This is a genomic window from Rhizobium viscosum, from assembly GCF_014873945.1.
GTDB lineage: Bacteria > Pseudomonadota > Alphaproteobacteria > Rhizobiales > Rhizobiaceae > Rhizobium > Rhizobium viscosum.
On record NZ_JADBEC010000002.1, the window covers coordinates 455759 to 512907 of the forward strand.

The following is a 57149-nucleotide window of genomic DNA, read 5'->3' on the forward strand; positions in this document are numbered from 1 at the left end:
GATGCACGCCTGCAGACGCCGCGCTTCACCACCACCGAACCCGTCACCCGCCATCTCGACGGCGCCGGCTATGAAGTCACGACAGGCATCGGCCCCGACTTGATGACCGGCGCACGCGAAAGCGTCATGCGCATGATCGACCTTTTGACCGCCGAGCACGGCATGAGCGCTGTCGATGCGTATCTGCTCTGCTCGGTCTGCGGCGACCTGCGCATCAGCGAAATCGTCGATATGCCGAACTGGGTCATCTCCTTCTACTTCCCGAGGATCGTATTCGCGTGATTGAAGCCATGGCCGCCGCGCCGATCCTCAGCGTTCGCAATCTCAATGTCGATGCGCGAACGCCGGAGGGACGTAAACCGGTTCTGAGAAATATCAGCTTTGATCTCGCCAGTGGCGAAACGCTTTGCCTCGCCGGAGAATCCGGCTCGGGCAAATCGGTGACGTCGCTGTCGATCATGGGCCTGCTGCCGAAAGCCTCGCTTCAGATCGCCTCCGGCAACATCATGCTCGGTGAGCGCGATCTGCTGAAACTTTCCGACCGGGCCATGCGCGGTGTCCGCGGCGGCGATATTGCCATGGTCTTCCAGGAGCCGATGACATCACTCAATCCGGTCATGTCGATCGGCGCGCAGCTGACGGAGGCGATCCGCGAGCATCAGGGCAGCGAGAATGCCGAAGCGATCGCACTGCAGATGCTTGATGCCGTACAGATCACCGATCCGGCAAAGCGTCTGAAACAATATCCGCATGAACTCTCGGGCGGCATGCGCCAGCGTGTCATGATCGCCATGGCGCTCTCCTGCCGTCCCAAGGTGCTGATCGCCGATGAGCCGACCACAGCGCTCGACGTGACCGTGCAGGCGCAAATCCTGAAGCTGATGCGCGAGCTGAAGTCGGAATTCGGCACCTCGATCATTCTGATCACCCATGACATGGGCGTCGTCGCCGAAATGGCCGACCGCGTCATGATCATGCAGAATGGCGGCATCGTCGAGGAAGGCCCGGCCGTCGGTATTTTCCGTGCACCGCGCCAGACCTATACGCAGCAGCTGCTCTCGGCCGTGCCGCGTCTCGGTGCTTTTACCGGCACGAACGGTCCGCCGCGCATCACGTCACGCAGTGTCGAGACCCTGCATCCCGATCGCACCCCGGTCCTGAATGTACGCGGCATGAACGTCACTTACGGCAGGGCAGCGAGCTTTCTCTTCAAGGGCAAGGCGCCGGCTGCGGCCGTTAGCGACGTCTCCTTCGATATCCTGCCGGGCGAAACGCTCGGTCTCGTCGGCGAAAGCGGATCGGGAAAATCGACGACTGGCAAGGCCGTGCTCGGCCTTATTCCCTTTACAGGCGATGTGATCATCGATGGCCGCAACATTGCCGGTCTCAGCCATCGCGAAATGCAGCCGATACGCCGCACCGCCCAAATGATCTTTCAGGATCCCTACGCCTCGCTCGACCCGCGCATGGCCGTCGGGGCGGCCATCGCCGAACCGCTGGTCATCCATGGCACCACCAATAAATCCGAGCGACAGGACAGGGTCGCGGAACTCCTGCGCCGTGTCGGCCTGACGACGGATGCCGCCACGCGCTATCCGCATGAATTTTCCGGCGGCCAGCGCCAGCGCATCTGTATTGCCCGCGCCCTTGCGCTTGAGCCAAAACTAATCGTCGCAGATGAAAGTGTTGCAGCGCTCGACGTATCTGTGCGCGCCCGTGTGCTCGATCTTATGCTGGAACTTCAGGAAGGCATGGGGCTCTCCTACCTCTTCATCTCGCATGACATGGCGGTTGTCGAACGCATGTCCCATAAGGTCGCCGTCATGCGCGGCGGCAAAATCGTCGAAGCCGGCACGCGCCGCCAAATCTTCGAAAACCCGGCAGAGGATTACACGAAGGCCCTGATGGCTGCCGTTCCGATCCCCGATCCGGAAGCGCGGCGAGCGCAGGTCTGAGTTTCCCCGACGCGGAGCAGAAGCGCCTCCTTTGGAGTCGTGTGTGCTTTGGCGAGGCTCGCTTCGGCGGCCGCGAATCATCGCTCAAAATCGAATTGCGGCACGGTCGAATGGCGGCGCCGCCAGCCAGCTAATACCTATTTCCCCCGCCGTATTCCCCCCGGCAGCCCGTCCAGACGGGCAAATACAGGCTCGCAGCAGCGGGATATTCGATAAATTCAGCATTCAGCGACAACCACCCGTGCCCCATTTGCGCTCGGCCAATCCGGCTAAGTCGTACTAATATAGCAATATTTCGCCATTCTACTTTACCTCTCGTTAATACCCGCTCAAGGAGTGTTGTACTTCTGTCACACACATGGCGGTTTAGTTAGAATTCTCTGTAAAATGAGAGCATTCATTGTTGAGCCCTCCGGTCTTTCGGTTATTTTAGGCCTTACCGAATTAATCGGGCTTTATCAGAGGGGACGTTCTTTCGTGGAACGCACTCGAACTTAGGAGATTGGCTTTCCATGAACATTCGTATGATGTTGCTTGGTTCTGCAGCTGCCCTCATCGCTGCACCGGCATTCGCAGCGGACGCTATCGTCGCTGCCGAGCCGGAACCGGTTGAATACGTTCGCGTCTGCGACGCCTACGGCACCGGCTACTTCTATATCCCGGGCACGGAAACCTGCCTGAAGATCGAAGGTTACATCCGTTTCCAGGTTAACGTTGGCGAAAACGTTGGCGGCGACAACGACTCTGACTGGGATGCTGTAACCCGCGGTCAGGTTCAGTTCACTGCCAAGAGCGACACCGAATACGGCCCGCTCACCGGCGTTATCGTCCTCCAGGCCAACGCTGACAACGCAACGAACCAGGATACGATCCTCGACTCCGCTTACCTCGACGTCGCGGGCTTCCGCGCTGGTCTCTTCTACTCCTGGTGGGACGATGGTCTCTCCGGCGAAACGGACGATATCGGTTCTGTCGTAACGCTGCATAACTCCATCCGTTATCAGTACGAAACCGGTTCCTTCTACGCTGGCATCAGCGTCGACGAACTGGAAGATGGCGTCTACCAGGGTGACTTCGATCCGGCCCTCGACGCCCTCGTTGCGAACGACGGCCCGAACAATGTCGGCGTTGCCTTCGGCATCGGCGGCACGGCTGGCGCCTTCAGCTACCAGATCACCGGCGGCTGGGACTTCGACAACGAAGACGGCGCAATCCGCGCAATGGGTACGGCTGAACTCGGCCCGGGCACGCTCGGCCTCGCTGTTGTCTACTCCAGCGGCCCGAACTCCTACTACTCGACGGCTGAATGGGCAGTTGCTGCCGAATACGCCATCAAGGCTACTGACAAGCTGAAGATCACCCCCGGTGTTCAGTACTACGGCAACTACATCGGCGGTGCCGACCCGTTCGACACCGTTCCGGATAGCTTCGACGGTACCGGCGATGCCTGGAAGGCCGGTCTGACGGTCGACTACCAGATCGTCGACAACTTCTACGCCAAGGCTTCCGTCCAGTACCTGGATCCGGAAGATGGCGACGACTCCACGACGGGTTACTTCCGTCTGCAGCGCTCGTTCTAAGCTGAATATTGAAAGCCCCGGGATCGTATCTCGGGGTTTTTCATCACAGGCTTCTGGTTTGGTGACCTCCAATTCAGAAGAAAGAGGTCGGTCCGGTTCCCTGCTGGATCGGCCTCACCCATCGATACAGAAATCCACTCCTGTAGATGGTTCTGGCTCGCCCTCATCAGAGGGCGAGCTTTTTACCTGACAAGAACGGATTGTGATTGTCCGACAGCGGGGTCGTCGGCGGCTGAGCGTTTGAAGAACTCAGTCGCCGGATTTCCTTCGAGAAAAATTGAAGCCGGCAAACGTAACGGTCGTCCCGGTCGCTGGTCGTCATCGCACCTGTCTGGAACAGGGGCGGCGGTAATGGGCGATCGCCTTTATACCGCGGAACGATATCGCTGCGCGTTCAAACCATATTCAGCGGCACCAACTGGCGCAGTCTCGGGTCGCGCAGATAGAGGCCACCCCAAGCGGCAATGCCGAGAATCAGGCTGACGATCTGGGGAGGCGTAAAAAACTCGCCGAGGCGAAAGTGCGTGCAGATAGCGCCGCCGAGAAAACCGGTTACCAGTATCGCACCTAGGAAGGCTGTCTTCGGAACAGCATAAAGGATCGCGCAGATGGCAATAATAATGCCGAGCGCCGGAGCGAGATTGACCGGGAAACCGGTTGCTTCCATTTCCCCCCGTAGGAAATCAGGTGCAAAGAGATTGGTGGCCGCATCGGCGAGAAGCAGAACAACAACTAGCGCTGACAGAATTCGCCCAATCCAGATCGACATTATCGCTGCCTCTTCAATTGCCGGTCACAACCCGGCTTATGGCGCGGTCTCGATCTTGTCAATTCGGCGTCAACCTCGCAATCGGGAATTTGGTCCTCCACGTCCGATCACATCTGCAGTTCCAAACATTCCGCTCATGATTGCCGCCTTACGCAGTCGGTGCTGGCCGTGGCAACTATTTCTCTCTCGCCGAGGCAAAGACGACGCTGGCATCGCTGACCATTTCCACATGCGAATAGGCGGCCTTTGCAGCGGCTGCGCCATCTGCCCGCATGATCGCGGTCACGATCATGTCGTGCTCGTCATAGGATTTCGCAAGCCGCCCCGGCAGCCGGAACTGCGCGCGACGGAAAGGCGCAAGCCGGGCCCGGCTTTGGGTAACCAGCTCATAGATATGCTCGTTATGCGCGCCGCGATAAAGCCGCGTATGGAATTCGGTATTATGGAGGGCGTAATCTTCCTCTGCGCCCTGATGCACGAGGCGGGCGGAAGCGCGATGTTCGATTTCCAGCATGCGCCGCTCGTCAACCGTCATCCGCTCGGCGGCTAGACGCGCACAGACACCTTCGAGCTCCGCCATCGCCTCGAACATCGAATGCAGATAGGTCTCAGTTACCTTGGTGACGACAGCGCTGCGGTTCGGCTCGCGATCGACGAGCCCCATTGCGCCGAGTTCGCGAAGCGCCTCGCGCACCGGGGTGCGCGACACTTCGAAACGGGTCGCCAGCGAGATCTCGTCAAGCTTGTCGCCCGGCAGCATCTGCCCGGTTACGATCATATCGGCAATAGCCCGCACCATCTGCTCGACAGTCGTTCCTGCCCTGATGATCTCTCTTCGCCTCACCTGCTTCAAGGAATGATTCTGCCCGTTGACGAGTGCATACACATGCATTGCTGGCGCCGCAAAGTCAAATATCGCATCAAATCACTGTTTTAATAAAGAAAAGTAATGGCCTATGCGCCACGACATAGCACATAGAAACACCTGGCGCCGAAATTAGCTGATCTTATAGACATTGCATAGTTTTTGATCTTGCTTGACTAAAAATTGCATACACTTTTCTACGGCGTTTTGCGGGCTCCTGAATATTTCCAATGTATTCAACGGAATAAAATCTGGCACGGTCATTGCATACACTTTTCTGTAATCGATGAACCGGCAAAACCGCCGCAAGGGGAGCATTACGATGACCAAACTCCTTTCCATGAACCGCCGCCATTTCCTTCATGCTTCTGCTGCTACAGCCCTGGTCGGCGCAGCCCCGGGCTTCCTCTCCTCGCGCGCTCTTGCGCAGACTGCGCTGACCGTCGGCTTCATCTATGTCGGCCCGAAGGATGACTATGGCTACAACCAGTCGCACGCCGAGGGCGCTGCCGTCGTCAAGGCACTGCCGGGCATTACCGTCGTCGAGGAAGAGAATGTGCCGGAGACCGTCGACGTCCAGAAGACGATGGAATCGATGATCAATCTCGATGGCGCAACCCTGCTGTTCCCGACCTCCTTCGGCTATTTCGACCCCCATATGCTGGCAATGGCCGCCAAGTACCCGGATATCCAGTTCCGCCATTGCGGCGGCCTCTGGCAGGAAGGCAAGAACCCGGCCAATACCGGCTCATATTTCGGCTATATTTTCCAGGGCCAGTATCTGAACGGCATTGCCGCCGGTCACGCGACGAAGAGCAAGAAGCTCGGCTTTGTTGCCGCGAAGCCGATCCCGCAGGTTCTGCAGAATATCAACGCCTTCCTGCTCGGCGCGCGCACTGTCGATCCGACCATCACCTGCCAGGTGATCTTCACCGGTGAGTGGTCACTCGCCGTCAAGGAAGCAGAAGCCACCAATGCGCTCGTCGATCAGGGCGCCGACGTCATCACTTGCCACGTCGACAGCCCGAAGGTCGTCGTCGAGACGGCCGCCGGACGCGGCGCCTTTGTCTGCGGCTATCACGCCAACCAGAGCCCGCTTGCCCCCGAGAAATATCTCACCGGTGCCGAATGGGCCTGGGGCAACGTCTACAGCGATTTCGTCAAAAAGGCTCAGGCCGGCGAAAAGCTCGGCAATTTCGTGCGCGGCGGCCTGAAGGACGGTTTCGTCAAAATGAGCGCACTCGGACCGGGCGTTTCTGAGGCGGGCCGCAAGGCCTTCGAAGCCACCCATGCGGAGATGATGAAGGGCGGCTTCTCAGTCTTTAAGGGACCGCTGAAAGATAACAAGGGCAACTCAGTGGTGACCGCCGACAAGAGCTATGCCGAAGACGCGATCGAGCTCGAGAGCATGAATTATCTGGTCGAGGGCGTCGTCGGGTCCACGGCATAAACCGGCAGGGGAGAAGCGCCATGACTGTCCAGGCCAATGATCCCGCCATCTCAGTCGTTTCCGAAAAACCGGCATCGCTGCGCCCCATCCTCGAATGGATCGCGCGCCATGCCGAGCCTGTCGTCATCGGCCTTGCGGCCATTCTGATCGGTCTTGCGCTCTTCTCCCTGTTCATCCTGGCGATCGGAAAATCGCCGGCGATGCTTTTCCAGCTTATGTATACCGGCGGCTTCGGCAGCTGGTTTTCGGTGCAGAATAGCTTAAGCCGTGCCGCACCCCTTCTCCTGACGGCACTCTGCGTCGCCCTGCCCGCCCGCCTCGGCCTCGTCATCATCGGCGGGGAAGGAGCGGTCGTGCTGGGCGGCGTTGCCGCAGCGGCGATCGCTATGCCGCTTGCCGGTGCAGCACCTGTCTTCCTCACCCTCATTCTCATGGGAATTGCCGCAATGGTGGTTGGTGGCATATGGATCGGCCTTGCCGGGTTCCTGCGTCATTATCGCGGTGTCAACGAGACGATCTCGTCGCTACTGCTTTCTTATATTGCGATTGCCCTGATGAACCAGTTCGTCGAAGGACCGTTGCGCGATCCTGCCAGCCTCAACAAACCTTCGACCAAGCCGCTGCCCCCAGAATACATGCTCGGCAATATTCCCGGCATGGATGTGCATTGGGGCCTCGTCATCGGCATCGTCGCCTGCATCCTCTCCTGGATCCTGATTGAGGTGACGAGTTTCGGCTTTGCCGCCCGCATCGCCGGCGGCAATGTGCGTGCCGCCCAGATCCAGGGCCTGCCGGTCGGCAAGCTGATTGCAGGCTTTACGGCTATCGCCGGCAGTTTCGCGGGTCTCGCTGGCATGGTCGAAGTGGCAGTCGTGCAAGGCAGCGCCAATGCTTCGCTCGCAGCAGGCTACGGCTATACCGGCATCCTCGTCGCCTTCCTCGCACGCCACAATCCGCTGGCGATCATTCCGGTCGCAATCCTGCTCGGCGGCATCGATGCTTCGGGCGGCCTTATTCAGCGCCGAATGGGCCTGCCGGACGCCACGGTTCTCGTGCTGCAAGGAACGCTCTTCATCGTCATCCTCTTCTGCGAGACCTTTTACGGCCGCCTCAAGATCTTCAATCCCGACCTCTGGAAAAGGAGCCTCTGATGGAAGAGACGGGCATAGGCATATGGGGCGTGCCCCTTGCCATCCTCGCAGGCGCCATCCGCGTTTCCACGCCCTTTATCTTCGTCAGCCTCGGCGAGACGATCACCGAGCGCTCCGGCCGCATCAATCTCGGGCTTGAAGGCACGCTGGTCTTCGGCGCGATGACGGCTTACGCGGTCGCCGTCATGACCAATTCGCCGTGGCTCGGCGTCCTGGCGGCCATGGCAACGGGCGCAGTCTTCGGCCTTGTCCACGGCTGGATCTGTAAGTGGCCAAAGGTCAACGATATCGCCATCGGCATCGCCATGATGCAGTTCGGGCTCGGCCTCGCCTTCTTCCTCGGCAAGCCCTTCATCCAGCCAGCTGCTCCGCACCTGCCGGCAATACAGCTCGGCTTCTGGTCCAGCATGCCCCAGATCCAGGCGGCGTTGAATATCAACGTGCTCTTCCTGCTTGGCGCAGCCCTCGCCTTCATCCTCTGGTGGGCTTTCAAGAATACCCGCGTCGGCTTGATCCTGCGCGTCGTCGGCGACAGTACCGATGCCGCGCGTGCGATGGGCATCAATCCGGATCGCGTGCGCCTGCTGGCAACAGCCGTCGGCGGTTCGCTGGCGGCGATCGGCGGCGCCTATCTGTCACTCCATTATCCCGGCTCCTGGAACGAGGGCATTTCCTCCGGCCAGGGCCTGATGGCCGTAGCGCTCGTCATCTTCGCGCGCTGGAATCCGATTGGCTGCTTCCTCGCTGCCCTGCTTTTCGGCGGTGCCGGCGCACTCGGCCCGGCTTTACAATCGGTCGGCGTCACGCAGGGTTACTACCTCTTCTACGCCGCTCCCTACGTGCTGACGCTGGTCATCATGATCGCGACCTCATCACCCACACGTTCACTCGCCGGTGCGCCTGGCGCGCTTTCCCTGACGAAATAACATGAAAGGAGCCACACCATGAATGGCCTCGGCGGATTGAACAAGTCGGAACATGGCGTCGGAATCGGCCTCGTGCAGCTTCAGCTTCCTATCACCGCGACACGGGAAGACCTTGCGCGCCAGGCGCAGGTCATCGTCGATCTTGTTGCCAAGGCGCGGCGCAATCAGCCAAGCATGGATCTGGTCATCTTTCCGGAATATGCCCTGCATGGCCTCTCCATGGATATCAATCCCGAGATCATGTGCACGCTCGACGGACCGGAGGTCGCAGCCTTCAAGAAGGCCTGCAAGGAGAATGCGATCTGGGGCTGCTTCTCGATCATGGAGCTGAACCCCGAGGGCATGCCCTATAATTCCGGCATCGTCATCGACGACAAGGGCGAGCTGAAGCTCTATTACCGCAAGATGCACCCCTGGGTCCCGGTCGAGCCTTGGGAGCCCGGCAATTTCGGCATTCCCGTCATCGACGGGCCGAAAGGCGCCAAGCTCGCACTTATCATTTGCCACGACGGCATGTTCCCGGAGATGGCGCGCGAATGCGCGTATAAGGGTGCGGAAATCATGATCCGTACGGCTGGCTACACGGCGCCGATCCGCGAAAGCTGGAAATTCACCAACCAGTCGAACGCCTTCTGCAATCTCATGGTCACGGCGAGTGTCTGCATGTGCGGCTCGGACGGTACCTTTGACTCGATGGGCGAAGGCATGATCTGCAATTTTGACGGCTCGATCATCGCTCACGGCACATCGGGACGCGTCAACGAGATCATCACCGCCGAGGTGCGTCCGGATCTCGTGCGCGAAGCTCGCCTTGGCTGGGGCGTCGAAAACAACATCTACCAGTTCGGCCATCGTGGCTACGTCGCGGTCGCCGGCGGCGCCGGTGATGCGCCCTACACCTACATGCACGATCTCATCGCCGGCAAATACCGCCTCCCTTGGGAAGATCAGGTGAAGGTCACGGACGGTACGTCCTGCGGCTTCGACAAGCCGGCGCGTCGCTACGGCGAAACATTCAAACTCGCGGGTGAATAGGAGAGAAGACGATGGACGCCGTGGTTGAAACCAAAGGACATTATATCGACGCCGACCCCTATGCCTGGCCCTATAATGGCGCGCTGCGGCCTGACAATACCGCCCTCATTATTATCGATATGCAAACGGATTTCTGCGGCAAGGGTGGGTATGTCGACCACATGGGTTACGACCTGTCGCTGGTGCAAGCGCCGATCGAGCCGATCAAGAAAGTATTGGCCGCCATGCGGGCCAAAGGCTATCACATCATCCACACGCGCGAGGGCCACCGCCCCGATCTTGCCGACCTGCCGGCCAACAAGCGCTGGCGCTCGCAGCGCATCGGTGCAGGCATTGGCGATCCCGGGCCTTGCGGGCGCATCCTCACACGTGGCGAGCCGGGCTGGGACATCATTCCCGAACTCTATCCGATCGACGGCGAAACGATCATCGACAAGCCCGGCAAGGGTTCGTTCTGCGCTACCGATCTGGAACTGATCCTCAACCAGAAGCGTATCGAAAATATCATCCTGACCGGCATCACCACCGACGTCTGCGTTTCCACCACCATGCGCGAGGCGAACGACCGCGGCTATGAATGCTTACTTCTCGAAGACTGCTGCGGTGCGACCGACTACGGCAACCACCTTGCCGCCATCAAAATGGTGAAGATGCAGGGCGGTGTCTTCGGGTCGGTCTCGAATTCAGAGAAGCTTGTGAGCACGCTGCCATGAGCACCGTCCGCGACACTCCCCTCCCGCAAGCCGGCAAGGCCGTCGGCATCGACACAATCGACATGACGATGCGCTTCGGCAGCTTCACTGCCCTCGATCATGTGTCAATCAAGATACCCGCAGGCAGCTTTCACGCGCTGCTCGGCGAAAACGGCGCCGGCAAGTCGACGCTCGTCAAATGCATCATGGGTTTCTACCACGCGACATCGGGCGCGCTTTCCGTCGATGGTCGCGAGGTGGCGATCGCCTCGCCCAAGGACGCCGCGACCTATGGACTCGGCATGGTCTACCAGCATTTCACGCTGGTTCCCTCACTGACCGGGGCAGAAAATCTCGTCATCAGCCGCGCCGAGGTGCCTGCGATCATCAACTGGGCGAAGGAACGCAAGGATCTCGCCGCCTTCATGGAGCGCATGCCCTTCAAAATCCCGCTCGATCGTCCGGTGAGCGAGCTTGCCGCCGGCGAGAAGCAGAAGCTTGAAATCGTCAAGCAGCTCTATCTCGGCCGCTCCTTCCTGGTGCTTGACGAGCCGACCTCGGTACTAACGCCTGCCGAAGCCAACGAGATGCTCAGCCTCGTGCGCGCCATGACCGAGCGCGGCGAGCTGACCGTGCTGATGATCTCCCACAAATTCCACGAGGTCACGAAATTCGCCGACGCCGTCTCCATCCTGCGGCGCGGCAAGCTCGTCGGCACCGGCAAGGTGGGTGAGCTTTCCACGGCCGACATGGCGGCTATGATGATCGGCGACGTCAAATTGGCCGAACTCGATACCCGCGTTCCGGTTTCCGAAACCGCCAAGCCGGTGCTGACGGTCGAGCAGGTCAAGGCGCCGGATCGGTCCGGCCTCAAGACCATCGAGATCGAGAATCTTACAGTCCGCTCGGGCGAGATCGTCGGCATTGCCGGGATATCGGGCAACGGCCAGAGGGAACTGACGGAGATCCTCGCCGGCCAACGGCCGACCGGTACCGGCCGCGTCAGCGTCAAGGGCGAGGCCTACGGCGCGACACGTCCGGAAACCCGCAAGAACAATGTCCGTTTCATTCCCGAAGAGCCGCTGCAGAATGCTTGTGCGCCACGCATGACAGTCAGTGAAAACCTCGCCTTCCGCACCTTCGATCTGAAGGCAGATGGTAAGGATGCGATCTGGCTGAACAAAGGCAAGATGAAGAAGCGCGCTACTCACCTGATCTCCGATTTCAAGGTCAAGACGGCTTCCTCTTCGTCGCCGATCGCAGCGCTTTCGGGCGGCAATGTGCAACGCGCTGTGCTCGCCCGCGAACTGACCGGCGAAGTGGATTTGCTGATCGTCTCGAACCCCTGTTTCGGTCTCGATTTCTCCGCCGTTGCGGAGATTCGCGCCCGCATCATGAAAGCCCGTAATTCCGGTACGGCCGTGTTGCTACTGTCCGAAGATCTCGACGAGCTGCTCGAAATGTCCGATCGCATCATGGTGATTTCCGAAGGCAAACTGGTCTACGAGACGCCGGCACGGTCTGCCGATATCGGCGTCATCGGCGCGCATATGGCGGGGCATCACTGATGGCGGAGATCAAGGCAGAACCCTTCGCCTTTCCGGTGAAGCACGACCAGCTTGCCCTCATCGTCATTGACATGCAGCGCGATTTCGCCGAGCCAGGCGGCTTCGGCGCCAGCCTCGGCAATGATGTCAGCCGGATCACCAGGATCGTGCCCGATGTCAAACGTCTCATTCAGGGCTTCCGCAATGCCGGCCTGCCGGTCATCCATACGATGGAATGCCATCGGCCCGACCTCTCGGACCTGCCGCCGGCAAAAAGGGACCGTGGCAACCCGACGCTCAGGATCGGCGATGAAGGCCCCATGGGCCGGATTCTGATTTCCGGGGAGCCCGGCACGGCGATCCTGCCGGCGCTTGCGCCAGTGAAGGGCGAAGTGGTTATAGAAAAGCCTGGCAAGGGCGCCTTTTACGCCACCGAATTCGGTGAAGTACTGCAACGCAAGGGTATCAGGCAGCTCGTCTTTGCCGGCGTGACGACCGAGGTCTGTGTGCAGACGACTATGCGCGAGGCGAACGACCGCGGTTACGAATGCCTGCTCGCCGAGGAGGCAACGGAAAGCTACTTCCCCGAATTCAAGGCCGCAGCCATCGCCATGATCCGCGCCCAAGGCGCGATCGTCGGCTGGACAGCCCATGTCGACGATATCCTGGAGAGCATCGCCCATGCCTGAAACGACCCGCGAACTCCTGACTTCAGATGGCTGGAAGACACTTGAATTCGGCCCCTTCCGCGATGAAGTGACCATCCACTGGATTCGCCCCTTCGAAGGCGATCAGCCGGGCGTGGCGCTTCTGAAATACGAAGCAGGCGCATCCGTTCCCCATCATCGGCACGAGGGGCTCGAAACCATTCTCGTCCTCGATGGCGTGCAATCCGACGAGGCGGGCGATTACGGTCGCGGCAGCTATATCGTCAATGCACCCGGTACCGAACATTCGGTCTGGAGCGATACCGGTTGTGTCGTGCTGATCCAGTGGGACCGGCCGGTGAAAATATTGGACGACGAAGCAGCGTGAATTGTAAGGTTCCTGCTTCGTCGCCCTGAAAGCTCGGCAAGGCTGGCGGATAGGCAAGCCCTCCGTTCAGATTTTCTCAGGCCGATTGGATAGCCTTGATGCGGTCGAGCCCGCCAACGACCGGGGCGAAATCGTCCCAGACGCCCTGCGCGCCCTTCTGCCATTCCTCCAGAGCTTCCGGCTTCAGCAGCTTGCCTCCGTTCTTCAGCGAGATTTCCACCGAGGCCGCCTCGTCATCGACAATCAGTTGATTGAAATAGGCTGCACCTTCTGTGGAGGCTTGCTGGAAGACAGCCTTCTGCTCGTCATTCAGGCCACCCCAGAAGGTCGAGGAGTAATAGATTATGCCTGAAGCCCAGATGTGGCCGGTCTCGGTCATGTAGGGCACCACTTCATAGAGTTTGAAACCGGCATAGGCCGATTTGGTGAGGTCCATGGCGTCGGCAACACCGGTTGCCAGCGCATTATAGGTCTCGGTGATCGGGATGCCGATCGGCGTCGTGCCGAAGGCGCTCCAGAGCTTGGTGTGCAGCGGGCTCTGGATGACCCGGATGCGCTTGCCCTTCAGCTGTTCCGGACGCGTCACCGGCTCCTTGGTGAGCAGATGACGGGCACCGTAATTGATGAAATCGCCGACGACAAAATTCTGCGCCTGCAGCTTGCCCTTCAGATCGGCCCCGACATCCCCGCTGACGGTACGGCGGACATGGTCGGCATCGCGGAACAGGAAGGGAAGGTCGAGTATCTGCAACTCCGGCGCCCAGCCGGACAGCGAGGAAACCGTTGAAAGGCCGGCATGGATCGAGCCGAGGCGAACGCCTTCCGCCACTTCCTTTTCGCCGCCGAGCGCACCGCTCTTGACGATGTTGAACTTGAACTGACCCGGCAGCTTGGCTTCGACCAGCTCGCTGATCTTCACCCAGATTTTCGTCTCCGGCTTATCGTCGCCGAGCAGCGAGGCAATCGTGATCGTCGTCGTGCGGGCAGCCGCCGTGCGGACGAGGGCCGGAGCGGCAAGGGCTGTACCGGCAAGCGCGGCGGTCTTCAGGAAATTGCGTCGGTTGAGATTGTCCATGAATAGGGTCCTGTCGGTTAGAAGATGATCGCCCAGGCGCAAAGGACTGCGAGGGAAACGAGAAGAGCAAGCAGATAGGGAACAACCGCCTTGAAGAGGGCGGAAGCTGGAATGCGGGTCACGCCGCTGACGACGAAGATCAGCATGCCGAGCGGCGGTGTCAGGCCGTGGATCATCAGGTTGACGACGATGATGACGCCGAAATGAATGGGATCGATGCCTGCGGCGACGGCGGCAGGCAGCAGGATCGGCCCGAAGAGCAGGATCGCAGCGCCGATGTCGAGAACGAGGCCAACGACCAGCAGGATGACGTTGGACAGCAGGATCACCGCGAGCGCACTGCCGCCAAGCACCGTCGTCAGGTGTGAGATCAGGCCCGAGACATCATCGACAGCCAGAAGGAAGGCGAATGGACCGGCCGTGCCGATCAGCAGGCCGATCGCCGCGGCTTCCACGGCAGCCTGGCGGAAGGCGGCATAAAGCGAGAGGACGCCAAGCCGCGCACCGATGCCGAGCAGGAAGGTGTAGAAGGCCGCCAGGGCCGCGGCTTCCGTCGTCGTCACGATGCCGATGCGAATGCCGACCACGACGATGACACCGAGACCGAAGGCGGGGATTGCCTGGATAGCTGACTGCCAGCGCTGCACCGACGTGGCTCGCGGCAGCGGCGCCTGATCGCGGACCGTCAGATGGATGGCGACCGCAAGGCAGATCGCCATCAGACCACCGGCGAAGAAGCCACCGACCAGCAGGGAGCCAACCGAAAGATTGGTGGCGGTTGCCAGGATCAGGAAGGCGATCGACGGCGGGATGACATTGTCCAGCACCGAGGTCGCTGCGATGATCGCTGCGGCCTTTGCCGGCGGATAACCATGGCGGACGAGCTCCGGCTGGAAGGTGGACGCACCGAAGGCGGCATTGGCAACTGAAGAGCCGGAGGCACCGGAAAATAGCACGCTGGTGAGCAGCGTCGTTTGAGCGAGACCGGCACGGCGGTGACCGACCATGGCGGCGGCAAAGCGTACCAACTGGTTGGCAACGCCCGATGCCGTCAGCAAACCGCCGGCAAGCAGGAAGAAGGGGATGGCAAGCAGCAGGAATTTCGAGATGCCGGTGACGGTCGACGACACGATCGCCGGCTCCGGTAGGCTGCTGCCGAAGGCGATCACCACATAGGCAGCCGCCAGGAAGGCATGCGGCAAGGGTGCTGCGAGCACGAGGCCTATAGCAGCGATCAGGCCGAGGAAGATGCTGGGCGGCCAGTCGAGTTCGACGGAGACGAAGGGAATGCCAGCATAGAATGCGGCACCGATAGCGATGGAAAGGAGGACCGGCAACGCTTTTCCTTCGACGATGCGTTGCAGCAGAAGGACGATGAGGATCAACGCGCCGCCCACGCCGAGAAAGCCGAAGCGGATCCATTCCGGTACGCCAAGCGTCGGGGATATGCCACCGAGCATGGTCATGATCTCGTTGCCCCCGAAACTCAGGATCAAGCCGGACAGCACGGTAAAGACATCGGCTGCGATCTGCGTTACCGGGCGCAGCCGCTCTGGCAGCATGTTGACGAAGACATCGAGACGCATGGCAAGCGCGCTGTTGAGACTGAGCGGTGCGCCGAGCGCGATCAACAACACATGCAGCCAGATGCCGAGATCTTCCGCGCCAATAAAGCCGGCTGCGAAAAAATAGCGCATGCAGACCGTGACCAGCACCATGAAGAGCAGCATAGCGAGCACAAGGGCGGCGCTCACGCCGAGCACGCCTTCGATCGCCCTCAGGATACGGGCAGCAAGCCCGTCACCTGTCGTCTCCTGTTCGGCGGGGTGGAATTCGCTTGCTGCCACTGAACTTGCTTTCTTCGGAGGGTCAGGCGCTCTTGACGGTGGAAAGGTCGCGATCGAAGAGCGTCGACCAGGTGTAGTTGCGCGCCTTCGACACTTCCCTGCTGACATCGAGACGCGGCAGAACCTTTTCGCCGAAACGATAGGCTTCCTCAAGCAGCGGCATGCCGGAAAGAATGAAGGTTTCGACGCCCGCCTTCTGATATGCCTCCAGCGTGCGCAGCACCGTATCGGGCGAGCCGACGATTGCCGTGCCGGGACCGGGTCGTACCAGGCCGATGCCGGCCCAGAGATTGGGAGCAACTTCAAGATCGCGCAGGTTGGCCGGCTTCAGGCCGCCATGCAGCGCCGTCATTCGCTGCTGGCCGACGGAATCACTGCGGGCAACAAAACGCTGGTTGGCGGCAATCGCCGCATCGTCCATGCGGTCGTAAAGGTCGGCGGCAGCTTCCCACGCCTTTTCATCCGTATCGCGCACGATCACATAAAGGCGGATGCCATATTCGAGTTCGCGCTCGTATTGGGCGGCACGCGCCTTCACCGCCTCGATCTTGCCGTTGATCTGCTCCGGCGTTTCACCCCAGGAAAGATAGGTATCGACGTGCTTTGCCGCGACATCGAGCGCCTTGTCGGAGGAGCCGCCGAACCAGAGCGGCGGCGGGGCGATGCTTTCACCGACAGGCAGCGCGAGTTTGGCGCCGTCGGTGGAGAAATACTTGCCCTGATAGGTGATGCTTTCGCCAGCAAAAAGGCGATGCCAGAGCTGCAGATATTCGTCCGCCATGTCGTAACGCTCGTCATGCGGCAGCATCATGCCGTAGGCGCCGAGCATCTTGGCGTCGCCTGAAACGACATTGATCAACAGGCGACCGTGCGCGAACTCCTGGAAGGTTGCCGCCATCTTGGCAAGCAATGTCGGCGCGACGAGACCGGGATGGATGGCGACGAGGAAACGCAGTCGTTCGGTATGGGAAAGCAGCGCGCTTGCCAGCACCCAGACGTCATGGGCGCCGGTCGCAAAGAGTGCCCCAGTGTAACCCAGATGATCGTAAGCCTGGGCGAGTTGCTTGTAGTAGCCGTAATCGACCTGACGCGAGCCTTCCGGCTGCCATGGATAGGCGCCGTCAGGCGCGCACATATACCAGAAGACGTTCATTCCCGGCTCCTCATTTCGTTGCTTCCAACAGCCTGCTAATGGCAACCGCGCGATCAAAATGGCCGTGGCGAAAGAGCGTGTCGGCTTCCTCCTGCTGCTCGGCCAGCACTGCCGCATCGATCGGCACTACCGAGAAGTCGCGCGAGCGCACCACCCTCTCCCAGGCCTCAGCGTCGGTACCGCTGCGGTCGTGCTCTGCCAGAAGGTGGGCTGCTCTGACCTGATCGGTGGCAATCTCGCCACCAATCCGGGCAAGCTCCGAGGCGATAGCTGCGATCTCGGCGGGAGAGAGCCCGACGCGCGCGAGGCTCCAGAACAGCGACCGGTTGGGAATGGCGGCACCACAACGAACGAGGAGACGGAGATCGTCGCGGCCGATCGCCTTCTCCAGCCGCGGCGACATCGCAACCCACGCATCGACCCTTCCCTCCAGCAGTTCCGTCAGGGAATCCTGCGTGCCGATTTCGATGCGCTCGACATCTCCAAGTGCAAGGCCCTCGCCCTCCAGACTGCGGGCGAGCAGATAGGTGTGAAACGAACCATCGATCAGGGAAATCCTGCGTCCGGCGAGATCGGCCACCGAACCGATATCGCTGCCGGCACGTACAAAGATCGCGCCATTGGCCGGCCGCGGCGCCGATGCGGCGACGTATTCAACATGAAGGCCACGGGCATCTGCCTCGATCGGCGGCGTCGAGCCGGTTCCACCGATATGGATCGCGCCGCTTTCCAGCAACGAGGCAGTGTCCCGGCCTTCACCATAGGGAACGAAGACCGGGTCGAGCCCGGCGAAAGCACCCGGCCATAGGCTGGCGAGCCTCAAGTGGAGATTGTTGGGATGGACACCGATTCTCATCTTCATTCCGGTCAGTGATTGGCCTTGCGATCAATCTACTTTTTTATAAATTGAAAGCGAGAAAAGTCGTCCCGGAAGCCTGCGAGAATCAAGATCAAAAGCCTATCAAATCTACCGATAATAATAAAATCTTTTACCGCCGATACGCCTGCGAGGCGGCCGAGCATTGAAATCTCCAAGCAGTCACTTTACTTTTTTATAGAACAAAAGAGGTGACCATGACCAAGCCCGTGTCATCGAGGGTCTGTCGCAGCATAGGAGAGGCGAGCGAACTTCTGAAGCTGATCGCCAACGCGAACCGGCTGGCGATCGTCTGTTATCTGATGGAAACCGAGGCATCGGTCTCAGTGCTCGAGGAAGAACTCGGCATTCGCCAGCCAACGCTTTCACAACAGCTTGCGGAACTGCGCGCGGCAGGCATCATCGGAGGACGCCGCGATGGCAAGGCGATTGTCTATCGCGTTTCTGATCAGAGGGTTGAAACCATCGTTTATACGCTGCGGGATATGTTCTCCGGCCTCGACGACGTCACCGGCCGTTTCGGAATGGCAAAGCTGCCGGTCGATGAAGTAATGTTCGACTGAGCGTCCGATGATCGACTTCTATACCTGGATCACGCCGAACGGCCTGAAGATATCGATCGCGCTCGAGGAATTCGGCCTTCCCTATAAAGCCCACGCGATCGATATTACCAAAGGCGATCAGTTTTCCGCCGACTACGTGGCAATCAATCCAGGCAGCAAAATCCCAGCCATCGTCGACCACGAAACCGGTATCACACTCGCTGAATCCGGGGCCATCCTCCTCTATCTCGCCGAAAAGACGGGACGCTTCCTGCCGCGTGAAGGTGCAGCCCGCCATCATACGATCGAATGGCTAATGTGGCAGATGGGCGGCTTCGGGCCGACGCTCGGCCATGCCCATTATTTCCGGACCTACAATGAAGGCCGCGCACCCTTCGCCGAAGAGCTTTTCCGCAAAGATACGATAAGGCTCTATGAAACGCTCGACGCAAGACTTGAAGGCCGGGGATATCTTGTCAGCGACTATTCCATCGCCGACATGGCCGTCTGGCCCTGGGTTTCGCGTTTTGTGCGCCACAAGATCGACCTGAGCGACTTCCCGAACGTCCGCCGCTGGTATCTGCAGCTTGCGGCCCGGCCGCAGGTGAAGCGCGGCTACGAAGTACCGCATTTCACCGCCCCGGTTCCGCTTCCGCCAGGTGTCTGATCATTGGTGTCGGGTAGGCAGTCGGCCTATCGCGTAAACATCAGCCGCATGCGCGCCAGAATACCCTTCACGCCCGGGATGGAGGTGGCTCTCAGATGGCGGGCGACGACACCCGCATCGACCCGTGCTCCGAAATGGCAGGAGCAGACGAGCCCGTGCAGCTGGCGATCGTTAAGATCGAAGAAGCTCTGGGCGTCCCCATAAGTATCGCCTTCGAGACCCGCGGCACGCAGAACCGGATCGTCATAGGCTACCGATATGGGTGACCCGGTGATCCTCATCAGTATCCGCTGGTCACGGGGTAGATATTCGGTTTCCCGAAGGGTAACGAGCGAACGCGCAGGATCGCCTTCCAGAAGCTCCGCCCACCGGTCCAACCGCTCGGCGCGAGACAGTTGTGGCGCGGTACGGCTGACCTTGGCTATAGCCTTGAGCTGATCGACTGCGTATTGTTCCATGACGGCCTCCTATTTGGAAAAATAGACTGCACGCCCCCTTCAGAAGGTTGATCCCAACTACGCTGCCTGTCCAATCACGTTTGAAGAATCGTATCTCTTGAATGCAGGCAGAATCCCGCCCACTCAGGCGAATTCGCTTTGTCGCGAAGAGGTCCGCGGATGGGCGACGTGCTTCCGGACGACACTCTCCTTGCTGTCGAGTTCTTCCAGCAGAACGTCATAGCTCCAGAGATCGGCAAGGTGCTGCAGAACGAGCTTCAGATCCTCCTCTTCCAAGAACTCGTCATTGGTGGCTCGGTGCTGCAACAGCAATCTGCGGTCACCTGCGAGATCGACGTCGACGATCTCAATGGCCGGGTCGGTATGACCGATATCGTAATCGCGGGAGAGTTGCCGGCGGATACGCCGATAACCGCGCTCGTCATGGATCGCGGAAACCAGGATACCCTCCTGAACCTCCGGATCGTCGTGGAGCTGGAACATGCGCCACCGGCGCATGAGGCTTGGACTCAGGAACTGGCTGACGAAACTCTCGTCGCGGTAGTTGGCCCAGATATCACGCAGGACTGCCATCGGATCGCCCCGTCCGGCGATGTCCGGAAACCAATCGCGGTCTTCGCCAGTCGGCTCCGTCACGATGCGCTCGATATCCTGCATCATCGCAAAGCCCAACGCATAGGGATTGAAGCCCGAGAAACGCCGATCATCGTACATCGGCTGGAACACGACATTGGTGTGCGATTTCAGAAACTCGAAATGGTTGCCGTCGCTGAGCTGCCCGCGCTCGTGCAGGCGCTGCATGATGTTGTAGTGGACGTAGGTGGCGGTTCCCTCATTCATCACCTTGGTCTGGCGCTGGGGATGGAAATACTGGGCAACGTGGCGCACGATGCGCAAGATCTCGCGCTGCCAGGGATGCAGCCGGGGCGCGGATTTTTCGAGGAAGTAAAGGATATTGTCCTGCGGCAAGCCAAGTGCGGCGCGCCGGTGCTCGAGATCGCGATCGGACTTGTTGCGCTTGAGGCCGACGGGCACGGTGCGCCAGAGATCGTTGAAGATCTTCTCCTCGTGCGCACGGCGCTCCTGCAGCCGCTTTTCTTCCTGCCGGAGGTCTACCTGAGTTTTGCCTGCGTATCGGTGCACGCCATGCGACATCAATGCATGTGCGGCATCGAGCGTGCGCTCGACAGCCACTTCGCCATATCGTTCTTCGCAACGGGAGATGTAGCTCTTGGCGAAGTCGAGATAATCGAGAATGCCCTCGGCATCTGTCCAGAGCTTGAACAGATAGTTGTTCTTGAAGAAATGGTTATGGCCGAAGGCAGCGTGCGCAATGACCAGCGTCTGCATGGTCGCCGTGTTCTCCTCCATGAGATAGGAGATGCAGGGCGAACTGTTGATGACGATCTCATAAGCGAGGTCGCGCATGCCACGGCGATAAAAGGCCTCGTGATGAGCAAAATGCTTGCCGAAGGACCAGTGGCGATAGAAGAGTGGCATGCCTGTCGAGGAATAGGCATCGAGCATCTGTTCCGATGTGATGACCTCGATCTGGTTCGGATAGACATCAAGCCCCAGTTCCCCAAGCGCAATGTCTTCACAGGCATCATGAATGCGCTGCAGGGTCGGAAAATCCCAGTCAGCCCCTTCAAACAGAAGCTTTTCCTTGTGCCGCGTGCTGGTCTTCATGGCGTGGCCCCTGCCTTGGCGGCTTTCTTCTGAAACAGGTCATGGAAAACAGGGAATATCTCGTTCCTGCGGCAGACCTTGCGCATGGCAAGAGGCAGTGCTGCGGAGCGGATCTCCTGATAGAGAGTCCAGAGCGGCGACCTCGACATTGAGGAATCCCCGTCTTCCTCACCGACTTCGATATAGGCGAAGTATTGGCAGGCGGGCAGGATTTCCTGCTGCAGCAGCTGGCCGGTCAGAGCGCCGTCGGAATAGGAATTGTCGCCATCGGAGGCCTGCGCCGCATAGATGTTCCATTCCGTCGGATCGAAGCGCGCGGCAACGATCGAGCGCATCACTGCCAACGCACTGGAAACCAGCGTGCCGCCTGTCGCCGGGCTATAGAAGAAAGTCTCCTCATCGACTTCCTCCGCCTTTTCCGTATGGCGGATGAAGACGATCTCCACCTTCTCGTAACGCTGCGACAGGAAGAGATAGAGGAGCAGGTAGAATCGCTTGGCGAGATCCTTCATATGCTCACTCATGGAACCGGACACGTCCATGAGGCAGAACATCACCGCCTTGACGACAGGCTTCGGTGTGTTTTCAAAGCGCCGGTAGCGGACGTCGAGCGGGTCGATATAGGGGATGCGCTTGCTCTTGAGCGTCAGCGTCCTCAGCCTATCTTCAAGAACAAGGCGCTCTTCCGCATTGTCACATTCGTCGATCTGCTTCTGGAGCGCCTCTATTTCCTCCACCTTCGGGCGATGGAGCGCCAGGCGCCGCATCATGGCAAGGCGTGTCGTGCGCCCGACAGCGATGTTGGAGGGGGAGCCGGAGACAGAAAAACCGGCCCTTTGTGGCGTCACCTCCTCGGTCTCGCTCAGTCGCCGCTTGGCGAGATCAGGCAATTCCAGATCCTCGAGGAAGATGTTGAGGAACTCCTCCCGGGTCAGGACGAAGCGGAAGCCGTCTTCGCCGTCGCCCTCCCCCGCCTCGGACGATCGGCCGCCGCCCGATGCCGGCGGACGCTTTATGAAATCACCTTCGACGAATTTCTGATTACCGGGAAGGATACGATCCTGAATTCCCCCTCCGCCCCGGTGAAGGCCCGGTTCGGCCATGCCGCCGATCGGAAGAGTGACCTCACCGCCATCAAGCACATCGCGGATGGAGCGGTTTTGCAAAGATCGTTTAACCGCTTGTTCTACGGCGTCCTTGGCACGCCGTAAAAACCGTTGTCTATTTTCTAAACTTTTACCGCGCGGATTGAGCCGCCGGTCAATGATGTGCATGTTTGCTCCTAATGGGTACTCGCCGGACAGCCTACCTAACTCGCCTGCTTGACGCGCATGTACCATTCCACCAGCCGGCGAACCTGCCGTTCGGTATAATCCCGCGCGACCATGCGCGAGACGAACTCACTGTGTTTCTTTTCGGTCTCGCTATCCTTCTTCGATCCGAAGGAGATGACCGGCAGCAAATCCTCAACCTGCGAAAACATCCGCTTTTCGATCACTTCCCGGATTTTTTCATAACTGGTCCAGGATGGGTTCTTGCCGCCATTGTGGGCGCGCGACCTGAGGCAGAACTTGACGATCTCGTTGCGGAAATCCTTAGGATTGGCGATGCCCGCGGGTTTTTCGATCTTCGTTAGCTCCTGGTTCAGAAGTTCGCGGTCGAGCAACTGTCCTGTATCGGGGTCCTTGAAATCGACGTCCTCGATCCAGGCATCGGCGTAATCGACGTAACGGTCGAACAGATTCTGACCGTAATCAGAGTAGGATTCCAGATAGGCCTTCTGGATCTCGTTACCGATGAATTCCGCGTAACGCGGCGCCAGTTCTGCCTTGATGAACTCCATATAGCGCTTTTCCGTCTCCTCGGAAAACTGCTCGCGGCGGATCGCCTGTTCCAGAACATACATTAGATGAACGGGGTCGGCACCGATATCCGTTGTGTCGTGGTTGAATGTCGACGCAAGAACTTTAAAGGCGAAACGTGTCGATATTCCGTCCATGCCCTCATCAACGCCTGCTGCATCGCGATATTCCTGTACGCTTCTGGCGCGCGGATCAGTTTCCTTCAGGCTTTCGCCGTCATAGGCGCGCATCTTTGAAAAGAGATTGGAATTCTCATGCTTGCGAAGCCGCGACAGGACGGAGAAGCGGGCCAGCATCTCCAGCGTCGCTGGCGCGCAGGGCGCATCTGCAAGCTCCGAGCCTTCGATCAACTTCTCATAGATTTTCTGCTCCTCCATGACCCGGAGGCAATAGGGAACCTTGATGACGCAGATGCGGTCGATAAAGGCTTCATTGTTCTTGTTAGCCTTGAAAGTCTGCCATTCCGCTTCATTCGAATGGGCAAGGATGATGCCCGAGAACGGGATCGCACCGATATTCTCGGTGCCCATGTAATTGTTTTCCTGCGTCGCGGTCAGCAACGGGTGCAGCATCTTGATCGGCGCCTTGAACATCTCGACGAATTCCAGAATGCCCTGATTGGCGCGATTGAGACCGCCGGAATAGCTGTAGGCGTCTGGATCGTTCTGCGAATAGTGCTCCAGCTTGCGGATATCGACTTTGCCGACCAGCGACGAGACGTCCTGGTTGTTCTCGTCACCCGGTTCGGTCTTGGAAATCGCGATCTGGCGAAGCCGGGACGGTTGGATTTTCACGACGCGGAAGCGTGAGATATCGCCGTCGAACTCGTCTAGCCGCTTGAGGCACCATGGGCTCATCAGGCCGCTAAGGCGGCGGGTAGGGATACCGTATTCTTCCAGCAGCAACGGCCCCATTGCCAGAGGATCGAAGAGATTGAGGGGGCTTTCGAAGACCGGGCTCAAATCATCGCCTGCCTTCAGCACATAGATGGGATTGACCTCCATAAGCTGCTTCAAGCGCTCCGCAAGCGAAGACTTGCCACCGCCGACTGGGCCGAGCAGGTAGAGGATCTGCTTGCGCTCTTCCAGGCCTTGGGCTGCATGCCGGAAGAAGGACACGATCCGCTCGATCGTCTCTTCCATACCGAAAAATCCCGTGAAGGCCGGATAGGTTCGGATCGTCCTGTTCATGAAGATCCGCCCGAGCCGCGAATCCTTGGCCGTATCGATGATCTCAGGTTCACCGATTGCTGCCAGAAGCCGCTCTGTGGCATTGGCATAGGCCATGGGGTCCTTCTTGCATAAGGATAGATAGTCCGCGATAGACATATCCGTCTCGCGGCGAGACTCGTAGTTACGGGTGAACGCATCAAATAGGGAGTTGTTCAGCATAGGCCCTCCTATAAAGGTCTGCCTCAGCGATTTTCGCCTTCGCTAAGTAAGATGGTGCGCCAATGTTCCGAAAGATCAAGGGCTCCGTAGACGGAAATAAGACATGACTGGCATTCCGGCATCGCTACACAAAAAAGTGCGGGCAGGCCGTCAATTTGATCTCTGAAAATTTACCGGCTCTATAGCTTTGAAACTGCGCCAGGAGTATTATTCGCGCGCGGTTTTGAGAGACCGCTAATCCACTGTCATTCCAATGACGTGAACACGTGTCGCCGCGGAATAAGCACAATCTGATTCGCCAAGAGCGACATTTTCTGTCGCCGCAATCCGGTGCGCCTGTAAGAAGGCTCTGCCGAAGCGATAAATCAAGGTAGAGATTACGTTAGCAATGCAACCTATTGTATTTGCGGACGAGCCACCCCGAGATGGCTGTCTCTGCTGCGACCTCTTCGCATCAAGTGCTCGTTTCATGATTGGCCGGGCGAAGCATCGATCAATTTAGCGCGGCTTGACGACTTGTCACTGTCGCGAACTCTCAACCGAGGTTTCTATATGAGGACCCGCTTTGCCGGATAACCGATATGTCAGCTCTCAGACTTGGACGCGCTGAAGGCGGCCCGCTCGATGCCATGACGCTGCAGCTTGTCATAAAAGGTCTTGCGTGGAATGCCGAGTGTTTCGATCGTCCGGCGCACGTCGCCGTCGTTGCGGATCAGCGTTTCGCGGATGATATCGGCCTCATAACGGTCGATCCGCGCCGGCAGAGGTAGGGAGGCCTCTTTGTTATCCATCCCGTTTTGTCGCGTTTCGGCCGGTGCCGCTTCAAGGCCAAGAACAAAGCGCTCGGCAAAATGTGAGAGCTCACGCACGTTGCCCGGCCAGTCATGATCTTTCAGGTGATGATGCAACTGCGGCGAAGCCGCGGGAACCGGACGCTTGAAGCGATTGGCCGCCCGTTCGGTGAAATGGGCGAAGAGGAGCGGGATATCGTCGCGCCGGTCGCGCAGCGGCGGAATGTTGATCGTTACGACATTGAGGCGATAATAGAGGTCCTCGCGGAAATCGCCGCGTTCACGCGGATCGCCGAGATCGATCTTGGCGGCGGCCACGACACGCAGATCGACCGGCCGCACCTCGTTGGTACCGAGCGGCATGACCTCCCGCATCTCCAGGACGCGCAACATCTGCACCTGCGCGGACGCCGGCATGCTTTCGATTTCGTCGAGGAATAGCGTTCCACCGCTCGAATGTTCGATGCGGCCGATGCGTTTCTTCTGGGCGCCGGTGAAGGCCCCGGCCTCGTGGCCAAAAAGCTCACTCTCGATCACGGTTTCCGGCAGAGCGCCGCAATTCAGCGCCACGAAATTTCCGTTCGAGCGGCGGCTCCAGCGATGCAGCAGGCTTGCCACCACTTCCTTGCCGCTGCCGGTTTCGCCAGTCACCAGGACGTCGACATCGGTGTCGGCGATCTGCCGGAGCGTTCGTCGCAGGCGCTCCATGGCAGGCGTCTGGCCAATCAGCGGCAGGTCGCCCTGCGCCTGCTCGGCCGCTTCGCGCAGCGACCGATTGTCGAGCACGAGCCCGCGCTTTTCAGCGGCACGATGCACGCTTTGCACCAGCCTGTCGGCTGCGAAGGGCTTGGTGATGAAGTCATAGGCCCCGTCCTGGATTGCCTTGACGGCCATCGGGATATCGCCATGCCCTGTGACCAGGATTACCGGCAGGTCTTCATCCAGCCGGCGGATACGATCGAAGAGCTGCAGACCATCGATATGCGGCATGCGGATATCGGAAACAACGACCCCGCAAAAATCCGCGTTCAGATCCTTCAACGCTTCGGTAGCAGCGGAAAAGGTCGAAACAGAAAAGCCGGCAAGCTCCAGCGTCTGTTTCGTCGCCTTCAGGAGATCCTTGTCGTCATCGATAAGGAAGACGGGGATTGCTTCACTCATGCCTGTGCTTTCTGCAGATGAACGGTAAAGCGGGTGCCGCTCTCGTTGCTGTCGACCTCGATACGGCCGCCATAATCGGCAACGATATCCTTGGAGATGACGAGACCAAGGCCTAGGCCCTTTTCCTTCGAGGTATTGAAAGGCGAAAAGAGCGAGCCGAGGATGTCCTCCGATATGCCGGGACCGTTATCGACGACTGTCACCGCCACCTCGCTGTCCGTCTCCTCGCAGAAGACCTCAACCTTCGCGCCCTCCCTGCCTTCCAGCGCTTCCAGCGCGTTCTGGAAAAGGTTGATCAGCACCTGCTCCAGCCGGATGCGATTGCCACTCACTTTCAGACCGACCGACGGCAGCCTGATATCGAGCGCATCCAATCGGCCGGCAAACCGGCTCCGCAGCAGAACGACTGCGCCTTCGATGACGGCGCGTAGTTCTATCGGTTCCGCCGCAGTGCGGCCTTTGCGGGCAAAGGCCTTCAACTCCTCGGTGATGGTGCCGATGCGCTCCGTCAGGCTGGCAATCGCATCGAGATTGTCGTCGGCCGGTCCCGGCTGCTGGCGTTTGAGGAAGGTTCGGGCATTGTCGGCATAGGCGCGGATCGTTGCGACCGGCTGGTTGATCTCATGCGCCACGCCTGCGGCGACCTGTCCGAGGATCGCCAGGCGATTTGCCTGCACGAGTTCCTGCTGCACCACCTGTAGCCTTGCTTCGGTGGCGCGATGGTCCGTTATCTCCTCCTGCAGACGGTCACGGGCGCGGCTCAGGTCCTGAGTGCGCTCCAGCACCCGGCGCTCCAGCTCCTCGCGGGCGGCGCGCTCGGTCGCGATACGCATGACGACGATCTGGCGGCGACGCAGCAGGAAGGTCATGATTGCCAGCACGGGAATGAGAGCGGCCAAAGTCAGCAGCCGCCATTCACGCACCGAAGAGGCGATCGGCGCTTCGGTCGGCACGAGATATTCGAGTTGCCAGGATGTCGACGGCACCTCCGTGCGCAATCGCAGGAATTCGCCCTCCCCGGCGCCCGGCATGACGGCATGGACGATTGTGGCTCCAGGCCTCAGCGCTTGCCGCTCCTCGATCGGGAGGGGCAGCAACGGCGCCTCGCCGAATTGCAAGCTCGTCCTGATCGCCGCAAGGCTTTCCTGCGGCAGAGGCTTCGCCGTCATAAAACGCCAGGACGGCAGGCTGGTGATGAGCACGACGCCGTGCTCATCGATGACATAGGCAGGCCGGACCGCATCGCGCCAGTCGGATTCCAGCTGATCGAACTCCATCTTGACGACGACGACGCCAAGCGGATCAGCGGCATCCCCGACCCGCCGGGAAATATAAAGGCCCGGCCGGTTGCTGACATTGCCAAGCGCGAAATGCTCCGCCGTGCCCGTTTCCATCGCGCGGCGGAAATAATCGCGGAAGGAATAGTCGTTGCCGACAAAACTTAAGGGCTCCTGCCAGTTGCTGGACGCGATCGCGATGCCGTTCCTGCCGGTTACATAGAGAACAGAGGCGCGGGTGCCGGCGACAAGGCTCTGGAGCTTGCGGTCAAGCCCCATGACAGCCTCTCCCTGCCCCGAGGCCAAAGCATCTCGCACCTGCTGGTCATCGGCAAGGAGCAGCGGCAGAGCCCGCGGCCCTTCGAGCACGGCACGCAGCAGCGCCACCTTGAGATTGGCGTCGGTCTGCCCCTGATCCTCCAGCGCTGCAATTGCCTGCAGGCGGCCATAAATGCCGGCGCCGTAAAGGGCCGTTCCGATGAGGACCGCGGCGAGCGCCGCAAAGATCAGCCAGACGGACCGGGAGCGCCGGCCAAGCTGTTCAGGCGTCAGTAAACGTTCGTTTGCAGTCCTCTGGAGCATGGCCGTATTGTGCATATTTTCGCACGGCCAGCAAATCACTTTGTGCGAAAAACCGCACTATTGGATCTGCGCCAACCAGACAGATTCAACAATATCAACGAATTAGGAAATCGGAAGAAACTGGCACGCGCGTTGCAAAACAAGTCCTCATCAGTCGGGAGGCTGTTTGACCATCATGACTTGGCCGTCGCCCTATTGGCGTCCGGCATAGTGGAGGACACCATGGATATTGCAATGCACGCCGCTACAGAACGCGGCAAAACTCCCTTTTACCGGCACCTCTATGTGCAGGTTCTCGCCGCCATCGCCGCCGGCATTCTGCTCGGCCACTTCTACCCTTCTCTCGGCGCTTCGCTGCAGCCACTCGGAGACGCCTTCATCAAGCTCGTGCGCATGGTGATCGCGCCCGTGATCTTCCTGACTGTCACGACCGGCATTGCCGGCATGGCCGATCTCAAGAAGTTCGGCCGCGTGGTCGGCAAGGCGCTCGGCTACTTTCTCGTCTTTTCGACGCTGGCGCTCGTTGTTGGCCTCGTCGTTTCCAACGTGCTGCAGCCCGGTGCCGGCATGCATATCGATCCGGCAACGCTCGATACCAAGGCCGTCAACAATTACGCCGCCCAGGCACATGACGCGACGATCATCGGCTTCCTGATGAACATCATTCCGGACACGATTGTCGGCGCCTTCGCCAAGGGCGACATCCTGCAGGTGCTGTTCTTCTCCGTCGTCTTCGGCATTGCTCTGGGTTCCGTCGGTGAACGCGGCAAGCCCGTGCTCGACTTCTTCCAGGTCCTGACCGCTCCGGTCTTCCGCCTCGTCGCGATCCTGATGAAGTTCGCGCCGATCGGCGCCTTCGGCGCCATGGCCTTTACCATCGGCAAATACGGTATCGGCGCGATCGCCAACCTCGCCTTCCTGATCGGCACCTTCTATCTGACGTCGCTGCTTTTCGTGCTGATCGTGCTCGGCGCGGTTGCCCGCTACAACGGCTTCTCCATCCTGGCGCTGCTCCGTTATATCAAGGAAGAGCTGCTGCTGGTGCTCGGCACCTCGTCGTCTGAAGCCGCCCTGCCCGGTCTGATGAACAAGATGGAACGCGCCGGCTGCAAGCGCTCGGTCGTCGGCCTCGTCATTCCGACCGGCTATTCCTTCAATCTTGACGGCACCAATATCTACATGACGCTGGCAGCCCTCTTCATCGCCCAGGCGACGGATACGCATCTGACCTTCGGCGATCAGATCCTGCTGCTGCTCGTGGCGATGCTGAGCTCCAAGGGTGCCGCCGGCATTACCGGTGCCGGCTTCATTACGCTTGCTGCCACGCTCTCGGTCGTTCCCTCTGTTCCGATCGCCGGCATGGCGCTCATCCTCGGCATCGACCGCTTTATGTCGGAATGCCGGGCATTGACGAACCTCGTCGGCAATGCCGTCGCGACTATCGTCGTGGCCCGTTGGGAAAACGAGCTCGACCAGACCCGCTTCGCTGCCGCAATGGCCGGCAATTTCCGCGACGACAGCGACGCGCTTGTTCCAGTGGCGCAGCCCGCCGAATAGACGCTGGCAAAACAAATCCGCCGCCAGTCATACGATTGGCGGCGGATTTCATTTGGACATGTCCGGATCGTCAGCGATCCCTCAGATTTAAAGCGCCAGACCCGTGCCGCGGTCGAAGATATGGACCTGCTCGCTGGCGATATTGGCCTCGAAACGGGCGCCGTAGCGGGCTGCATAATCCCCATCCACCACGGCCGTGACCGGCTGACCAGCCAAATCAAAGACGACATGCGTCTGGGCACCGGTCGGCTCGACAAGAAGGGTCTGGCCGGCAAGCGCATTTCCATCCCTGCCGCCCGGCGTCAGATGCTCGGGACGCAGGCCGACGGTCACCGCTTGGCCGGGACGGACCTTGCGGTCCGGCGCGATGCGGATCGCCGTGCCATCCGAAAGACGCGCCGCCGGCTTACCGTTTTCGCCTTCCACCGTGCCATCGAGCATATTCATCGCCGGCGATCCAATGAACGCAGCGACGAAGAGATTTGCCGGCTTCCTATAGAGTTCGAGGGGTGTACCCTGCTGCTCCACCCTGCCGTGATTGAGCACGACGATACGGTCGGCAAGCGTCATCGCCTCGATCTGGTCATGCGTGACATAGATCGAAGTCGTCTTGACCTTCTGGTGCAACGTCTTGATTTCCGAGCGCATCTGCACACGCAGTTTGGCATCGAGGTTGGACAATGGTTCGTCGAACAAGAAGACGGCGGGATTTCGCACGATGGCGCGTCCCATAGCAACGCGTTGGCGCTGACCGCCGGAGAGCTGGGCCGGCTTGCGGTCGAGCAACTGGGCAAGATCCAGCATGCGGGCGGCTTCCGCGACGCGGCTTTCGATCTCCGGTTTCGCCACCCCGGCCAGCTTCAAATTGAAGCCCATGTTCTCGGCAACGGTCATATGCGGATAAAGCGCGTAGGACTGGAAGACCATGGCGATGTTGCGTTCGCGCGGCGTCATGCCATTGACGACAGCGCCGCCGATCGTGATCTCACCGTCCGTGATCTCCTCAAGGCCGGCGATCATCCGCAGCAGCGTCGATTTTCCGCAGCCTGACGGCCCGACGAGGGCGACGAAGTCCCCATCCTCGATATCAAGCGAAATGCCGTGGATGACGGCGACCGCGCCATAAGCCTTGCGAATATCGTTCAGTGAAACAGACGCCATGATTGCACCTCCAATGGCTCGGCTCAGGACTTCACGGCGCCGGCGGTCAATCCGGCGATGATGTGCTTCTGGGCGACGAAAAAGACGATGATGGTCGGCAGGATGGTGAGCGTGATGAAAGCCAGCACCAATTGCCATTCCGTGCCGTATTCGCCGCGATAGATCATGATGCCGAGCGGCCAGGGATATTTCGATTCCGAATTCAGCATGATCAGCGGCAGGATGTAACTGTTCCAGCTGCCGACGAAGGAGATGATGCTGACGGTGGCGACGATCGGACGGGAAAGCGGCAGTGAGACATGCCAGAAGAAGCGCAGATAGCCGCAACCATCGACAAAGGCCGCCTGGAACAATTCTTCCGGAAGATTGCGGAAATAGTTGCGAAACAAGAGGATGCTCATACCGAGACCGAAGGCCACCTGCGGCAGCACCACGCCCCAGTAGGTGTTCAATAGGCCGAGATCGCGGATGCGGATGAAGAGCGGCAGGATCGCGGTCGCCGCCGGAAACATCAGGCCGAGCAGGAAATAATTGAGCAGGAAGGACGAGCCGAAGAAGCGGACATGGGCAAAGGCGAAAGCCGCCATGGACGAGACGATCAGCGTCAAGAGAACGGTGAGGGCCGCGATAACAAGCGAATTGCCGATCTGCAGCCAGTAGCGCTCGCCGAAGAGGATGTCGGTATAGTTCGTCCATTGCCATTCCACCGGCAAGCCGAACGGATTGGTGCGCAGATCGCCCAGCGTCTTGAAGCCGCCGAGCGCAGTCGTCAGCAGCGGCACGAGGACGATCGCCGCAATCAGGCTCAGCGACACGTAGAGATAGATGCGGGTCGAAGCGCGCATGCGGATGGAAGAGCTCATATCAGTCATGGCGCATGAAGATCCTTTTATAGCCGAAGGCGAGCGTCACGCAGATGATGAAGAGCACGACGCCGACGGCGCTGCCGAGGCCAACCTGCATGCGCATGACGCCATAGGTGTAGAGGAAAGTGACCATCGTCTGTGTGGAGTTGGATGGCCCGCCGCCGGTCAGCGGCATGATCATGTCGAAGAGCTGCAGGGAGCCGACGACGGCAAAGAAGATCGACAGGCGCAAGGTGGATCCGAGCAACGGCAGCGTGACGTAGCGGAATTTCTGCCAGCCGGTGGCGCCGTCGATCTCGGCCGCTTCGAGCACGCTCTTGTCGACCGATTGCAGGCCGGCGATGAACAGCATCATGTGAAAGCCGAAATATTTCCAGACGATGACGCCGAGCACGGCATAGATCGCCACGTCCTTGTCGGCTAGCACGTAAGGATTGGCAAAGCCGAAGAAATTGGAAATAGCGGCGAACAGGCCATAGTCGCCGTCATAGACGAAACGCCAGATGAGACCAGCTGCAACATCGGCCAGCACATAGGGCAGGAAGAAGATCAGGCGGAAGCCGACGACGCCGGGAACGCGGTGGGCCAGCATGGTGGCCAGCCAGATAGCGAGCGGCACCTGGATGCAGATCGAGATGACGATGATCAGGCCGTTGTTCATCAGCGCCTGGGTGAAGGCCGCATTCCGGAACAGGACCTGGAAATTGCGCAGGCCGATAAATTCGGTCGGCGTTCCGTAACCGTTCCATTTGTAGAGGCTGTACCAGGCCGCCTCGCCCATCGGCATGATGACGAAGAGCGTGAAGAGCAGCAGCGCCGGCGGCAGGAAGATCAACAGCACCGTCAGCCGGTCATGCGCGACCGAGCTTTTCCGGGTCGCGGCTTTTCTTGCCGGCCTTGCGGCTGCTGTCATCGAGGGAACTGAAATATTGGCCATGGTCCTGCTTTCGTTCGTCGGCAGCAATGCCGGCGCTCCACTCCCAGAGCGCCGGGAAGGCTCTGCGGGCGCTGGTTATTGTTCCAGTTCGAAAGCGTCCTGAATCATCTGGGCGCCGTCCTTGGAACTCATCTGTCCGGAGACGATTTCCACCGACACGTCGTTCACGACACGGCCAACGGCAGCGCCGAGATCCTGGTCGAAGAAGTTCTGGTGCCAGGTCGAACCCGCAAGCTGTTTGCCGGATTCGGCAAGCAGCGGGTTGACGACGCCGTCATCGGCACCGACGGCGACGGGCAGCAACATGCCAGCCTTGGCCATAGCCCGCTCATTCTCCGCGTTCGTCAGGAAAGCGAGGAAATCGATTGCTTCCTTAGAGGCCTTCTTGGTGACGGCCCAGCCATTCAGGCCGCCGAGCGTGTCTGTCGGCTTGCCGGCGCCGCCCTCGACCGTCGGGAAGACGAAACGGCCGATATTGTCGGATGCGAGCCCCTTGCCGTCGCCTGCATTCTTGCGCTGGTTGGCTTCGGTGCCTTCAAAGCCGAGGATGATTGCAGCCTTGCCGTCACCGAAGACGCCGAGCGTCTGCGGCCAGGTCGCGCCGAGATAGCCGGGCTGGAAGGGTTCAAGCTTGCCGAGTTCGGCGAGATCGTCGCCGGCCTTGATGATGGCCGGATCGAGGAAACCTTCGCCTTCGCCCTTCTTGGCCGCCTCGAAGACCTTCTGGCCGCCCTCGCGCATGACGAGATAGCTCCAATAGAAATGGATCGGCCATTTCTCGCCGCCGCCACCAGCAATCGGCACGATGCCGGCTGCCTTGATCTTCTTCACTGTTGCGAGAAAATCGGCCCAGCTCTTGATGTCCTCGGCCTTGACGCCGGCCTTGGCGAAGAGCGCTTTGTTGTAGAAGAAACTCACCAGGCCGACCTTATAGGGAATGGCCCAGGTCTTGCCGTCGAAGGTCAAGCCATCGACCGAAGCCGGCGTATAGGCCTTGCGCAGCTTGCCGCCATCGGCATCGAGCTCTGCCGTCAGATCCTTCAGCGCGCCGGTTTCCGATTGCTGCTTCAGGACGCCGCCGCCCCAGCTGAAGAAGAAATCCGGCACGTCGTCGGACTGCAGCAGAGTGGGGAGCTTGGCCTTGAAGGCTTCGTTTTCGAGAAACTGCATCTGGATGTCGACGTCGGGATGCTGGGCTTCGTATTTCTTGGCGATGTCCTCCCAAACGCCGAGGAACTTCGGGTCCAGCTCGAGATGCATCCACTTGACCACCGTCGTCGCGGAGGCGACACCCGCCCCCATCAACAGCGAAATGCCGGCTGCCGCGGCCACGGATACGATGCGCCTGCCACTAAGGGCAGCACCCTTGTGTACGAAATTCATGATTTATCCTCCCAGGGGCCGATGTCCTCACAATTTTTCCCCTATACGGATTAATTCAACGGAGCTTTTGCCCAATGTCAACCCAACTGCTGTATTTTTCACCAATTCGCTTGACAGCACTCCGTAATTGCCTGCTATTTATTTCGTAACCCGTTAAAAATATTGGGCCCCTGGCCCTGACAAACCGATTGCCTGGCTAATTTTCATGAAGACTGCCGATCCAGAATTAATGCGTGCGATCAACCGTTTGAACGTGCTCGACACGATCCGTCGGCACGGCCCGATCTCCCGCATCCAGATCAGTGAGCGTACGGAGCTGTCGACCACGACGGTTTCCGCCATCACCGCCTCGCTGCTCGACGACGGGCTGATCCTGCCGCGCCATGAGGGTGATATCCGCAATGAGGCCGTGCGCGGAAGGCCCCGCGTGATGCTGGAGCTCAATCCGGATGCCGCCCGCGTGGTCGGCGCCAAGATCGCCGCCAGCCGTATGGTTTTCGCCGTCACCAATTTCCGTGGAGACGTGCTCTCCAAGCTCGCCCTGCCGATCCGCATCGATCGCCAGCCGATTGCCGTGATTGCCGACCTCATCGAGGATGGCGTACGGCGCTGCGTCGTCGACATCGGACTGTCGCTCGATGATATAGACAGCATATGCCTGGCCCTTCCCGGCGTCATCGAGCACCGCACGGGTTATATCCGATCGAGCCCCATTTTCCGCGAAGTCAACATTGATTTTGCTGCAGAAATGTCGGCTCGGCTGTCGACGCCGACGATCATCGAGAGCGACGCCCATGCCGTCACGCTCGGCCATCACTGGTTCGGCAAGGCCCGCGATCTCGAAGACATGGTGCTGATCTCGCTGGAGCAGACACTCGGTCTCGGCGTGCTGCACGACAACCAGCTTTTCCGCGGCGCCGGTGGTCTCAGCCACAATCTCGGCGATCTGGTCCTCGGCATGGGTCAGCAGGGTGTGGTTCGTCTTTCCAGCCAGGCCGGTGAAAGCGCCATTCTCGGCGAACAACAAGCCGATGGCCGCTTTGCTGAAGCGGTGCGCCTCGGCCGCGGCATGACGCATGTACAGGCGCTGATCCAGGCCGACGACGACCGGCTGATCGGTGCGGCCATGCGCGCCGGCGAGGCGGTGGGACTGACTATCGCCAACATCGTCACACTATTTGCGCCGCCGCGCGTCATTCTCGTCGGCTCCTCGCTTGCGCTGGGTGAGCCCTTCCTTAACAGCCTGCGGGATGCCTATGCGCTGGCTATCCCGCCGTCCCTGCAAGGCGTCAGCGAACTTGTCTTCGACGATTCCACCGACGACTTCTGGGCGCAGGGCGCCGCCGCCGTTGCCCTTTACGAACTCTACGAATCGCCCTGGAGCACGACAGGACCGGCGCTCTGACGCCTAAAACCAGTATTTATGGAGGACATGATGGAAAAAGTCGGTATCGGCATCATTGGATGCGGCAATATTTCGGGTGCCTATCTGAAGGCGATGACATCGGCATTCCCGATCCTCGACATCCGCGGACTGGCCGACCTCAATCGCGAACTTGCAGAGGCAAAAGCCAATGAATTCAACCTTCAGGCTAGGTCTGTTGAAGAGCTTCTGGCTGATCCGAAGGTCGAGATCATCGTCAACCTGACCATTCCGAAGGCCCACGTTGCCGTCGGGCTGCAGGCGCTGGACGCCGGCAAGCATACCTATTCGGAAAAGCCGTTGGGGATTAATTTCGCGGAAGGAAAAAAATTGGCGGATGCCGCCAAAGCCAAAGGTCTGCGCATTGGTGCTGCCCCTGATACTTTCCTCGGCGGCGGTCATCAGACCGCCCGCGCGCTGATTGACGAGGGTGTCATCGGCATTCCGGTCGGCGGCACCGCGACCTTCATGTGTCCGGGCCACGAGCGCTGGCATCCCAATCCGGCCTTCTATTATGAAGTCGGCGGCGGCCCGATGCTCGACATGGGTCCCTATTACATCACCGATCTCGTCAACCTGCTCGGACCGGTCGCCAAAGTCGCCGGTTTTGCGGTGACGCCGCGCAAAGAGCGTATCATTACCAGCGAGCCGCGCAATGGGGAGCGCATTCCGGTCCATATTCCGACGCATGTTGCCGGCGTCATGGCTTTCGCCAACGGTGCTGTCGTGCAGATCGGCATGAGCTTCGATGTCGCCGGCCACAAGCACGTGCCGCTTGAAGTCTACGGCACCGAAGGCACGCTGATCGTGCCAGACCCCAACCGCTTCGCCGGCCCGGTCGAATATCTGAAGAAGGGCGGCGAGTTTGAGGACCAGCCGGTGACCCTGCCTTATGCCGACGGCAACTATCGCTCTCTCGGTGTGGCCGATCTCGCCCATGCGATCCGGTCGAACCGGCCGCATCGCGCAAACGGTGATCTGGCGCTGCATGTGCTCGAAGTCATGGAAGCCTTCCAGAAGGCATCCGACACGGGCAGCACCGTAACCCTTACCACGACAACGGAGCGCCCTGCTCCGCTTTCTCAATCCCTCGTCGACGGACTGCTCGGCAAGTAATTTTCAGGAGGAATACACGATGCGTGAAGCACTGATCGTCTGGGGCGGCTGGGCCGGCCACGAACCGGAACAATGCGCCGCAATCATCAGGGACATTCTCGAGGAAGACGGCTTCAAGGTCTATGTGGAGCACAGCACGGAGGCCTTCGCCGATCCGTCGATCCATGATCTCAGCCTGATCGTCCCCGTTATCACCATGTCGAAGATCGAGAAGGAAGAGGTGAAGAACCTCGCTGCCGCGATCGAAAGTGGCGTCGGCATCGCGGGTTATCACGGCGGCGCCGGCGACAGCTTCCGCGAATCGACCGACTACCAGTTCATCATCGGCGGCCAGTGGGTTGCCCATCCCGGCAACATCATCAACTACACCGTCAACATCACCCGGCCGGACGATCCGCTGATGGAGGGGATCACTGATTTCCCCTATAATTCCGAGCAATATTACATGCATGTCGATCCCTCGAACGAGGTGCTGGCGACGACGACCTTCACCGGCGAACATGCCTACTGGATCGATGGCGTGACGATGCCGGTCGTCTGGAAGCGTAAATACGGCAAGGGCCGCGTCTTCTATTCCTCGCTCGGCCATGTCGCCAAGGAATTCGACGTGCCGCAGATGAAGACGATCTTCCGTCGCGGCGCCAATTGGGCAGCTCGTTGATCGCCTGATATCAGGGCTGCCGGCTTCTCGCCGGCGGCCCACATGAAAAGCGCATATTTGGGCATGACACGGGTGCCAAACCCGTCGATATGCGTTACTGCTGTAGGAAGAACGAACCAGACAGCAAGACCATGAGCGACAACGTTATCAAGTTTCGCAAGCCGAAGCCCCCGCCGAAAGCTCCCAATCCCCTGCTCCGCAAGCTCATGATCATCGCTGCGGTTATCGTCGTATTTGCATTGGCATGGATCTATGTCCAGGTCACCGGCGTGCCACCGCAATAATCCAGCGAGGATAATCCGATGAGCGTTCGCCCGCCGCAATCCTTCAGGCAGTCCTTTTCGGCCGAAGGCGGGGTGAATGTACTCGAATACGAGCTCATGTCGGAGCGCGCCAGCTCACTCGGGCGCAACGGCCTCAAAGTCGAATCGGCTCTCTCCGCCCTGAAGGCCTGGAATCCCGATCGCCATAGCGCAGAGCAGCGGGAAACGCTGATCAACGAGGCGTCCGACGCCGTTTGGGGGCTCTTCGTTCAGCGCGAAATCTGCGGGTTACGCAACAACAAGGATATTGTCCAGCGCTATGCCATTCCCGGCGAGGTGCTGGCGCGGGTCGGCATCATCAGGAAATAGCCGCAGGCTGGCTCAGTGTCGCAGGAGCCGGATTCGAGAGGACGAATGCACGCGCCTCTTTTTCCAGCCATTCGCAAAAGAGCGAGGATTTGCGGTTTCGCCTCGCTCGGCGCAAGGCCACGTATTCATGGCCACTTTCCAAAAATCCATGCGGCGCCGACAGCCGGCCGAAGCGGATATCATCCGTCACATAGGGCCAGGGTACGACGCAGACGCCGAGCCCGGCATTGGCTGCCTCCAGCATGAAATAGAAATGCTCATATTCCACACGGCCACCTGCTTCGACGGCGATGCCCGAGCGAGTGAGCCAATCATCCCAGGCGCGCAGACGGCTGCGGGTATGAAGGCGAGCGGCACCAGTGAAATGCTTGCCAGCGGTCCCGGCGAGTGCCGGTGACAGAACAGGGCCGGTCTGTTCGGGAAAGAGCGGGATGACATCCGCACCCGCTGGCCAGGGTGCGGTTCCGACGCGGATAGCGACATCGAAACTGTCTCGCGCGAAATCCACCGGGCGCGAGGAAGCGGTCAGGCGTACCTCGATATCGGGATACTCTGCCTGAAACCTGTAGAGCCGCGGGATGAGCCAGCGCATGGTGAAGGTTCCGGGACAGGATATATCGAGTACACCATCCTGAGTATCGGCGACGGCACGAACAGAGTTATCGATCTGGTCGAAGGCGGTATTCAGGCCCGACAGCAGCGTCGTACCGGCCTCGGTCAGACGCAGCCTGTTCTTCGGCCCCTCGAACAGAGGAACGCCGAGCACATCTTCCAGATGCTGGATCTGGCGGCTCACGGCACTGTGCGTGACATTGAGCTCGTCGGCGGCCAGCGTCATCCGGCCGAGACGACCAGCGGCCTCGAAGGCGCGAAGAGCATTGAGTGATGGGATGCGGCGAGCCATGTGCGTTTTCCGAACAATATTTGTTCGATCATATCGATTTTCGGACTGCATTCCATCGTGTTTCCTGCAATCGTAAAATTGTCGAATGCCTTTTCAGGAACAACGAATGCCGGGCGGCAACACGCCCTGGCGATGGCGAAGCCTTGCCTTTTGAAGCAGTTATGGAGAGTGAACGTGAACAGCAGACACAGTGACGGAAGTGCGGGCGATGCCAACTACGGCGTGATCGGCACGAATTACACCAAATACCGCCAGCCCGACCCGCATATCGCAGACTTCATCTGCGCTGCGCTTGGTAACGCCGAGACCGTGCTGAACGTCGGTGCCGGCGCTGGCTCTTACGAGCCGCTCGACCGGCAGGTAACCCCGGTCGAACCCTCGGCCTCAATGCGTGCGCAGCGCCCGGCGCATCTGCCTGTCGCAATCGATGCGACAGCAGAAAAACTGCCTTTCGCCGACCAATCCTTCGATGCAAGCATGGCAACCTTCACTGTGCATCAGTGGTCGGATCTCAAGTCCGGCCTTGGGGAGATCCGCCGCGTTTCACGCGGTCCCGTGCTGGTCCTGAGCTGCGATCCCAACGAACTGAAACGCTCATGGCTGTTTGACTATGCACCCGAGATGATCGCCGTCGAGGCAAGCCGCTATCCGGCCCTGCAGACTATCACCGATCATCTCGGCGGCACTATCGAGATATTGCCTGTGCCGATCCCGCTTGCCTGCACCGATGGTTTCGGTGAGGCTTACTATGGCCGGCCGGAGCGCATGCTCGATCCCGGTGCTCGTCTTGCGAATTCCGCCTGGAGCTTCGTCGACCCGTCGATAGCCCAACGCTTCGTAGCCAAACTCGGCCGCGATCTCCAGGACGGCACCTGGGATGCACGTTACGGGCATCTGCGCACCCAGCCCTTCTTCGAGGGCTCGCTGCGCCTGATCGTTGCCCGCCCCTGATAGCCTCATCTGAAAAAGCGATTCTCCGGTCGCGGCAGACCGAGATGTTCGCGCAGCGTCGTGCCTTCATACTCCCTACGAAACAGGCCACGGCGCTGCAGTTCCGGCACTAGGCGCGTGGTCACGTCGTCAAGCCCCTGCGGCAGGTAGGGGAAGACGATGTTGAAACCGTCGGACCCTTCTTCATCCAGCCAGCGTTCCATTTCGTCGGCAATGCTTTGGGGCGTGCCGACAAAGGCAAGGCCGGAATAGCCGCCGTAACGCTGGGCGAGTTGCCGGACGGTGAGGTTCTCCTCCTGCGCCAGCTTGATGACCTGGGCGCGGCCCGTCTTGCTGGCATTGGTATCGGGAATATCCTTGGGCAGCGGCGCATCCGGATCAAAGCCCGAAGCATCATGGCCGAGCGCAATCGACAGTGACGCGATAGCGCTGTCGTAGTGAACGAGGCTGTCGAGGGCGAGACGCTTGGCGCGGGCCTCCTCGATACTATCGCCGATGACGACGAAGGCGGCGGGCAGCAGTTTCAGGTGGTCGCGGTCGCGGCTGATGGCCTGCATCCTGCCCTTGATATCAGCGTAGAGCGCCTTGCCACCGTCAAGATCACGCGGCGAACAGAAGACCACCTCGGCGGTTTCGGCAGCCAGCTGCCGGCCGGGGTCCGACTGGCCAGCCTGCACGATGACGGGCCAGCCCTGAACCGGCCGGGCAATATTCAACGGCCCGCGCACGCTCAGTTCCTCGCCCCTATGGTTGAGCACATGCATTTTTTCGGGATCGAAATAAATTCCGCTCTCACGGTCGCGGATGAAGGCGTCGTCGGCAAAGCTGTCCCAGAGACCGGTGACGACATCGTAAAATTCGCGCGCCCGCTTGTAGCGCTCGCCATGTTCCACATGCTCGTCGAGGCCGAAATTGAGCGCAGCGTCGGGGTTCGATGTGGTCACGATGTTCCACGCGGCACGACCATTGCTGATGTGATCGAGCGAAGCGAAGCGGCGGGCCACGTGATAGGGCTCATCGAAAGTCGTCGACGCCGTTGCGGCGAGCCCGATCCTCTCGGTGACGGCAGCTAGCGCCGACAGTAGGGTGAAAGGCTCAAAGGAGGTCACTGTATGGCTGCGCTTCAGCGCCTCGACCGGCATGTTAAGCACCGCCAGATGATCGGCCATGAAGAAGGCGTCAAACTTCGCGGCTTCCAGCTTCTGCGCGAAAGACCTGATGTGGTCGAAGTTGAAATTGGCATCCGGATAGGAACCCGGATAGCGCCATGCGCCGGTATGCAGGCTAACGGGACGCATGAAGGCGCCGAGGCGCAACTGCCGTGAACGGGTCATGTTTTTCCTCGTGGATCGGGGCGAAGCGGCCGCCTGCCCTCTGCTGAACGCGGATATCCGGATGACATATACTTACGGTTACGTAGGGGTTCGCGGGCCGTTATTCGAGATTGCTTTGCCTTTTTCCGGCGGCGATTTCATCGGCAAAGCGGTCAATTCCCGGTGAGATGGACAGAGGCATAGGCTAGCTGCTGATCCGAGTCCCGGATAAGCAAGCACTTTCCATTTTCCATCACATCTATAGAATTTATAATCTTACCTCTCGCGGCGATTTCTTTCACCCATATCACGGTCAGAACTGGAGAAATCGATGACGACCGTGCTCAGGCAACAAGACCAGATCCGGCCCGTGGCCGCCCGCATTGCCAGCGACGAGGAGGCGATCGAGACGGCCCGCAAGCTTGCCGCTCAATTTGCCGCCACGGCCGCCGTGCGCGATACTGAGCGCCGGCTGCCTTTCGCCGAACTAGACGCGCTGGCGCAATCCGGCCTGCTGGCGATTGCCGTTCCCACGCAATATGGCGGGCTTGATGTCTCGAATGCCGTGCTGACCGAAGTGACTGCGATCCTGGCAGAGGCCGATGGTTCGATAGGCCAGATCCCGCAGAACCATTTCTACATTCTGGAATCTTTGCGGGTGGATGGCAGCGAAGAGCAGAAGCGGTATTTCTTCGGCCGAGCGCTTGCCGGCGACCGTTTCGGTAATGCGCTTTCGGAGCGCGGCACAAAGACCGTCGGCCACTACAATACCCGCATCGTCAGGGATGGTCCCGGCTATCGCATCAACGGCCAGAAATATTACTCGACCGGCGTGCTATTTGCCGACTGGGTCACGGTCTTCGCGCTCGATGATGACGACCGGCTTGTTATGGCCTTTGTGCCGAAGGGAACCGAGGGCGTCGAGATCATCGACGACTGGGACGGCTTCGGCCAGCGCACAACGGGTAGCGGCACGACGATCCTCAATAATGTCTATGTCCATGCCGATTCCGTCGTCCTGCATCACAGGGGCTTCGAGCGGCCGTCGACGATCGGCTCCGTCGGCCAGATCGTCCATGCCGGCATCGATCTCGGCATCGCGCGGGCGGCTTTTGCTGAAACGCTCGAATTCGTACGCACCAAGTCACGCCCCTGGATGGATAGCGGCGTGGAACGCGCTGCCGACGATCCGCTGACGATCTCGAAGGTCGGGCAGATCGCCATCCGGCTGGAAGCCGCGGCAGCACTGGTCGAACGCGCCGGCCGCAAGGTCGATGCGGCGCAGATCGAGACGACGGAAAAGACCGTCGTCGACGCCACGCTTGCGGTCGCTGCCGCCAAGGTGCTGACGACAGAGATCGCGATCGAGGCGACCAATACGCTTTTCGAACTCGCCGGCACTTCTGCGGTCAAGAGCGACCTTAATCTCGACCGGCACTGGCGCAATGCGCGCACCCACACGCTGCATGACCCCGTGCGTTGGAAGTACCATGTCGTCGGCAATTACCACCTGAACGGCGCGATCCCGCCGAAGAACGGCGCGCTCTGAACCCTCTCCTCAACTAAAAACCCCATCTCCGTCACCGGAAATGGGGTTCTTTTTTGCCTATTTTCCTGAGCTTAGCTGTAGAGGCTGACTTCGGGAATCTTGCCGTTCAGTATGAGCTCTCCGACTTCCTTGGCCTTGTAGAACACCGGATCGTGCAGCGTGTGGGTGCGTACATTGCGCCAGAAACGATCGAAGCGATATTTCTCTGCCGTCGAACGCGCGCCAGTCAGTTCGAAGACGCGAGACGTAATATCGAGCGAGACATGGGTGGCGTGCACCTTGGCGGCATAGGCTTCCGCCGCCGCCTCGCCGCGTTCGCGGGCGGTAACACTGTGGCCCTTTGCGAGCCCTGCCTGAACCGCAGCGGCTGCGGCATCTGCCAGGGCGGCGGAGGCTTTCAGCGCGGCGGTGAACTCGCCCACCCGCTCCAGGATATAGGGATCGTCCGCAGCCCGTTCGGCGCCTGAGGTCACCCAGGGACGTGTCGTCGTGCGCACATAGTCGACGGCAGCCTGGAGCGCGCCTTCTGCGCTTCCGAGATAGAAGTTGACGAAGACGAGCTGGATGAGCGGCGTATTGAAGGTGGAAAGCACCGGCGGGGCGGCATCGGGAGCGGCGGGGGCACCGACGAAGTCTTCGTCGTAGACAGGGAAATCATGGAACTCGACGCTGCCGCTGTCGGAGAGCCGCTGGCCGAAATTGTCCCAGTCGTCATTTGCCTGATAGCCTGGCCGGTTGGTCGGCACCGCGAAGCCGACGATCTTGTCGTCGAGCGTGGCATTGGCATTGATATAGTCGGACACGTGAGCGGCGGTCGAAAAGGACTTGCGTCCGTTCAGCACATAACCGTTGCCGCGGCGGGTGAGCACAAGGCCCGGATCGCGCGGATTGACGGCAGCACCCCAGTAGAGGTTTTTCGCCACGGTTTCGGTGCCCAGCGCATGAGCGCGGGCCTCATCGAGCGCCCAGTAGACATATTGGCTATTGACGAAGTGATAGCCAAGCAGCTGGCCGATGGAACTTTCACCGCGCGCGAGGATACGCACCAGCCGCAAGCCATCCACCCAATCAAGGCCGCCGCCGCCGATCTTTTGATCATGAAGCGCATTCAGCAGTCCGGCATTCTTCAACTTGACGATCTCGGCAAGCGGCGGGCGGCCTTCGCGGTCGAGCTCGGCGGCACGTCTGGAGAGATCGGTCGAGATATCCTCGGCGCGGGCAAAGAGGTCCTCTCGCGTCGTGCTGCGATTGGTCGCGAAGACGACATTGGACTGGCTCATGGGTCGAAACTCCGATTTCCTGAAAAAATGGGCCGGCGGGGGCCGCACAACCCCCGCCGGAAGATCGAGGCAGGCAGCTTAGAAAAGCTTGTCCGGGATCCAGCTCGCGGTTGCCGCGTCGCTTGTGCTGAAGGCCGGGATTTTCTGCGCCAGGTCCTCGATCGTCTTGACGCCGGCTGCGCGCAGGCTTTCCTGCGTGAGCAACGTCGGCTTGACTGTGATCTGATGGGGGACGTCCTGTCCGGCGATCTGCAGAGCCGCGGCGCGGACGGAGACGGCACCGACGACGGCCGGGTTGGTGGCGACGGTCGCAACCCAGGGGCTGCCCTCTTCGGTAATTTCCTGAATGTCGGCGGTGGAGACATCGGCCGAATAGATCTTCAGCTTGCTTGCAATACCAAGGTCGTTGGCGGCAAGCTTTACGCCACGGGCAAACTCGTCATAAGGCGCAAAGACGACACTGATATCGGGATTGGCGGTCAGTGCGGCCTTGGCCTGATCGGCCGTAGAGGTCGCGGTGGTGTCGCTCACGTTACCGAACCGGGCCTTTTCAACGACGCCGGAATTCTCCGACTTGAACTTCTCCCAGACCTCGTTGCGGCGGTCGAGCGGCGCGAAGCCGGCGACATAGACATAACCGGCATTGAAGCTTTTGCCGTTATCCTTCACCACCTGTTCGAGCCCGAGCTGAGCGAGCTCGTGGTCGCTCTGTTCTACCTGCGGCACCTTGGGATTGTTGAGGTTCACATCGAAGGCGACGACCTTGATGCCCTTGTCCAACGCCTGCTGGACGACATCGCCAAGCGATTCCGGCAGGCCGTGATCGACGACGATACCGGCTACGCCGAGATTGATCGCCTGCAGGATCTGCTCACGCTGCTCTGCCGCATCCTGCCGACCGGGGAACACACGCAGGTCGATATCGAGCGCCTTGGCCTGGGCTTCCGCACCGGCCTGATAGGCCTGGAAGAAGTCCCCCGCCGAGATGTAGCTGATCAATGCCACCTTGACGCCGCCCTTGTCGAACGGGGCCGGAGCGCCGTTGAGACCGGCGGCAAAGGAGGTCTGGTAGAGAGTAAAAGAAATTGCGGCTGCAGAGAGCGCCAGCCGTGCGAAGGATTTCATCGTCGCGATCCTCTAGTCAATCGGGAGCGTCGTCTGACAGGTTGGCAGCTCCCTGCGACGCATGAAATTATTTAGATATAAACTCTATGTTTTTAGTAGATTTAATGATCCGATTTTTGCCGGTTCAGGAGATTCTTTGTTCCCATCGCCTTGCGACCGGGGCAAGGCTTGCCTCGAAGTTCAGGCATCTGTCAGGCCAATATCGCGGCTTAAAAGCAGACCCGGATTTGCCCGATGCCGCTCCTTCAAGTCGACAATATCACCCGCAGTTTCGGGTCCACGCGCGCGCTTTCAGGCGCTCAATTCTCTATCGAGCGGGGTGAGATCGTCGCGCTAATGGGGGCCAATGGCGCCGGCAAATCGACACTCGTGAAAATTGTCTCGGGCGTCCTTGCGGCTGACGGCGGCACAATCAGCCTTAATGGCCGGCCCTTTTCGCCAAAAACGCCATCCGAGGCGGCAAAGGCCGGCGTCGTCACCGTGCATCAATCGACGGATCTTGTCGGAGCGGCGGGGCTGACGGTTGCCGATGCCCTGCTGCTGCATCGCTTCGCGGAGGGCAGCACGCCGTTCTTTCTCTCTCGGACGAGCGTGCGGCGCAAAGCGCGCGCCATGCTCGATGCCGCCGGCTTCTCGTTACCGCTCGACCGGGATTTCGGCGATCTGACCGCCGCCGACAGGCAGCTGGTTGCGATCGCCCGGGCGCTTGCCAACAAGGCCGAGCTGCTGATCCTCGACGAGCCGACCGCAAGCCTTTCGGCGGACGAAAGCCGGCGCCTGTTCGACATCCTGCTCACCTTGCGGGCGCAGCGCCTTGCCATCCTCTATATCTCCCACCGAACCGCCGATCTCGAGGCGATCGCAGATCGAGCGCTCGTCATGCGCGGCGGCCGCATCGTCGGCAGCTTCAATCGCCCTATCGACTTTTCCGGAGCGATTGAAACGATGATCGGCCGCAGGCTTGAAGCAGCGCGGCCGGACGCCCGCGCGGTGACAGGCTCAGCGATTTTCGAGATGCGCGGCATTCGACTTCTGCCGTCAAGCAAGCCCTTCGATCTGACCTTGCACGAAGGCGAGGTCGTCGCCATCACCGGCGTGCTGGGCGCCGGCAAAAGCCGCCTGCTGTCGGCGATATTCGGCGTTCGAGACTTGGCTGGTGGCGCCATGCAACTCGACAGCAAGCCATACCGGCCGAAATCGCCGAGCGAGGCGATTGCCGCAGGCGTCGCCATGGCGGCAGAGGATCGCCATCGCTCCTCGCTGATGCCGGCCGCCTGGCCCGGCAATTCACTCGCGGCCACCATCAGCCTGCCGCATCTTGCCAAATGGTATCCGAGCGGCCTGCTTTTCGGTGGCCGCGAGCGGCGCGAAGCGGAACAGGCCATATCGCGGCTCGGCATCAAAGCCCCAAGTCCGCTCGCCTCGATCTGGATTCTGTCGGGCGGCAATCAGCAGAAGACGGTCATCGCCCGCTGGGAGGCGGAGCCGAGCCGGCTGTTGCTGCTCGACGAGCCGTTCCAGGGTGTCGATGTCGGCGCCCGCCATGACATCATCCAGGCGATCCGGGCACGCACCGACTGCGCAACGCTGATCGCCACATCCGATCCCGAAGAGGCCTATGAGGTCGCCGATCGCATCCTGGCGATCGACCACCACAGCTTGCTGCCTGATCTCGTCGATATCGCCTCTTCTTCAGCTCCACAGGAAATTTCCGCATGACGACCATTGACGAAGAGGCCCTGCCAAAGACCAGCACCGTCCCTCAGAGCCATAATGAGGATAGCCGCACTCTGGCACTCGGCAGCTTTCTGCGCGCCGGTGCGGTATTCATCCTGCTCGGACTGATGTTGATCGGTTTCACCATCGCCCAACCTGCCTTCATCAACATCGGCAACCTGATGAGCATCCTGCAGGCCGTATCGGTTGTTGCGATCCTCGGCGCCGGTGTGACGGTAACGCTTGCCGTCGGCGGCTTCGATCTCTCGATCGGTGCTGTGGCCGCCTCCAGCGTCATGGCCGCGAGCTATGCGATGATCGTCTGGCATCTCGACGTCTTCGCGACCGTGCCGCTGGTGCTTGCCTTCGGCGCCGCGATCGGGCTCATCAACGCCTTGCTCATCGTGCGCCTGCGCGTGCCGGATCTGCTCGCGACGCTTGCCATGATGTTCCTGCTGTCGGGTCTGCAGCTCATCCCGACGGCAGGGCGGTCGATCTCAGCAGGGCTTGTCCTGCCTGACGGGTCCAAGGCGACCGGCGCATATGATCCGGCTTTCCTGCTGATCGGCCGCTACAGCCTGTTTGCCACCCTGCCCGTTTCCGTGGTGCTGATGGCCGTCGTCGCCATCGTGCTTTTCGTGCTGACCGAACGCACCCGCATCGGCCGGCTGCTCTACGCCACCGGCGGCAATGAGGTGGCGACACGGCTGGCCGGCGCGTCTACGACCCGGCTGAAGACACTCGCCTATGTCATTTCGGGAACTCTGGCCGCCCTTGGCGGCATCGTGATCGCGGCCCGTGTCGGGCGCGGCGACGTCTCCTCCGGCGGCTCGCTGTTGATGGACTCGGTTGCGGCCGCCCTGATCGGCTTCGCCGTTCTCAATCTGCGCCGCCCCAACGTGCTTGGCACCATCGCCGGCGCCGTCTTCGTCGGCGTGCTGCTGAATGGACTGACGATGCTCAACGCTCCCTACTATACGCAGGATTTCGTCAAGGGCGCGGTACTCGTCGGGGCGCTGGCTCTGACCTACGGCCTCGGTCGTAACACCGATCGCTGACAGCAGGATCTGGCTTTAGAAAATTTCCTACGGCCGCGTTCTTTTGGAATAACGTACCTCTTATGTAATCAAAATCTATATAATTTACAGACTATCAAATCGAGAGGGTATCGTTATGAATGAAGGACTTGGAGGCGGCTTCGGACGCCGTGAAATCTTGAAACTTGCGGCGGTCGCCAGTGCCACCTTTGCAGGCGCCAGCATGCTGACCGCGCCGGCCGCAAGGGCTGACGACGAGGGACTTTCCCTGAAGGGCAAGCGGATTGCCATCAGCGCCACCGGCACCGACCATTATTTCGACCTTCAGGTCTACAATGCGCAAATCGAAGAGGTGAAGCGGCTCGGCGGAGAACCGATTGCGGTTGATGCCGGCCGCAACGACGGCAAGCTGATCGCCCAGCTTCAGACACTTGTCGCCCAGAAGCCGGATGCGCTCGTGCAGATCCTTGGTACGCTCAGCGTCATTGATCCCTGGCTGAAGAAGGCTCGCGACGCCGGCATTCCGGTACTGACGGTCGATGTCGGCTCGACCAACTCGATCAACAACACGACATCGGACAATTGGGGCATCGGCAAGGATCTCGCCCTGCAGCTCGTCTCCGATATAGGCGGGGAAGGCAATATCGTCGTCTTCAACGGCTTTTACGGCGTCACACCCTGCGCCATCCGCTACGACCAGCTCGTCAATGTCATCAAGTATTTCCCGAAGGTGAAGATCATCCAGCCGGAACTGCGCGACGTCATCCCGAATACGGTTCAGGACGCCTTCACCCAGATCACCGCGATCCTCAACAAATATCCGGACAAGGGCTCGATCAAGGCCGTCTGGTCGGCCTGGGATATTCCGCAGCTCGGCGCGACGCAGGCGATCGCCGCCGCCGGCCGCAACGAGATCCGCACCTATGGCGTTGATGGTAGCCCGGAGGTTCTCCAGCTCGTTGCCGACAAGAACTCTCCGGCTGGCGCCGATGCTGCCCAGCAGCCCGCCGAAATCGGCCGTGTCGCAGTCCGCAATGTCGCCAAGCTGCTCGCCGGCCAGACGCTCCCGCGCGAGACCTATGTTCCGGCGCTGCTCGCCAACAAGGAAAACGTCTCCGAGATCATCAAGAAGCTCGGCATCGGCTGATATCAAGGCAGACCTTGCGGCTAGCGCCGCAGGGTCTGCATGTCCCTGGAAAGCGGCATCATGACTGAACCCGTCCCGACGCAAGCGACCGACAATAACGATGTCATCATTCGCTTCGATCACATCGTCAAGCGTTTCGGCGGCGCCCAGGCGCTCGCCGACGCATCGCTCGCCATACGCCGCGGCACCGTCCACGGCCTCGTCGGACAAAACGGCGCCGGCAAGTCGACGCTGATCAAGTTGCTTGCCGGGCTGCATGTCGCAGACGGGGGCACGATTGAAATCGAAGGCAAAGCCTATGATCGGCTGACGCCGCATCTGAACGAAGAGCTCGGCATCCATTTCATCCATCAGGACAGGCTGTTGGTTCCGACTTTCACCGTCGGCGAGGCCCTGTTCCTCGGCCGCGAGACGCGATTTGCAGCAACGCCGTTTCTCGATCGTCGGGCGATGCAGAAGCGCGCCAGCGAGCTGCTTGCCAATTATTTCGGGATCAGTCTGCCGAAGAACGCTCTTATCGGCGAACTCTCGACCGCCGAAAGGCAGATCGTCCAGATTACGCGCGCATTGCTCCATCAGCCGAAAGTACTCGTCTTCGACGAGCCGACCGCTGCCTTGGTGCGGCGCGAGGCTGAAATCCTCTTCCGCCTGATCCGCCGGCTGCGCGACGAGGGCGTGACCATCATCTACATCTCGCATTACCTCAACGAGATCGAGGAACTCTGCGACCACGTCACCGTGCTGCGCAACGGTCGGGATGTCGCATCATTGCCGATAGGCGAAACCTCGGCCAAGGCGATCGCCAGCTTGATGATCGAGCGCGATATTGCCGAGATGTTCCCCAAGCGCCAAGTAGACCTCGGCGAAGCGATCCTGAACATCCGTGGGCTGTCAGTACCCAACCGATTTGACGATGTCAGTTTCAGCCTGCGGCGTGGCGAGGTGCTCGGCATCACCGGCCTCCTTGGCTCCGGCGCCAAGGATCTGATCCGCACGCTTTTCGGTCTGGAACAGGCCGCAAGCGGCGAAATTGAAATCGAGGGACGAGTTGCGCAGTCCCGCAGCCCCGCAAAAGCGGTCGACCGCCAGCTGGCGCTTGTTCCCGAGGATCGTCGCGGACACGGCGTCGGCCTCGATCTCAGCGTGACCGAAAATGTCACGCTACCAAGCCTTGCCCGCTACAGCCGTTTCGGTTTTCTCAATCGCAAGCGTGAACGCTCCGATACCGAGGAGTTGATCAAGCGGCTGCAGATCAAGACGGCCGGGCGCGATGCACTGGTCCGCACACTCTCGGGCGGAAATCAGCAGAAGGTGGCGATTGCCAAATGGCTGAGCCGCCAGTCGGAAATCTACCTGTTGGATGAACCGACCGTCGGCGTCGATATCGGCTCAAAGGTTGAGATCTATGCGCTGATCGGCGAGCTTGCGGCACGCGGCGCCGGCGTCATCGTGCTGTCCTCCGACCTGCCGGAACTCGTCGGCATCACAGACCGGATTCTGGTGTTTTTCCGCGGCCGCCTGATCCAAGAACTCGACTCCTCGAAAACCACAACGGATGAAGTCCTGTCGATCTCGACCGGCGCTTCGGAGGGATTGCGCCATGTCGGCTGACGTTCACTTCGCGCCTCTTCCCGCCGCCCCCTCCGAACCCGTGATGCGATCCAAGAGCGCTGCAGCGGTCGCGGTGCTCCGCTTTGGCTCGCTGCTTGCTTTTGCGGCCATCCTCGTCGTGTTCTCGTTAACGGCGCCGTATTTCCTGTCGATCGGCAATATCGGCAATGTTCTCGGCCAGTCCGCCATTTCGGGCGTATTGGCGATCGGCCTGACTGTAGTGCTGATCGCCGGCGGCTCGAATGTCGTCACCGGTGGCATCGACCTGTCGCTGGCGGCCAATATGGGCCTGAGTGCCGCAGTCTATGCGACGCTGATCCAGCTTGGCTATGGTGACGCAATAGCGGCGGCAGCGGCCTTGCTGACCGGTGTTGCGATCGGTGCAGTCAACGCTGTCGCCATCGTACTCGCGGGCATCGTCCCGCTGCTAGCAACGCTCGCAGTGATGAATGTCGTCGCCGGCTTCGAACTTGTCCTGACGCAGAACACCGTCGTGCCCGCCGCGACCGATTTCCTCACGGCGATTTCGGCTTCCGACAGTTTCGGCATTCCCATTCTCGCCTATGTGCTGATCGGCTTTACCGCAATTGCCACCGCCATCGTGCAATATACGCCGGTCGGTCTGAGGCTCTATGCTGTCGGCGAGTTTCCGGATGCAGCGCGCGCCGCTGGCCTGCCGCTCAAGCGACTGCTTGCCGGGGCCTTCATTGCCAGCGGGCTCTGCGGTGGTTTTGCCGGCATCCTCTCTGTTTCCTATCTCAGCGGCAGCACGACCGGCTCGGGCGAAGCGCTGCTGCCTGTCGTCGTCATCGCGCTGCTCGGTTCGGTCTTTTCGCGGCGGCTGGTTCCGACCGTTCCGGGAACGCTGATATCGGCACTGTTCATCGGCTTCCTTACCAACGGCTTCCAGCTCCTGAACCTGCCGAGCACGCTCGTCAGCGGCGTGCAGGGCCTTCTCATCCTGATCGTCGTGTCGGCCACGACATTGCTGCGCAAGCGGGAGATCTGACATGTCCGCCTCGACTTCAGCCGGATGCTCGCTCGCCGGCCTCGCACGCTTTGGCCTGATCGTGGCGCTCATCGTGGTTTTCTCTGTCTTCTCGATCCTGGCGCCAACCTTCTTCACTCCCGGCAACCTGCAGAGCATTCTCGTCAACAATTTCACGCTGCTCGCCATCGTCTCGATCGCCATGACCTTCGCCGTCTCCGCAGGCGGCATCGATCTGTCGGTCGGCACGGCCGTCGATTTTGCAAGCTTCGCCTTCGTCTCCCTCGTTCTGGCGGGCCAGCCGGTGCCGCTGGCGCTGTTCGCCGGCATTGCAGCCGGCGCGCTGGTCGGCGTGTTCAATGCTGTTCTCGTGTCCGTGATCGGCGTTGCACCATTTCTGGCGACACTCGGTACGCTCTTCATCGGCCGTAGTATCCAGCAATTGCTGACCAATGGCGGCAATCCGGTTTATCTCCCGCCCTCCGGCGTCCCGGATGCCTTCCGCTTCGTCGGTCACGGTACGATCGCCAATGTGCCCGTTCCGCTGGTGATCGCCGCGGTCGTCATTGCCGGTGCAGCAGCCGTGTTTGCCTGGACCCGTTTCGGGCGGGTGGTGGTCTCGATCGGCATTCAGCCAAGCGTCGTGCGCTATTCCGGCATCGGGCTTGGCGTCCCTGTTGCCGCCACCTTCATTCTTGCCGGGCTGATTGCCGCCGTTGCCGGCCTTATCCTGACGGCGACCGTGACGGTCTACATCCCCTCTTCCGGCAATGCGTTCCTGCTGAACGCCATCGGCGCGACCTTTATCGGCACGACGCTGTCGCCACTCAGCCGGCCCAATATCCTCGGCACCGTCCTCGGTGTCCTGCTCCTCAGCATCGTTGCCAACGGCCTGCTGCTGACGGGCCTGAACTTCTACTGGCAGCAGGTCGGCACCGGCACGCTCATCTTTGCCGTGCTCGCCTTCAGCTTCATCAACAGGAAAACCGTCGGCGCCTGAACCGCACCTCGCCGGCAGATGCAGGAAGAATGAAATGACCCGTGAAATCAGGCTCAACGCCTTCGACATGAATTGCGTCGGACACCAGTCGCTGGGGCTCTGGCGCCATCCGCGCGACAAGTCCTGGACCTACAAGGATCTCGATTACTGGGTGCATCTGGCAAAGACGCTGGAGCGCGGTAAGTTCGACGGCCTCTTCATCGCCGATGTGCTGGGCGTCTATGACGTCCTGAACGGCAATGTGGATGCCGCACTTCGCCATTCGGCGCAGGTGCCGGTCAACGATCCGCTGCAACTCATCCCGACCATGGCCTATGAGACCGAACATCTCGGCTTCGGGCTGACGGCCTCGCTCTCCTTCGAGCATCCCTACACATTCGCCCGGCGCATCTCGACGCTCGACCACCTGACCAAGGGCCGCGTCGGCTGGAACATCGTCACCTCTTATCTGAACAGTGGCGCGCTCAATATCGGCCAGCCGGCACAGACCGGCCATGACGACCGCTATGATCTCGCCGACGAATATCTTGAGGTCTGCTACAAGCTCTGGGAGGGAAGCTGGGAGGACGATGCTGTCGTCCGCGACCGTGAGACCGGCATCTTCACCCATCCGGAAAAGGTCCATCCGATCAACCATTCCGGCAAGTATTTCACCGTTCCCGGCATTCACCTGAGCGAGCCGTCGCCGCAGCGCACGCCCGTGCTCTATCAGGCCGGCGCCTCCAGCCGCGGCAAGGATTTTGCCGGCGCGCATGCGGAATGCATCTTCGTGGCTGCGCCCTCCAAGACGGTTCTGAAGCGCTATGTCGCCAATGTCCGCCAGGCCGCCGAACGGCAGGGGCGTAACCCGCGCGAAATCCTTGCCTTCAACCTGCAGACCGTCGTGCTTGGGGAGACCGATGCCGAGGCGCAGCGCAAGTTCAACGAGTACCGCCAATACGCTTCGTTTGAAGGGGCTCTGACGCTGATATCAGGCTGGACAGGCATCGACTTTGGCCAGTTCGGTCCGGACGAGGTGTTGCGCCACCGCTATACGAATGCCGTGCAATCGGCCGTCGAAACCTTCACGACCATCGATCCGGACAAGGAATGGACAGTGCGCGAAATGGCCGATTGGGTGGGCGTCGGCGGATTCGGTCCGGTCTTCGTCGGCTCGCCGTCGACGGTCGCCGATCTCATGCAGGAATGGGTCGAAGATACCGATGTCGACGGCTTCAACCTTGCCTATGCGGTGACGCCCGAAAGCTTCGAAGACACCGTCGATCTACTGGTGCCGGAACTGCAGAAGCGTGGCGTCTACAAGACCGAATACCGGCAGGGTACGTTGCGCGAAAAGCTTGGCGGTGCGGGGCCGCGGCTGGTTGCTCCGCATCCGGGAGCGGCGTATCGCAACCTCGGTATCGACACACCGCGGTTCGCCGTTGGCGGCCGTTAAAAAATAATGGCTGGGTGACAAAAAAATATCTCGCCTGGCCATCCTGTTCGAATTTAATTCCTGTCACACTTACGGTTTCAGCTCGAATATAGTTCATTGAATTTCTTGGGTATCAGGAGGGGGCATGACTATTGCAGATATCTCTCGGCGCGGCCTGCTGAAGGGCACGGCGCTGCTTCTCGGAACGACGGCGTTGTCCCGTATTGCGCTGGCGCAGGACGTGCCGGCCGGCGGGCGCCTGATCGTTGCCGCCGATTCCGAGCCGAAGAATCTCAACCCCGCCATCGTCGCCTCGAACGGCGTCTTCTTCATCGCGAGCAAGGTGATCGAGCCACTCGCGGAGGCCTCCTACGAAGGCTCGGATGGCTTGGCGCCACGTCTCGCCACGTCCTGGGAAGGCTCAGCCGACGGGCTCTCCGTCACCTTCAAGCTGCGCGACAACGCCACCTGGCATGACGGCAAGCCATTCACCTCGGCCGACGTCGCCTTCTCGGCGCTCAACGTCTGGAAGCCGCTCCAGAACCTCGGTCGTCTGGTCTTCGCCAATCTGCAAGCGGTCGACACACCCGACGACCATACCGCGATTTTTCGTTTCTCGAAGCCGACGCCCTTCCAGCTCATCCGCAATGCGCTTCCAGCCGTCACCAGCGTCGTTCCCAAGCATATTTTTGAAGGTACCGATATCGCCAAGAACCCGGCCAACAATACGCTTGTCGGCACCGGCCCGTTCAAGTTCGCCGAATACAAGCCCAGCGAATATTACCGGCTGACGCGCAACGAGAACTACTGGCAGAAGGGCGAGCCGAAGCTCAATGAAATCGTCTATCGCGTGCTGCCGGATCGTGATTCGGCCGGAGCCGCACTCGAAGCCGAGGAAATCCATCTCGCCGCCTTCTCGGCCGTACCGCTTGCCGATCTCGACCGCATCTCCAAGGTTGCGGGCATTAAGGTGATCTCCAAGGGCTATGAGGCGCTCACCTATCAGCTCGTCATCGAGATCAATCATCGCCGCAAGGAACTCTCCGATCTCAGGGTCCGTCAGGCGATCGCCCACGCGATCGACAAGAAGTTCGTCGTCGATACGATCTTCCTCGGCTATGCGACAGAATCCACCGGCCCTATTCCGAAGAATTCGAAAGAATTCTACACGGCCGATGTCGCCAACTATAATTTCGACGTGGAGGCGGCAAACGAGTTGCTGGACCAGGGCGGCTATACCAAAGGCCCCGACGGCAATCGATTCCAGCTCAAGCTGCGGCCGGCGCCCTATTTCAACGAGACGCGTCAGTTCGGTGATTACCTGCGCCAGGCACTTGCTGCCGTCGGCATCGACGCCGTCATCGTCAATGCCGATGCGGCGGCCCATCAAAAGGCCGTCTATACTGACCACGACTTCGATATCGCCGTCGGTCCGCCGGTCTTCCGTGGCGATCCGGCCATCTCGACCACCATTCTCGTCCAGTCCGGAACACCTGACGGCGTGCCCTTCTCAAACCAGGGCGGCTATGTCAGCGCCGAGCTCGACAAGATCATCGCACAGGCAGCCGTGACCGTGGATCCTGCAGCGCGCACCGACCTCTATTACAAGTTCCAGCAGCTTGTGGTGGCCGAACTGCCGCTGATCAATGTCGCCGAATGGGGCTTCATCACGGTCGCCCGCGACACGGTGCTGAACGTTTCGGACAATCCGCGATGGGCAGTTTCGAACTGGGGCGATACCGCGCTGCAGTCGTGATAGTGTCGAAGGCGCAATTGCGGCAGAGGCCTCGTCCGGCGTGAAACGTGCACTTCTCCTCCTGAGACGCAGGATCATCAGCAGCATCCCGGTGCTGTTGATCGTCGTGATCTTCAGCTTCTTCCTTCTGGAATCCGCCTCCGGAGATGCCGTCGATGCCTATCTCGGTTCGATTGGCGGCGGCGATGCGGCGCTCATCAGGTCGCTGCGGGAAAGCTACGGCCTCGACCAATCGGTCTTGGCTCGCCTCTGGCTCTATCTGTCGTCGCTTGCCCGCCTTGATCTTGGCTGGTCGGTCGCTTTCAACCGGCCGGTACGGGATCTGATTGTCGAGCGACTACCGAACACGCTGCTCCTGATGGGAAGTGCTACGGCACTCTCCTTCGGCCTCGGTTCGGCGCTCGGCATCCTTGCCGGTACAAAACCTGGCAGCCTGCGGGATCGTTTTCTCTCGATCGGCTCGCTGATCATCTATGCCATCCCGAGCTTCTGGCTTGGTCTGGTGCTCAGCATCCTCTTTTCCGTCAAGTTGCGCTGGCTGCCGATTGCCGGCATCGAGACCATCGCCTCCGGCAAGACCGGGCTATCACGCGTGCTCGACGTAGCGGAGCATCTTGCCTTGCCGGTCGGGGCGCTCGCCTTTATCTATCTCGCACTGTTCCTGCGCATCATGCGCTCTGGCATGGCGGAAGCCTGTAAGCTCGATTTCGTGCTGTTTGCCCGGGCAAAAGGTCTGTCGCGCAGCCGCATCGTGCTTCGGCATGTGGCGCGCAATGCGTTGCTGCCGCTTGTCACCATGCTCGGCCTGCAGTCCGCGGCCATGCTCGGCGGCAGCGTCGTCATCGAGAGCGTCTTTGCCATTCCGGGCTTCGGCAGGCTGGCGCAGGAAGCCGTCAATGGCCGGGATGCGCCGCTTCTGATGGGCATCATTGTCACGAGCGCCGTCCTCGTCATCTGCGTCAATTTTATCGTCGATCTGGTCTACGCTGCCCTCGATCCACGCATCGGCGCGTCGGAGGGCCGAGCATGACCCTGCTGCGCCGTCTCCTTCAAACGCCAGAAGGTGTGATCGGGCTTGCCATCCTTGCAGTCCTTCTTGCCGCCGGCTTGCTGGCGCCGGTCCTGTCGCCAGGAGATCCGCTCCGGATTGCCGGGCGGGCGATGCTCACACCGTTTACCGATACGGGCCTGCCACTCGGCACCGACAGGCTGGGGCGCGATGTGCTCGCAGGCCTGCTCTATGGT

52 protein-coding genes (2 of these 52 running past the window's edge) are annotated in these 57149 nt (G+C 60.3%); 32 read left to right on the forward strand and 20 right to left on the reverse strand.

Annotation, left to right across the window (positions count from 1 at the left end):
- From H4W29_RS23010 to H4W29_RS23020, 3 genes are all read left to right on the forward strand, one after another.
- Positions 1-282, forward strand: the final stretch of a protein-coding gene (locus H4W29_RS23010; RefSeq protein ID WP_192731175.1) for an acetamidase/formamidase family protein. The gene continues 663 nt to the left of window position 1, outside the view; 282 of the gene's 945 nt are visible here — the last part of the coding sequence; its start codon lies off the left edge, out of view; it ends in the stop codon at positions 280-282.
- Positions 279-1955, forward strand: coding sequence for an ABC transporter ATP-binding protein (locus tag H4W29_RS23015; RefSeq protein WP_192731176.1), 1677 nt, complete (start codon positions 279-281; stop codon positions 1953-1955). Before H4W29_RS23010 ends, H4W29_RS23015 begins: the two co-directional genes overlap by 4 nt.
- A 512-nt stretch (positions 1956-2467) precedes the next feature.
- Positions 2468-3535: a porin gene (locus H4W29_RS23020; RefSeq protein WP_192731177.1), complete on the forward strand. Its 1068-nt coding sequence runs from the start codon at positions 2468-2470 to the stop codon at positions 3533-3535.
- A gap of 394 nt (positions 3536-3929) precedes the next feature.
- On the opposite strand, the gene H4W29_RS23025 is transcribed toward H4W29_RS23020, so the two are convergent.
- Positions 3930-4304: a DoxX family protein gene (locus tag H4W29_RS23025; protein ID WP_192731178.1), complete on the reverse strand. Its 375-nt coding sequence runs from the start codon at positions 4302-4304 to the stop codon at positions 3930-3932.
- 175 nt (positions 4305-4479) lie between these two features.
- Entirely contained in the window at positions 4480-5196 is a 717-nt protein-coding gene (locus H4W29_RS23030; RefSeq protein WP_192731179.1) for a GntR family transcriptional regulator, read from the reverse strand.
- A 295-nt stretch (positions 5197-5491) separates the two neighbouring features.
- Between H4W29_RS23030 and H4W29_RS23035 the strand changes: the two genes are divergently transcribed.
- Genes H4W29_RS23035 through H4W29_RS23070 form a run of 8 tightly spaced genes read left to right on the forward strand, consistent with a single transcriptional unit; the run spans position 5492 to position 13005 of the window.
- Positions 5492-6619 (forward strand): BMP family ABC transporter substrate-binding protein, encoded by a 1128-nt coding sequence (locus H4W29_RS23035; RefSeq protein ID WP_192731180.1) that lies wholly within the window; start codon positions 5492-5494, stop codon positions 6617-6619.
- Between the two features lie 20 nt (positions 6620-6639).
- Entirely contained in the window at positions 6640-7770 is a 1131-nt protein-coding gene (locus H4W29_RS23040) for an ABC transporter permease (RefSeq protein WP_192731181.1), read from the forward strand.
- Entirely contained in the window at positions 7770-8696 is a 927-nt protein-coding gene (locus H4W29_RS23045) for an ABC transporter permease (protein ID WP_192731182.1), read from the forward strand. Before H4W29_RS23040 ends, H4W29_RS23045 begins: the two co-directional genes overlap by 1 nt.
- A gap of 18 nt (positions 8697-8714) precedes the next feature.
- Entirely contained in the window at positions 8715-9731 is a 1017-nt protein-coding gene (locus H4W29_RS23050; RefSeq protein WP_192731183.1) for a formamidase, read from the forward strand.
- 11 nt (positions 9732-9742) lie between these two features.
- Positions 9743-10444: a biuret amidohydrolase gene (biuH, locus tag H4W29_RS23055; protein ID WP_192731184.1), complete on the forward strand. Its 702-nt coding sequence runs from the start codon at positions 9743-9745 to the stop codon at positions 10442-10444.
- Positions 10441-11991, forward strand: a complete 1551-nt coding sequence (locus H4W29_RS23060) for an ABC transporter ATP-binding protein (protein ID WP_192731185.1) — start codon at positions 10441-10443, stop codon at positions 11989-11991. Before biuH ends, H4W29_RS23060 begins: the two co-directional genes overlap by 4 nt.
- Positions 11991-12659 carry a cysteine hydrolase family protein gene (locus tag H4W29_RS23065; protein WP_192731186.1) on the forward strand — a complete coding sequence of 223 codons (669 nt, stop codon included), beginning with the start codon at positions 11991-11993 and terminating at the stop codon, positions 12657-12659. Before H4W29_RS23060 ends, H4W29_RS23065 begins: the two co-directional genes overlap by 1 nt.
- On the forward strand, positions 12652-13005 hold the full coding sequence (locus tag H4W29_RS23070; protein ID WP_192731187.1) for a cupin domain-containing protein: 354 nt from the start codon (positions 12652-12654) through the stop codon (positions 13003-13005). The genes H4W29_RS23065 and H4W29_RS23070 overlap by 8 nt, the downstream gene beginning before the upstream one ends.
- A gap of 76 nt (positions 13006-13081) precedes the next feature.
- On the opposite strand, the gene H4W29_RS23075 is transcribed toward H4W29_RS23070, so the two are convergent.
- The 4 genes from H4W29_RS23075 to H4W29_RS23090 are packed head-to-tail and all read right to left on the reverse strand — an operon-like array spanning position 13082 to position 17936.
- Positions 13082-14080 (reverse strand): TRAP transporter substrate-binding protein, encoded by a 999-nt coding sequence (locus tag H4W29_RS23075; RefSeq protein WP_192731188.1) that lies wholly within the window; start codon positions 14078-14080, stop codon positions 13082-13084.
- A gap of 17 nt (positions 14081-14097) precedes the next feature.
- The gene (locus tag H4W29_RS23080; protein ID WP_192731189.1) at positions 14098-15927 is read right to left on the reverse strand and encodes a TRAP transporter large permease; all 1830 of its coding nucleotides are present in this window, start codon (positions 15925-15927) and stop codon (positions 14098-14100) included.
- A 22-nt stretch (positions 15928-15949) separates the two neighbouring features.
- On the reverse strand, positions 15950-17080 hold the full coding sequence (locus tag H4W29_RS23085) for an LLM class flavin-dependent oxidoreductase (RefSeq protein ID WP_192731190.1): 1131 nt from the start codon (positions 17078-17080) through the stop codon (positions 15950-15952).
- Positions 17081-17090: 10 nt separating this feature from the next.
- The gene (locus H4W29_RS23090) at positions 17091-17936 is read right to left on the reverse strand and encodes an ABC transporter substrate-binding protein (RefSeq protein ID WP_192731191.1); all 846 of its coding nucleotides are present in this window, start codon (positions 17934-17936) and stop codon (positions 17091-17093) included.
- 218 nt (positions 17937-18154) lie between these two features.
- On the opposite strand from H4W29_RS23090, the gene H4W29_RS23095 reads away from it, so the two are divergent.
- Positions 18155-18520: an ArsR/SmtB family transcription factor gene (locus tag H4W29_RS23095; RefSeq protein ID WP_192731192.1), complete on the forward strand. Its 366-nt coding sequence runs from the start codon at positions 18155-18157 to the stop codon at positions 18518-18520.
- A 7-nt stretch (positions 18521-18527) separates the two neighbouring features.
- Entirely contained in the window at positions 18528-19166 is a 639-nt protein-coding gene (locus tag H4W29_RS23100) for a glutathione S-transferase N-terminal domain-containing protein (RefSeq protein WP_192731193.1), read from the forward strand.
- A gap of 26 nt (positions 19167-19192) precedes the next feature.
- Here H4W29_RS23100 and H4W29_RS23105 read toward each other — a convergent pair whose 3' ends face one another.
- The 6 genes from H4W29_RS23105 to H4W29_RS23130 all read right to left on the reverse strand — a co-directional run bounded on the left by H4W29_RS23105 (position 19193) and on the right by H4W29_RS23130 (position 28392).
- Complete coding sequence (locus tag H4W29_RS23105; protein ID WP_192731194.1) at positions 19193-19624, reverse strand: hypothetical protein; 432 nt, start codon at positions 19622-19624, stop codon at positions 19193-19195.
- 123 nt (positions 19625-19747) lie between these two features.
- Entirely contained in the window at positions 19748-21313 is a 1566-nt protein-coding gene (locus tag H4W29_RS23110; protein WP_192731195.1) for a SpoVR family protein, read from the reverse strand.
- Positions 21310-22587, reverse strand: coding sequence for a YeaH/YhbH family protein (locus tag H4W29_RS23115; protein ID WP_192731196.1), 1278 nt, complete (start codon positions 22585-22587; stop codon positions 21310-21312). The genes H4W29_RS23110 and H4W29_RS23115 overlap by 4 nt, the downstream gene beginning before the upstream one ends.
- Positions 22588-22622: 35 nt before the next feature.
- On the reverse strand, positions 22623-24566 hold the full coding sequence (locus tag H4W29_RS23120) for a PrkA family serine protein kinase (RefSeq protein WP_192731197.1): 1944 nt from the start codon (positions 24564-24566) through the stop codon (positions 22623-22625).
- A gap of 584 nt (positions 24567-25150) precedes the next feature.
- On the reverse strand, positions 25151-26518 hold the full coding sequence (locus tag H4W29_RS23125) for a sigma-54-dependent transcriptional regulator (protein WP_192731198.1): 1368 nt from the start codon (positions 26516-26518) through the stop codon (positions 25151-25153).
- Positions 26515-28392, reverse strand: coding sequence for a sensor histidine kinase (locus H4W29_RS23130; RefSeq protein WP_192731199.1), 1878 nt, complete (start codon positions 28390-28392; stop codon positions 26515-26517). The genes H4W29_RS23125 and H4W29_RS23130 overlap by 4 nt, the downstream gene beginning before the upstream one ends.
- A 207-nt stretch (positions 28393-28599) precedes the next feature.
- On the opposite strand from H4W29_RS23130, the gene H4W29_RS23135 reads away from it, so the two are divergent.
- On the forward strand, positions 28600-29934 hold the full coding sequence (locus H4W29_RS23135; RefSeq protein ID WP_192731200.1) for a dicarboxylate/amino acid:cation symporter: 1335 nt from the start codon (positions 28600-28602) through the stop codon (positions 29932-29934).
- An 87-nt stretch (positions 29935-30021) separates the two neighbouring features.
- On the opposite strand, the gene H4W29_RS23140 is transcribed toward H4W29_RS23135, so the two are convergent.
- The 4 genes from H4W29_RS23140 to H4W29_RS23155 all read right to left on the reverse strand — a co-directional run bounded on the left by H4W29_RS23140 (position 30022) and on the right by H4W29_RS23155 (position 34281).
- Positions 30022-31233, reverse strand: coding sequence for an ABC transporter ATP-binding protein (locus H4W29_RS23140; RefSeq protein WP_417716672.1), 1212 nt, complete (start codon positions 31231-31233; stop codon positions 30022-30024).
- Complete coding sequence (locus tag H4W29_RS23145) at positions 31119-31967, reverse strand: carbohydrate ABC transporter permease (RefSeq protein WP_192731202.1); 849 nt, start codon at positions 31965-31967, stop codon at positions 31119-31121. The genes H4W29_RS23140 and H4W29_RS23145 overlap by 115 nt, the downstream gene beginning before the upstream one ends.
- Positions 31960-32898 (reverse strand): carbohydrate ABC transporter permease, encoded by a 939-nt coding sequence (locus H4W29_RS23150; protein WP_192731203.1) that lies wholly within the window; start codon positions 32896-32898, stop codon positions 31960-31962. The genes H4W29_RS23145 and H4W29_RS23150 overlap by 8 nt, the downstream gene beginning before the upstream one ends.
- 75 nt (positions 32899-32973) lie before the next feature.
- Positions 32974-34281, reverse strand: a complete 1308-nt coding sequence (locus H4W29_RS23155; RefSeq protein WP_192731204.1) for an ABC transporter substrate-binding protein — start codon at positions 34279-34281, stop codon at positions 32974-32976.
- A gap of 205 nt (positions 34282-34486) precedes the next feature.
- Here H4W29_RS23155 and H4W29_RS23160 point away from each other — a divergent pair, with 205 nt between their 5' ends.
- The 5 genes from H4W29_RS23160 (at position 34487) to H4W29_RS23180 (ending at position 38113) form a co-directional block, all read left to right on the forward strand.
- A complete protein-coding gene (locus H4W29_RS23160) occupies positions 34487-35686 on the forward strand; it encodes an ROK family transcriptional regulator (RefSeq protein ID WP_192731205.1) in 1200 nt (399 codons plus the stop codon).
- Positions 35687-35716: 30 nt separating this feature from the next.
- On the forward strand, positions 35717-36820 hold the full coding sequence (locus H4W29_RS23165; RefSeq protein WP_192732763.1) for a Gfo/Idh/MocA family protein: 1104 nt from the start codon (positions 35717-35719) through the stop codon (positions 36818-36820).
- Positions 36821-36839: 19 nt separating this feature from the next.
- The gene (locus tag H4W29_RS23170; RefSeq protein ID WP_192731206.1) at positions 36840-37481 is read left to right on the forward strand and encodes a ThuA domain-containing protein; all 642 of its coding nucleotides are present in this window, start codon (positions 36840-36842) and stop codon (positions 37479-37481) included.
- A gap of 131 nt (positions 37482-37612) precedes the next feature.
- Positions 37613-37765 carry a hypothetical protein gene (locus H4W29_RS23175; protein WP_183880468.1) on the forward strand — a complete coding sequence of 51 codons (153 nt, stop codon included), beginning with the start codon at positions 37613-37615 and terminating at the stop codon, positions 37763-37765.
- A gap of 18 nt (positions 37766-37783) precedes the next feature.
- Positions 37784-38113 carry a DUF6665 family protein gene (locus tag H4W29_RS23180; protein ID WP_192731207.1) on the forward strand — a complete coding sequence of 110 codons (330 nt, stop codon included), beginning with the start codon at positions 37784-37786 and terminating at the stop codon, positions 38111-38113.
- Here H4W29_RS23180 and H4W29_RS23185 read toward each other — a convergent pair.
- Positions 38103-39017: a LysR family transcriptional regulator gene (locus H4W29_RS23185; RefSeq protein ID WP_192731208.1), complete on the reverse strand. Its 915-nt coding sequence runs from the start codon at positions 39015-39017 to the stop codon at positions 38103-38105. The two genes, H4W29_RS23180 and H4W29_RS23185, sit on opposite strands and share 11 nt — an antisense overlap.
- 174 nt (positions 39018-39191) lie before the next feature.
- Here H4W29_RS23185 and H4W29_RS23190 point away from each other — a divergent pair, with 174 nt between their 5' ends.
- The gene (locus H4W29_RS23190; protein WP_192731209.1) at positions 39192-39968 is read left to right on the forward strand and encodes a class I SAM-dependent methyltransferase; all 777 of its coding nucleotides are present in this window, start codon (positions 39192-39194) and stop codon (positions 39966-39968) included.
- A 5-nt stretch (positions 39969-39973) separates the two neighbouring features.
- On the opposite strand, the gene H4W29_RS23195 is transcribed toward H4W29_RS23190, so the two are convergent.
- Positions 39974-41302, reverse strand: coding sequence for an LLM class flavin-dependent oxidoreductase (locus H4W29_RS23195; protein WP_192731210.1), 1329 nt, complete (start codon positions 41300-41302; stop codon positions 39974-39976).
- Here H4W29_RS23195 and H4W29_RS23200 point away from each other — a divergent pair.
- Positions 41301-41468, forward strand: coding sequence for a hypothetical protein (locus tag H4W29_RS23200; protein WP_192731211.1), 168 nt, complete (start codon positions 41301-41303; stop codon positions 41466-41468). The two genes, H4W29_RS23195 and H4W29_RS23200, sit on opposite strands and share 2 nt — an antisense overlap.
- 144 nt (positions 41469-41612) lie before the next feature.
- Complete coding sequence (locus H4W29_RS23205; RefSeq protein ID WP_192731212.1) at positions 41613-42830, forward strand: SfnB family sulfur acquisition oxidoreductase; 1218 nt, start codon at positions 41613-41615, stop codon at positions 42828-42830.
- A 71-nt stretch (positions 42831-42901) separates the two neighbouring features.
- Here the strand turns inward: H4W29_RS23205 and H4W29_RS23210 are convergent, their stop codons facing one another.
- Positions 42902-44110 (reverse strand): acyl-CoA dehydrogenase family protein, encoded by a 1209-nt coding sequence (locus H4W29_RS23210; RefSeq protein WP_192731213.1) that lies wholly within the window; start codon positions 44108-44110, stop codon positions 42902-42904.
- 78 nt (positions 44111-44188) lie between these two features.
- Positions 44189-45235, reverse strand: a complete 1047-nt coding sequence (locus H4W29_RS23215; RefSeq protein WP_192731214.1) for a substrate-binding domain-containing protein — start codon at positions 45233-45235, stop codon at positions 44189-44191.
- A gap of 234 nt (positions 45236-45469) precedes the next feature.
- On the opposite strand from H4W29_RS23215, the gene H4W29_RS23220 reads away from it, so the two are divergent.
- The 10 genes from H4W29_RS23220 to H4W29_RS23265 form a co-directional block, all read left to right on the forward strand.
- On the forward strand, positions 45470-46954 hold the full coding sequence (locus H4W29_RS23220; protein ID WP_192731215.1) for a sugar ABC transporter ATP-binding protein: 1485 nt from the start codon (positions 45470-45472) through the stop codon (positions 46952-46954).
- Complete coding sequence (locus tag H4W29_RS23225; RefSeq protein ID WP_192731216.1) at positions 46951-48009, forward strand: ABC transporter permease; 1059 nt, start codon at positions 46951-46953, stop codon at positions 48007-48009. The genes H4W29_RS23220 and H4W29_RS23225 overlap by 4 nt, the downstream gene beginning before the upstream one ends.
- Before the next feature lie 115 nt (positions 48010-48124).
- The gene (locus tag H4W29_RS23230) at positions 48125-49135 is read left to right on the forward strand and encodes a sugar ABC transporter substrate-binding protein (protein WP_192731217.1); all 1011 of its coding nucleotides are present in this window, start codon (positions 48125-48127) and stop codon (positions 49133-49135) included.
- A gap of 60 nt (positions 49136-49195) precedes the next feature.
- Positions 49196-50746 carry a sugar ABC transporter ATP-binding protein gene (locus H4W29_RS23235; protein ID WP_192731218.1) on the forward strand — a complete coding sequence of 517 codons (1551 nt, stop codon included), beginning with the start codon at positions 49196-49198 and terminating at the stop codon, positions 50744-50746.
- The gene (locus H4W29_RS23240; RefSeq protein WP_192731219.1) at positions 50736-51755 is read left to right on the forward strand and encodes an ABC transporter permease; all 1020 of its coding nucleotides are present in this window, start codon (positions 50736-50738) and stop codon (positions 51753-51755) included. Before H4W29_RS23235 ends, H4W29_RS23240 begins: the two co-directional genes overlap by 11 nt.
- Before the next feature lies 1 nt (position 51756).
- Positions 51757-52734, forward strand: a complete 978-nt coding sequence (locus H4W29_RS23245; RefSeq protein ID WP_192731220.1) for an ABC transporter permease — start codon at positions 51757-51759, stop codon at positions 52732-52734.
- Positions 52735-52768: 34 nt separating this feature from the next.
- On the forward strand, positions 52769-54169 hold the full coding sequence (locus tag H4W29_RS23250) for an LLM class flavin-dependent oxidoreductase (RefSeq protein WP_192731221.1): 1401 nt from the start codon (positions 52769-52771) through the stop codon (positions 54167-54169).
- A gap of 124 nt (positions 54170-54293) precedes the next feature.
- On the forward strand, positions 54294-55904 hold the full coding sequence (locus tag H4W29_RS23255) for an ABC transporter substrate-binding protein (protein ID WP_192731222.1): 1611 nt from the start codon (positions 54294-54296) through the stop codon (positions 55902-55904).
- Positions 55905-55944: 40 nt separating this feature from the next.
- Positions 55945-56934, forward strand: coding sequence for an ABC transporter permease (locus H4W29_RS23260; RefSeq protein WP_192731223.1), 990 nt, complete (start codon positions 55945-55947; stop codon positions 56932-56934).
- On the forward strand, positions 56931-57149 hold the 5' portion of the coding sequence (locus H4W29_RS23265) for an ABC transporter permease (RefSeq protein ID WP_192731224.1). Its footprint extends 612 nt past the window's final position; only the first 219 of its 831 coding nucleotides appear in the window; the start codon lies at positions 56931-56933; its stop codon lies beyond the right edge, outside the window. Before H4W29_RS23260 ends, H4W29_RS23265 begins: the two co-directional genes overlap by 4 nt.

What these genes read in the sequence shown, in the direction of transcription:
- H4W29_RS23020 (WP_192731177.1), top strand. Translation starts at nt 2,468, where the DNA reads ATGAACATTCGTATGATGTTGCTTGGTTCTGCAGCTGCCCTCATCGCT.
- H4W29_RS23025 (WP_192731178.1), bottom strand. Translation starts at nt 4,304, where the DNA reads ATGTCGATCTGGATTGGGCGAATTCTGTCAGCGCTAGTTGTTGTTCTG.
- H4W29_RS23030 (WP_192731179.1), bottom strand. Translation starts at nt 5,196, where the DNA reads ATGCATGTGTATGCACTCGTCAACGGGCAGAATCATTCCTTGAAGCAG.
- H4W29_RS23035 (WP_192731180.1), top strand. Translation starts at nt 5,492, where the DNA reads ATGACCAAACTCCTTTCCATGAACCGCCGCCATTTCCTTCATGCTTCT.
- H4W29_RS23040 (WP_192731181.1), top strand. Translation starts at nt 6,640, where the DNA reads ATGACTGTCCAGGCCAATGATCCCGCCATCTCAGTCGTTTCCGAAAAA.
- H4W29_RS23045 (WP_192731182.1), top strand. Translation starts at nt 7,770, where the DNA reads ATGGAAGAGACGGGCATAGGCATATGGGGCGTGCCCCTTGCCATCCTC.
- H4W29_RS23050 (WP_192731183.1), top strand. Translation starts at nt 8,715, where the DNA reads ATGAATGGCCTCGGCGGATTGAACAAGTCGGAACATGGCGTCGGAATC.
- biuH (WP_192731184.1), top strand. Translation starts at nt 9,743, where the DNA reads ATGGACGCCGTGGTTGAAACCAAAGGACATTATATCGACGCCGACCCC.
- H4W29_RS23060 (WP_192731185.1), top strand. Translation starts at nt 10,441, where the DNA reads ATGAGCACCGTCCGCGACACTCCCCTCCCGCAAGCCGGCAAGGCCGTC.
- H4W29_RS23065 (WP_192731186.1), top strand. Translation starts at nt 11,991, where the DNA reads ATGGCGGAGATCAAGGCAGAACCCTTCGCCTTTCCGGTGAAGCACGAC.
- H4W29_RS23070 (WP_192731187.1), top strand. Translation starts at nt 12,652, where the DNA reads ATGCCTGAAACGACCCGCGAACTCCTGACTTCAGATGGCTGGAAGACA.
- H4W29_RS23075 (WP_192731188.1), bottom strand. Translation starts at nt 14,080, where the DNA reads ATGGACAATCTCAACCGACGCAATTTCCTGAAGACCGCCGCGCTTGCC.
- H4W29_RS23085 (WP_192731190.1), bottom strand. Translation starts at nt 17,080, where the DNA reads ATGAACGTCTTCTGGTATATGTGCGCGCCTGACGGCGCCTATCCATGG.
- H4W29_RS23090 (WP_192731191.1), bottom strand. Translation starts at nt 17,936, where the DNA reads ATGAGAATCGGTGTCCATCCCAACAATCTCCACTTGAGGCTCGCCAGC.
- H4W29_RS23095 (WP_192731192.1), top strand. Translation starts at nt 18,155, where the DNA reads ATGACCAAGCCCGTGTCATCGAGGGTCTGTCGCAGCATAGGAGAGGCG.
- H4W29_RS23100 (WP_192731193.1), top strand. Translation starts at nt 18,528, where the DNA reads ATGATCGACTTCTATACCTGGATCACGCCGAACGGCCTGAAGATATCG.
- H4W29_RS23105 (WP_192731194.1), bottom strand. Translation starts at nt 19,624, where the DNA reads ATGGAACAATACGCAGTCGATCAGCTCAAGGCTATAGCCAAGGTCAGC.
- H4W29_RS23110 (WP_192731195.1), bottom strand. Translation starts at nt 21,313, where the DNA reads ATGAAGACCAGCACGCGGCACAAGGAAAAGCTTCTGTTTGAAGGGGCT.
- H4W29_RS23115 (WP_192731196.1), bottom strand. Translation starts at nt 22,587, where the DNA reads ATGCACATCATTGACCGGCGGCTCAATCCGCGCGGTAAAAGTTTAGAA.
- H4W29_RS23120 (WP_192731197.1), bottom strand. Translation starts at nt 24,566, where the DNA reads ATGCTGAACAACTCCCTATTTGATGCGTTCACCCGTAACTACGAGTCT.
- H4W29_RS23125 (WP_192731198.1), bottom strand. Translation starts at nt 26,518, where the DNA reads ATGAGTGAAGCAATCCCCGTCTTCCTTATCGATGACGACAAGGATCTC.
- H4W29_RS23130 (WP_192731199.1), bottom strand. Translation starts at nt 28,392, where the DNA reads ATGCACAATACGGCCATGCTCCAGAGGACTGCAAACGAACGTTTACTG.
- H4W29_RS23135 (WP_192731200.1), top strand. Translation starts at nt 28,600, where the DNA reads ATGGATATTGCAATGCACGCCGCTACAGAACGCGGCAAAACTCCCTTT.
- H4W29_RS23140 (WP_417716672.1), bottom strand. Translation starts at nt 31,233, where the DNA reads ATGGCAATTGGTGCTGGCTTTCATCACGCTCACCATCCTGCCGACCAT.
- H4W29_RS23145 (WP_192731202.1), bottom strand. Translation starts at nt 31,967, where the DNA reads ATGACTGATATGAGCTCTTCCATCCGCATGCGCGCTTCGACCCGCATC.
- H4W29_RS23150 (WP_192731203.1), bottom strand. Translation starts at nt 32,898, where the DNA reads ATGGCCAATATTTCAGTTCCCTCGATGACAGCAGCCGCAAGGCCGGCA.
- H4W29_RS23155 (WP_192731204.1), bottom strand. Translation starts at nt 34,281, where the DNA reads ATGAATTTCGTACACAAGGGTGCTGCCCTTAGTGGCAGGCGCATCGTA.
- H4W29_RS23160 (WP_192731205.1), top strand. Translation starts at nt 34,487, where the DNA reads ATGAAGACTGCCGATCCAGAATTAATGCGTGCGATCAACCGTTTGAAC.
- H4W29_RS23165 (WP_192732763.1), top strand. Translation starts at nt 35,717, where the DNA reads ATGGAAAAAGTCGGTATCGGCATCATTGGATGCGGCAATATTTCGGGT.
- H4W29_RS23170 (WP_192731206.1), top strand. Translation starts at nt 36,840, where the DNA reads ATGCGTGAAGCACTGATCGTCTGGGGCGGCTGGGCCGGCCACGAACCG.
- H4W29_RS23175 (WP_183880468.1), top strand. Translation starts at nt 37,613, where the DNA reads ATGAGCGACAACGTTATCAAGTTTCGCAAGCCGAAGCCCCCGCCGAAA.
- H4W29_RS23180 (WP_192731207.1), top strand. Translation starts at nt 37,784, where the DNA reads ATGAGCGTTCGCCCGCCGCAATCCTTCAGGCAGTCCTTTTCGGCCGAA.
- H4W29_RS23185 (WP_192731208.1), bottom strand. Translation starts at nt 39,017, where the DNA reads ATGGCTCGCCGCATCCCATCACTCAATGCTCTTCGCGCCTTCGAGGCC.
- H4W29_RS23200 (WP_192731211.1), top strand. Translation starts at nt 41,301, where the DNA reads ATGTTTTTCCTCGTGGATCGGGGCGAAGCGGCCGCCTGCCCTCTGCTG.
- H4W29_RS23195 (WP_192731210.1), bottom strand. Translation starts at nt 41,302, where the DNA reads ATGACCCGTTCACGGCAGTTGCGCCTCGGCGCCTTCATGCGTCCCGTT.
- H4W29_RS23205 (WP_192731212.1), top strand. Translation starts at nt 41,613, where the DNA reads ATGACGACCGTGCTCAGGCAACAAGACCAGATCCGGCCCGTGGCCGCC.
- H4W29_RS23210 (WP_192731213.1), bottom strand. Translation starts at nt 44,110, where the DNA reads ATGAGCCAGTCCAATGTCGTCTTCGCGACCAATCGCAGCACGACGCGA.
- H4W29_RS23215 (WP_192731214.1), bottom strand. Translation starts at nt 45,235, where the DNA reads ATGAAATCCTTCGCACGGCTGGCGCTCTCTGCAGCCGCAATTTCTTTT.
- H4W29_RS23220 (WP_192731215.1), top strand. Translation starts at nt 45,470, where the DNA reads ATGCCGCTCCTTCAAGTCGACAATATCACCCGCAGTTTCGGGTCCACG.
- H4W29_RS23225 (WP_192731216.1), top strand. Translation starts at nt 46,951, where the DNA reads ATGACGACCATTGACGAAGAGGCCCTGCCAAAGACCAGCACCGTCCCT.
- H4W29_RS23230 (WP_192731217.1), top strand. Translation starts at nt 48,125, where the DNA reads ATGAATGAAGGACTTGGAGGCGGCTTCGGACGCCGTGAAATCTTGAAA.
- H4W29_RS23235 (WP_192731218.1), top strand. Translation starts at nt 49,196, where the DNA reads ATGACTGAACCCGTCCCGACGCAAGCGACCGACAATAACGATGTCATC.
- H4W29_RS23240 (WP_192731219.1), top strand. Translation starts at nt 50,736, where the DNA reads ATGTCGGCTGACGTTCACTTCGCGCCTCTTCCCGCCGCCCCCTCCGAA.
- H4W29_RS23245 (WP_192731220.1), top strand. Translation starts at nt 51,757, where the DNA reads ATGTCCGCCTCGACTTCAGCCGGATGCTCGCTCGCCGGCCTCGCACGC.
- H4W29_RS23250 (WP_192731221.1), top strand. Translation starts at nt 52,769, where the DNA reads ATGACCCGTGAAATCAGGCTCAACGCCTTCGACATGAATTGCGTCGGA.
- H4W29_RS23255 (WP_192731222.1), top strand. Translation starts at nt 54,294, where the DNA reads ATGACTATTGCAGATATCTCTCGGCGCGGCCTGCTGAAGGGCACGGCG.